Source organism: Citrobacter sp. Cb023 (assembly GCF_030336805.1).
GTDB lineage: Bacteria > Pseudomonadota > Gammaproteobacteria > Enterobacterales > Enterobacteriaceae > Citrobacter > Citrobacter braakii.
Genome location: NZ_JAOWCV010000040.1, coordinates 1 through 57671, shown reverse-complemented (window position 1 = coordinate 57671; position 57671 = coordinate 1). Strand labels below are relative to the sequence as shown.

Sequence of the window (57671 nt, the reverse complement as noted above, 5' to 3'; positions counted from 1 at the left end):
AGGCGGTACACAGGTAGGCTGGTTTGGCGTTGGTGTGGCCATGTTTGCTATCCCGGTTGGCAAAGCGACGGGGATTGACGTCAATGTTCTGATTGCGGTTTCCGGTCTGTTGATGACCCTGACTATCTTTTTTGGCATCTCGGCGCTGACCGTTTTATCTATCATCGCCGTACCTGCCATCGTCGTTCTTGGCAGCTACTCCGTCTGGCTGGCGGTGAGCGATGTCGGCGGTTTAGACCATTTAAAAGCGATAGTGCCGCAGACACCGCTGAATTTCTCCACCGCACTGGCGCTGGTGGTCGGCTCATTTATCAGCGCAGGCACGTTAACCGCCGACTTTGTCCGCTTTGGCCGCAACGCCAAAGGTGCGGTACTGATTGCCATGGTGGCATTTTTCCTTGGCAACTCGTTGATGTTTATCTTCGGCGCTGCGGGTGCCGCCGCTGTTGGACAGGCGGACATCTCTGACGTAATGATTGCTCAGGGCCTGCTGCTGCCCGCAATTGTGGTTCTTGGCCTGAATATCTGGACCACCAACGACAATGCGCTCTACGCTTCAGGTTTGGGATTTGCCAATATTACCGGCCTTTCCAGCCGTTCGTTGTCGGTGGCTAACGGTATTATCGGCACACTGTGCGCACTGTGGCTTTACAATAACTTTGTCGGTTGGCTGACATTTTTGTCGGCAGCGATTCCTCCAATTGGTGGAGTGATTATCGCCGACTATCTGCTGAACCATCGCCGATATGCCGACTTCAGCAAAGCACAATTTATTTCCGTAAACTGGATAGCTATCCTGTCCGTTGCACTGGGCATTGCCGCCGGTCACTATATTCCCGGTATCGTGCCCGTCAACGCCGTACTCGGCGGCGTATTCAGCTATATCCTGCTGAACCCACTTTTCAATCGCAGCCTTGCTAAATCACCAGAGGTCAGCCATGCAGAATAATAACATCACCATTCGTCAGGCGCGTTTACAGGGACGCGAAGGATTGTGGCAGCTCACGGTTGAAAACGGACGCTTCAGCCGAATTGAGGCTCAGGACGCCGCTACGTTGCCACAGGGTGAAGTGCTTGATGCCGAAGGTGGCCTGGCAATCCCACCGTTCGTAGAGCCACATATCCACCTGGATACCACGCAAACCGCGGGGGAGCCGAGCTGGAACCAGTCTGGTACGTTATTTGAAGGCATTGAGCGCTGGGCCGAACGTAAGGCAATGCTCACTCACGATGACGTGAAAGCGCGCGCCATGCAGACTCTTAAGTGGCAGATGGCCAACGGCATCCAGTATGTCCGCACTCACGTTGACGTTTCCGACCCAACGCTGACCGCGCTGAAAGCCATGCTGGAGGTGAAGCAAGAAGTCGCTCCGTGGGTAGAGCTACAGATTGTCGCGTTCCCGCAAGAGGGCATTCTTTCTTATCCCAACGGTGAAGCGTTATTAGAGGAAGCCGTGCGTTTGGGGGCCGACGTCATTGGCGCTATCCCCCACTTTGAATTTACGCGTGAATATGGCGTGGAGTCGTTGCACAAAATTTTCGCCCTCGCGCAAAAATACGACAGACTTATCGACGTGCACTGTGACGAAATTGACGATGAGCAATCACGCTTTGTTGAAACCGTCGCGGCGCTGGCCCATCGCGACAATATGGGCGAGCGCGTGACCGCCAGCCATACTACGGCAATGCACTCCTATAACGGCGCGTATGCTTCCCGTCTTTTCCGCCTGTTGAAAATGTCCGGCATTAACTTTGTCGCGAATCCACTGGTGAATATTCACCTGCAAGGGCGCTTTGACACGTATCCTAAACGCCGCGGCGTTACACGCGTCAAAGAGATGCTGGAGGCGGAGATCAACGTCTGCTTCGGCCATGATGACGTCTTCGATCCGTGGTATCCGCTAGGCACCGGGAATATGCTGCAGGTACTGCACATGGGGTTACATGTGTGTCAGCTGATGGGATACGGACAAATTAACGATGGCCTGAATCTGATCACCACCCACAGCGCGAAAACCCTGCACCTGCAGGACTACGGTCTGAGCGTGGGGAATTCCGCGAACCTGGTGATTTTACCGGCAGAGAATGGGTTTGACGCGGTTCGTCGCCAGACGCCTGCACGTTATTCCATTCGTCACGGGCGAATCATTGCCGAGACTGTGCCGAGCCAAACGACGCTGCATCTGACGCAGCCGGAAGCGGTGACGTTTAAGCGCTAGGTTGTAATATCCGGTGTCGGATGGCGCAAGCCTTGCCATCCGACACCGTCACTCTCATCGTCAGGTGTGTAATAAACTGGCGCGCACCTTGATCACCACCTTTTTGATGTCCATCGGAGCCTGTACCACGCAGCCCGGCTTATGCGGCTCGCCCGGCATAAAAATCACAAATCTTCCCGGCTTCAGTACCATCGCCTGCTCATCGGCAATCTGGCTACACAGCTGATAATCATCCTCAACGTGCATCTCTTCGCACTGACGAGCAGAATCAGTCATCCCGAACAGAATGCGTTCTTCACCGGATAACAGCACCTGAATATCAATGTATTCCCTGTGCAGTTCCGCTTTCTTTTGCTCTGGGCTCTGCGTTGCAAATTGCATAACATTCATAAAAATATTATCGCCCTGCAACTCGTAGCGCCCTGGCGTTTTCTCCTGCGGATTCGCCGCAACAGCCAGCGTTAACGCCTGCTGCAAAACCGGATGTAATCCGGCAGAAGGCAATGAACGCAACTCATCTGACATCATAATCAATCTCCCTGGGCCAACAGCGCGGCCCCCAGTAATCCAGCGTCATGACGGTAATGCGCCGCCCGTAATTCTACGTGGTAAGCCGAAGGCTCTTGTGCCAGATAGTTTTCCACCAGCGGCAGATACCCTTCTGCCAGCCCCACGCTGCCGCCAATCACCACAATCTGGCAATCGATCGTGGCCTTCACATCGGCGACAAGCCTTGCCAAAGTACGTGCCGAACGATGGATCAACCGCCGAGCCTGCTCATCACCCTGCCCGGCGCGGCTAAAAATGGTTTTGGCATCGCATCCAGCAAGCGCGCCTTCGGCAGCCGCCGCGATCCCACGACCGGAAGCGATCGCCTCGACACAACCCACACGCCCGCAACCGCACACCGGCCCATGCGGATCAGCCAGCGTATGTCCCAGATGCCCGGCCAGACCGCCAATCCCGGTCAGCAGCTTCCCATCACTTACCACCCCGCCGCCTACACCGGTGGAGACTGTGATAAACACCATATCGCGGAACTCGCCGCCAAGCGCATGATATTCAGCCCACGCCGCGGCCTGCGCGTCATTGACTGCCAGCGTCGGCAAAGCGGTGAGATCTTTTAGCGTTTGCACCAGAGGAAAATGCAGCAGCCCGCCGAGGTTGTGCGGGTTCAGCGCCAGTAGAGAACCGTCGCGGATAATCCCCGTTGAGGCGATCGCCACCCGCGTTGCCTGCCCCTGTAGCGGCGCAACCAGTGCTTGTAACGCAGCACGCAGAGCATCCGGTGTTTTGCTGGCAGGCGTCGGCAATTCATGACGCTCTTGAATTTGCAGGCTGCTGTCTACCAGTGCGACAGCCAGTTTGGTGCCGCCAATATCAATCGACAGCGTGGTCATAGCACCGCCTTTTTAAGCGCTGTGTTGTACCACTGGCAAATGTGCTCCAGCCGGGTAATGGCTGAGCCGACTGTCACCGCCCATGCGCCATGACGCATCGCCTCAGCGGCCTGCGCTGGCGTGTTGTAACGTCCTTCAGCAATCACCCGACAACCCGCGTCGCTTAAAGACTTCACCAGAGCCAGATCCGGTTCTTCGGGCGTTTCTGGCGTGGTATAACCAGAAAGGGTAGTGCCAATGATTTCGGCACCGAGTTTCTGGCAGGCCATGCCATCCGCCATGGACGAACAGTCAGCCATCGCAAGGCGTTGGTGATGATGAATACGTGCCAGTAAGGTTTCTACAGGTACCGGACGTACGCGATCGGTACCGTCGATGGCGATGATGTCAGCGCCTGCCTGCGCCAGCGCATCAACATCCTCCAGATATGCGGTGATGCGAACCGGAGAGTCATCAAGGTCACGTTTGAGAATGCCGATAATCGGCACCGAAACTACCGCCCTGGTCGCTTTCAGGTTTTCCACCCCTTCAATGCGTAACGCCACCGCGCCAGCCTGTTCTGCGGCCAGCGCCATCGCCGCAACAATTTCCGGTTTATCTAACGGGCTGTCAGGAACAGGCTGGCAGGAGACAATCAGCCCGCCGTTCGCGGCAATCTTGATATCCAGTTGTTCAAGTAACGACATGCTTATTCCCTTATGACTATTGCCCGGCGCAGGACCGGGCAAACGGATTAACTTTTGGATTTCACCATGGTGCTTTTGTCGCCGCCGAACGGCACGGCCCCGCTAAACGGTTTGCCATCAATGGCATCATGCGTACGCAATGCTTCAGGCCGCAGCCAGCGCTGTACGCGAGACGGCATATCGAGACCAATCAGCAGGATCACCACAAATGTCAGGCCGAAAGAGAGCGATCCCAACGCGGTGCCCAGATCCAGTCGTTGGGCAATCAGCGCACCGATGATCGGTGCCAACGCCCCGCCCAGTGCACCCACGTTGTAGGTGAAGCCCAGACCCGCCGCACGCTGGTCGGTATCGAAATAGCCGCCAATCAGTTTTGGTAAGATCCCGGAGATCCCCTGACCGAGCATTTGCTGGAAAAACAGCAGTAAACCCAGTACCCAGACGTTTGAGCCGCCAATCGCAAACACTGGAATAATCAGCAACTGCGAAGCCAGCAGACTGCAGACATAGGCCTTACGCGTGCCCAGCCAGTCGCCAAGAAAACCACCGACGCAACAACCGACCGCCGCGCCAAAGCCGCTAAAGAAGAGCACCCTGGCGACAGTGGAAGGGTCATACAGCAATTCGGTTTTCAGATAGGTTGGCAGCAGCGCCTGAATCGGCCACGAGTAAAGGAAGGCAAACAGCACAACCACCATCAGCATGACGCCCGTCGGCCAGCGTTTCCCGCTGCTTTGCACCATAAAACTAATGAAGATAAACGCGCATATCAGGCCAAGGACCGCCACGATAGCCGCATTTTGCAGGTTGCCTGCAAAGCAGAACCACAGCGCGGTTGCGGCGGCGAGAGTCATCACAATATTGATAACCCGATGTTCGCCCCGGTAGAGAATGTCCACCATCGTGCGTACCGGCGCTTTGCCTTCGTGTTTCTCTTTCCAGTCTTCCGCTTCCGGAATATTTTTACGCAGCCAGAGGGCGAAGATAATCGGCAAAATGCCGATGAAGAACAGCGCGCGCCATCCCCAGACCGGGACCACCAGGCTGTAGACCTGGGCGGCGATCACTGCGCCTACAGAGAAGCCGGAAATCAGGAAGCCGCTGGCTTTGTTTCGCAGGTGCCTGGGCCAGCTTTCAATAACATAAGTTGCGCTGGAGCCGTACTCACCAGCCATCCCCATACCGATAACCAGGCGGGCGATAAACATGGTGGTGTAGCCCGGCGCGAAGCCGCAGGCCAGCGTCCCCACAGAGAACAGAATGATACTGGTGACCATCGCCAGGCGGCGTCCATAACGGTCGCCCATCGCTCCCAGCATTAACCCACCAAACCAGCGGGAGATAAAAGCGGCCGAGATCAGACTGGCCGCCTGCACCGTCGTCAGTCCGAATTCGCCTTGTACTTCCGTCAGCACAAGGGCGATTAATACAAAATCAAAACCATCAAGCAAATATCCCAGCCAGGCGGCGGAAAATGCCCGCCATTGCGCCCGATTGAGATGGCGATACCACGGGATGCTCTGGGTAGAAGTACTCATTTTACTCTCCCGACGATCTTTATTTTCGTTGTGGTGCCGGATGGCGGATTCGCCTTATCCGGCCTACGAGTCTTGTTTTTGCAGGCCGGATAAGCATTGTGCTATCCGGCGTCCGATCAGTCGCGTTCCAGCATTAATTGCTGGGCCAGCGCTTTCAGTTCCGGCAGATATTGTTCATCTACCGGGGCAAATGGTTTACGGCACAGCGGAACAGAAACCACGTCCATATAGTGCAATACCGTCTTCAGGCCGCGGAACACGCCAACCTTAATGAGCAGATCGATAACCTTATTGCACTCGGTTTGCAGCTTTTGCGCCGTACGGATGTCGCCTTCTTTGAGCGCTTTCACAATTCCCTGATAACGCCATCCCATAATGTTGTAAGTGCTACCGATACCGCCATCAGCGCCCGCCAGCAGACCAGAAGCGAAGATCTCGTCATAACCGTTATAAAGCACCAGATCGGGGTGAGCGCGGCGGATCTGTTCCATCTGATAGAGATCGCCTGAGGTTTGCTTCAGCGCGCCAACGCCCGGCAACGTCACCAGCGTGTTGATTTGATCCAGCGTCAGTTTTACGCCGCTCAGCGCCGGGATGTTATAGACCACCATCGGCAAGCCATCAGCGGAATCAATAATTGCGCGGTAGTGATCGCAGTGCTCTTCAAAACTGAACGGATAGTAAAACGGTGTGACGGCCGAAACCGCATCAAAGCCGTAGCGATGCGCGGCACTCGCCAGCTGTTGGCTCTCTTCGGTACTCACTGTGCCAACGTGAGCGATCAGCGTCACCTTGCCTTTCGCTTCTTCGGCAACAATTTCCAGTACCTGCTCTCTCTCAACGCGGTTTTGGACAAATGCCTCACCCGTAGACCCACCGACATAGAGCCCGTCGATCCCTTGCCCAATGTTGAAACGCACCAGGCGGCGCAGGCTCTCAATGTCCAGTCGCTGTTGGCTATCGAATGGGGTTAACAACGCTGGCATTACGCCTTTTAAATCTCTTGCCATAGCTACCTCTGATGATGATTAGTGTTGTCTGACTGCATACCTTTATACCTGTTATACCAGATCAAATAAGCAGCAATACAATACAGAACGCTTATAGTGCGATCTGTCTCACTAAACGATCGTCAGGATCGCGATTACTTACGCAATTTTTTACTTTTGCTGAAGGCGTGCCAGGTAGCGGAAACGCTGTTGAGATGTTCTTGCAGTGCGCGGTCAGCTTCCTCAGGATCGCGCTGACGAATCGCGTCCACAATAGCGATATGCTGCTGATAACTCACGTTATTGTGCTCATATAACTCTTGGTCAGCCACGGTCGGACGGGCGGCAATCAGCCAGTCTAACAGCGCAACATGGATAGCCATAAAGATGGGATTGCCCGGGATCTCCGCTAGTATGCGGTGAAAATCAACGTCCGAGCGAATGAACAGCGTATTGTCATCGAGCGACTGGCTGTTGATCTCCAGTGCTTTCGCCAGTCTGTCGATTTGCTCATCCGTCGCATGTTCTGCGGCGTATCGTACCAGGCTGGATTCAAAGAACAGTCGCAGCTGTTCGAAGTGGGCAATGCCGCCGGGATGCGCGAGGAAATCTTTCGCCATACCGGACAGCTCGCTGATAATGGTATCAGCTGAAGGACGCGAAACGCGGGCGCGCTCGCCATTGTTGATTTGCACCAGACCTTTGCGTTTTAACGCTGCCAGCGCTTCTCGTACAGAAGGACGGCCCACGTTAAAGAAGGCCATCAGTTCCCGCTCAGATGGTAACTGTTCGCCCTCGCCAAATTCCCGACGACGAATCATCTGCTCCAGTTCTTCTTCAACCATTTCAGACAGCTTTTTACGCGCCAGCGGGCGGTTGCGTAAGCTACGGCCAATGGTGGATGGAGAGTCTTCAGCTTGCGAATCAAATGCGTTCATAGGGCCCATTCAGCTAAGTCGTGGTGACAAATAACAGCGGGTTTATCCTAACACAGGATCGAAAGCAGGGTGAAATGGTGGTCAATCAGACTGTCGGGCTTATTGGCGGTCTAACGTATCCGGATATTTTGTTACGCTAAAACATTCAGCTTTTCTTTAATTGAAAACAATCATATTCGCTTCGTGAAATTTATGAATATGAACGTGATAAATTATCATAACCATCTATTTTATAACGATAAATAATTTAAACATCGAATTAAAAATAAGATATTCACTCCATAAAAATCGCCCGAAAAAATATAACATCCGTTTGGACAACAGCGTTATTACCGGATTTATCTTCTTCTCTGGCATGGAGTGAAACAATGTTCGGCATCATTATCTCTGTCATCGTTTTATTAACGATGGGTTACCTGATCCTCAAAAACTACAAACCGCAGGTAGTGCTGGCAGCCGCGGGGATCTTCCTGATGATCTGCGGCGTCTGGCTAGGCTACGGCGCGCTGGTCGCTAACGACAAGAGCAGCGGCTATCTACTGGTCGATATTTACAACGAAATTCTGCGTATGCTTTCCAATCGGGCGGCCGGACTAGGGTTATCAATCATGGCGGTAGGTGGTTATGCCCGTTATATGGACAGGATGGGGGCCAGCAGAGCGATGGTTAGCCTGTTAAGCCGCCCGCTTAAGCTAATCCGCTCACCCTATGTTGTTCTTGCCGCCACCTATGTGATTGGTCAGATCATGGCGCAGTTCATCACCAGCGCTTCCGGGTTAGGCATGCTGCTGATGGTGACGCTGTTCCCGACGCTGGTCAGTCTTGGCGTGAGCCGTTTATCCGCGGTGGCGGTCATTGCCACTTCAATGTCAATTGAATGGGGCATTCTGGAAACCAACTCTATTTTTGCCGCGCAGGTGGCGGGCATGAAAATCGCTACCTACTTCTTTCACTATCAGTTACCCGTCGCATCGTGCGTTATCGTCGCCGTCGCTATTGCACATTTTTTCGTTCAGCGGCAGTTTGATAAAAAAGCATTCCCGGAAAGCAACGGATTCGCTGAACAAAAGACGCTGGAAAACGTGCCACCTCTCTATTACGCCATTCTACCCGTCATGCCGCTGCTTCTGATGTTGGGCTCGCTTGCCCTGGCACATATGGGGTTAATGAAAACAGAGCTGAATCTGGTGGTGGTCATGCTGATGAGCATGACGCTGACGATGTTTGTCGAGTTCCTGCATAAACATAATCTGCGCGAAACGATGGATGATGTGCAGGCCTTCTTTGACGGCATGGGAACCCAGTTTGCCAACGTTGTCACGCTGGTGGTCGCCGGTGAGATCTTTGCGAAAGGGTTGACGGCTATCGGGACTGTCGACGCCGTAATAAAAGGTGCAGAGCATTCCGGCCTTGGCGGTATCGGCGTGATGATCATCATGGCCGTGGTCATTGCCGCCTGTGCGATTGTCATGGGGTCAGGTAACGCGCCGTTTATGTCTTTTGCCAGCCTGATTCCAGATATTGCCGCCGGACTACATATTCCTGCGGTAGTGATGATTATGCCGATGCATTTTGCTACTACGCTGGCCCGGGCGGTATCCCCCATTACAGCGGTCATTGTGGTGACATCAGGTATTGCGGGCGTATCGCCCTTTGAGGTGGTAAAACGTACGGCCATTCCGATGGCGGTGGGATTTGTGGTCAATATGATAGCCACCATCACGCTGTTTTACTGATCCCGAAGGCAGAAAACAGAACAGGCCCCAAAGGGCCTGTTTTTTTATTTCACTACGCGTAGCGCTGGACGCCCACCGCGTGGCGGCGGCGGAGTGTCATCCGGATCGTTGTCGTCGCCATTGTCAGGCTTATCGCCATCAATGACCGACATGACCGTTTCACTCTCAAAACCAGGTGCGTCGTTGTCGTCATCATTTAAGCTGGCGACATCTTCGTCGTAGGCGGCTTCCGGCTCGAACATAGTACCGGCACCATTTTCACGAGCATAAATTGCCAGAACTGCCGCCAGCGGTACAGAAACCTGACGCGGCACACCACCGAAGCGCGCGTTAAAGCGCACTTCATCGTTAGCCAGTTCCAGGTTACCCACCGCACGCGGTGCGATATTCAGAACAATTTGCCCATCACGCGCATATTCCATAGGAACCTGCACGTCCTGAAGCGTCACATCCACCACCAGGTGCGGCGTAAGCTGGTTGTCTAACAACCACTCATAGAATGCGCGCAGCAGATACGGACGGCGTGGTGTTAGCTGTGGCAAATCCATACAGGTTAACCCCGGCCCAGACGCATTTCACGTTCAGGCTCAGTCAGAGAAGCCAGGAAAGAATCACGTTCAAAGACGCGAGTCATGTACCCTTTCAGTTCTTTCGAACCTGCACCGTTGAATTCAATGCCCAGCTGCGGTAAACGCCACAGCAGCGGCGCCAGGTAGCAGTCTACCAGGCTGAACTCATCGCTCAGGAAGTAAGGTTTCTGGCCAAATACTGGTGCAATTGCCAGCAGTTCTTCGCGCAGACGCTTACGCGCGACTTCGGCTTCAGAAGCAGAACCGTTCACGATGACGTTCATCAGCGTGTACCAGTCTTTTTCAATACGCTGCATGTACAGGCGGCTTTCACCACGCGCAACCGGGTAAACCGGCATCAGCGGCGGATGCGGGAAGCGCTCATCCAGGTATTCCATAATGATGCGAGATTCCCACAGGGTCAGCTCACGATCCACCAGTGTCGGTACGCTCTGATTCGGGTTGAGGTCGATCAGATCCTGCGGTGGATTGTCCTTCTCCACATGCTCAATCTCGAAACTAACACCTTTCTCAGCCAGCACAATGCGGACCTGATGGCTATAGATGTCAGTAGGACCAGAAAACAGCGTCATTACCGAACGTTTGTTGGCAGCGACAGCCATGAAAACCTCCAGGTATATTCAGAATTTTTACTGCTACCAGCCACTAAGTGGCCAGCCAGAAGTGATGTCACCCATATTCGGGAAAGCCATTACTGTTCAAAATACAAACAAAAAATGAACGATACCGGACATTTGGGCAGAAAATTGGATGATAGTTTACCAGATTTTGTGACCTTTGTGGTGAGTCGATTCTTGAAATGGGGAAAAAGAGGTGGCAATCAGCGGATTACCGTGGTTATACGGAGAGCAGTAACGATAAAAAAACCCGCCGAAGCGGGTTTTTTCGCAAATTGTTGTCTGCCGAAGCAGAGTACAATTAACGTTTGGAGAACTGAGGACGACGACGTGCTTTACGCAGACCGACTTTCTTACGTTCAACCTGACGAGCATCACGGGTAACGAAGCCAGCTTTACGCAGTTCGCCACGCAGGGATTCGTCGTACTCCATCAGAGCGCGGGTGATACCGTGACGGATCGCACCAGCCTGACCAGAGATACCACCACCTTTAACAGTGATGTACAGATCCAGTTTCTCAACCATGTCGACCAGTTCCAGCGGCTGACGAACTACCATGCGGGCAGTTTCACGACCGAAGTACTGTTCCAGAGAACGTTGGTTGATTACGATTTTACCACTGCCCGGTTTGATGAAAACGCGAGCTGCGGAACTTTTGCGGCGACCAGTGCCGTAGTATTGATTTTCAGCCATTGCCTATAATCCCGATTAGATGTCAAGAACTTGCGGTTGCTGTGCCGCGTGGTTGTGCTCGTTGCCAGCGTAAACTTTCAGTTTACGGAACATAGCACGACCCAGCGGGCCTTTTGGCAGCATGCCTTTAACCGCGATTTCAAGCACACGCTCAGGACGGCGAGCAATCATCTCTTCAAAGGTCGCTTGTTTGATACCGCCGATGTGACCGGTGTGGTGATAGTACACTTTGTCAGTACGCTTGTTGCCAGTTACAGCAACTTTGTCAGCGTTCAGAACGATGATGTAATCACCGGTATCTACGTGCGGAGTATATTCCGCTTTGTGCTTACCGCGCAGGCGCAGAGCCAGTTCGGAAGCCAGACGGCCCAGAGTTTTACCGGTCGCGTCAACAACATACCAGTCGCGTTTTACGGTTTCTGGTTTAGCTGTAAAAGTTTTCATTAAAAGCTTACCCAAATAAATAAGTTACACGTTGGTGAACACCCAAACGTTTTGTCAGTTGAGGTTCACACGACATTGTCCAGCAAACCTACCCCTTCGAATAGCCTATGCCGGCGCATAGAAAGTTTTGGGAAAAAAACTCTCTCGTAACGTGGGGTCGCAAGATTATAGAGAAGTCAGGGTCAAAGATCGACCCCTTTATGTGATTTGCGGCAGGTTTAACCGGCTAAATGTTCCCGCTTCAGATACTCTTCGCTTTGCATCTCCTGCAAACGCGACAAACAACGCTGAAATTCAAACTTCAGACGCTCGCCCTGATAGATTTCATAAAGAGGTGAGGCCGCACTGACCACCAGCTTAACGTGGCGTTCGTAGAACTCATCCACCAGTGCGATAAAACGCCGCGCTTCACTCTCCATCAGCGTCGTCATGACCGGCACATCAGACAACAGCACCGTATGAAACAGACGCGATAGCGCAATGTAGTCATGCTGACTACGTGCATCGACACAGAGCGTGGTGAACGACACCGCCAGCGTTTGGTTTTCGACGGCCAGCGTCTGCATCGGACGATGATTGATCTCCAGCGTCGGAGCGTGTTCACCTTTCGTTCCCGCTAATGCCAGCCAGAGCTTGTCCATCTGCTGGCGGGTTTCCTCATTCAGTGGCGACAACCACAAATGCGCCTGCGTTAAGGTGCGCAGACGATAATCGACGCCAGCATCGACATTCATGATGTCACAATGCTGTTTGATGGCATCAATGGCAGGAAGAAAACGCGTGCGTTGCAAACCGTTGCGATACAGCTCATCAGGCGGAATATTGGAGGTTGCCACCAGCGTAATACCACGGGCAAACAGCGCCTTCATCAGACCGCCGAGCAGCATGGCGTCGGTGATGTCAGAAACAAAAAATTCGTCAAAGCACAGCACGTCCGTTTCAGCCTTAAAGCGGTCGGCAATGATTTCCAGCGGATCGCTCTGCCCCTGCAGGGCCGTAAGCTCTTCATGGACGCGCAGCATAAAACGGTGAAAGTGCAAACGCTGTTTACGCCCGCCCGGCAGGCTATGGAAGAACAGATCCATCAGCCACGTTTTTCCGCGCCCGACTCCGCCCCACATATACAGACCACGCACCGGCGCATTGGTCGGTGACCCACGTTTTCCCAGCAATTTGCCAAAACGCGCCATCAGTCCGCTCTCCTGCGGCGCAGGACGTGCTGGCGTCGAAAGCGCCTGGAAAATTGTTTCCAGTCGATTCACTGCTTCTTGTTGTACGTTGTCGGGCTGATGACTGCCGTCTTTGAGGGCTTGCTGGTAACGCGATGTCGGGGAAAGGCTTTGCATGATGTTATTGTTATTCCTTGAGAATCGATGTGCCGTCGCTCACGGTTGACGAAAAAAAGGCCGTTCTACATTACGTGATATAAACACGGGATTCCACTTCTACGGGATTAGCGGTTATAGTGGCATAATCAGGCGCAGGCATGGAGCCTAAAGCCAACACCCTACGGAAACACAAGACAACGGGAGATGTTCATGACCTGGGAATATGCGCTAATTGGGTTAGTCGTCGGTATCATTATTGGTGCTGTAGCCATGCGTTTTGGTAATCGTAAATTACGCCAACAGCAAGCATTGCAGTACGAACTGGAAAAAAATAAAGCTGAGCTGGAAGAGTACCGCGAAGAGCTGGTGAGCCACTTTGCCCGCAGCGCTGAACTGCTGGATAACATGGCGGACGATTATCGTCAGATCTACCAGCATATGGCGAAAAGCTCCAGCAACCTGCTGCCGGGTATGTCACCGGAAAATAATCCGTTCCGTAATCGTCTGGCAGAGTCCGAAGCGGGTAACGATCAGGCGCCGGTTCAGATGCCGCGTGACTATTCTGAAGGCGCATCTGGCCTGCTGCGTAGTGGCGTAAAGCGCGACTAACTGCACATCGTTAAGAAATTTATTGGGCGCAGCAATTGCGCCCTCCGCTTCTCTTCCTGTCCCAGCTATTATTTAGTCGTTAGCCTCATTGTGACCAAACCGAAAATTCAATAACATCAAACTGTTTTGAATCATCTTCCGTTTACTCAAGGTACGAGAGCAGGATCCATGAAAAAACAAACCCAGCTGTTGAGTGCATTAGCGTTAAGTGTCGGGTTAACTCTCTCGGCGCCATTCCCAGCCGCAGCGTCGATTCCCGGCCAGGTTCCCGGTCAGGCTGCGCTCCCCAGCCTCGCCCCGATGCTGGAGAAAGTGTTACCTGCCGTGGTGAGCGTAAGGGTCGAAGGCACCGCCGCTCAGGGGCAGAAAGTCCCGGAAGAGTTCAAAAAGTTTTTTGGTGATGAACTTCCCGATCAACCTGCACAACCTTTTGAAGGGCTGGGTTCCGGGGTCATCATTGATGCCGCCAAAGGCTACGTCCTGACCAATAATCACGTCATCAATCAGGCGCAAAAAATCAGCGTCCAGCTTAACGATGGCCGTGAGTTCGACGCTAAGCTTATCGGCAGCGACGACCAGAGCGATATCGCTCTGCTGCAAATTCAACACCCCAGCAACCTGACGCAAATTGCCATTGCCGACTCCGACAAACTCCGCGTCGGTGATTTTGCGGTGGCCGTGGGTAACCCGTTTGGTTTGGGGCAAACGGCCACCTCCGGCATCGTATCGGCTTTGGGTCGCAGCGGGTTGAACCTGGAAGGTCTGGAAAACTTTATTCAGACCGATGCCTCCATCAACCGGGGTAACTCCGGCGGCGCGTTGCTAAACCTCAATGGTGAGCTGATTGGCATTAACACCGCGATTCTGGCCCCCGGCGGCGGTAGCATCGGTATTGGTTTTGCGATCCCGAGCAATATGGCACGCACGCTGGCGCAGCAACTGATGCAGTTTGGTGAAATCAAACGTGGTCTGCTGGGAATTAAAGGCACCGAAATGACTGCCGATATCGCCAAAGCGTTCAAACTGGACGTGCAGCGCGGCGCGTTTGTCAGCGAGGTTCTGCCTAACTCTGGCTCCGCAAAAGCAGGTGTGAAGTCTGGTGACGTCATTACCAGCCTCAACGGCAAACCGCTCAACAGCTTCGCCGAACTGCGTTCACGCATAGCGACAACCGAACCAGGGACCAAAGTCAAACTGGGCCTGCTGCGTAACGGTAAACCGCTGGAGGTTGAAGTAACCCTGGATACCAGTACATCATCGTCCGCCAGCGCGGAGATGATTGCTCCTGCGTTGCAAGGGGCTACGCTCAGTGACGGTCAGCTTAAAGACGGCACCAAAGGCATCAAAATTGATAACGTTGAAAAAAGTAGCCCAGCCGCGCAGGCCGGTCTGCATAAAGATGACGTTATCATTGGCGTTAACCGCGATCGTGTAAACTCGATCGCCGAAATGCGTAAAGTGCTGGAAACGAAACCGTCGATCATCGCTCTGCAGGTAGTTCGTGGTAACGAGAGTATTTACCTGCTCCTGCGTTAACGCATGCAACCGGACATCAGCCTCCCGTGTGATGTCCGGTAAACTCGTGATATGCTGCTGCCGTTCCCTTTATTAATGACGCCGCCATCATGTTTGTGAAGCTTTTACGTTCGGTCGCGATTGGTTTAATCGTCGGCGCTATTCTGCTGGCCGCGATGCCCTCTCTGCGAAAAATAAATACGCTTACCGCGCCACAGTTCGACAGTGCAGATGAAACGCCCGCCAGCTATAACCCGGCGGTTCGCCGTGCAGCGCCTGCCGTCGTTAACGTTTATAACCGTAGTATGAACAGCACAGCACATAACCAGCTTGAGATCCGCACACTCGGCTCAGGCGTTATCATGGATCAGCGCGGCTATATCATTACCAATAAGCACGTCATTAATGATGCCGACCAAATCATCGTCGCGTTGCAGGATGGGCGTGTATTCGAAGCGCTGCTAGTGGGTTCTGATACGTTAACCGATCTTGCGGTGCTGAAAATCAACGCGACTGGCGGACTGCCGACAATTCCAATTAATAACAAACGCGTGCCGCACATCGGCGATGTCGTCCTCGCCATTGGTAACCCGTACAACCTTGGGCAAACCATCACTCAGGGGATTATCAGCGCCACCGGTCGTATTGGCCTGAACCCGACTGGACGGCAAAACTTCCTGCAAACAGATGCCTCCATCAACCACGGCAACTCCGGCGGCGCGTTGGTCAACTCGCTGGGCGAGTTAATGGGTATTAACACGCTGTCATTTGATAAGAGCAACGATGGCGAAACCCCGGAAGGGATCGGCTTTGCTATTCCGTTTCAGTTGGCAACCAAAATTATGGATAAGCTGATTCGTGACGGGCGCGTGATTCGTGGCTACATCGGCATCAGCGGTCGCGAAATTGCGCCACTGCACGCCCAGGGCGGCGGGATGGATCAAATTCAGGGGATTGTGGTTAACGAAGTGGCTCCAGACGGTCCGGCTGCGCAGGCAGGAATTCAGGTTAACGATCTGATTATTTCGGTCAATAACAAACCGGCAGTATCTGCGCTGGAAACCATGGACCAGGTGGCAGAGATTCGCCCAGGTTCGGTTATCTCTGTTGTCGTGATGCGTGATGACAAGCAGTTGACGCTGCAGGTAACGATTCAGGAATACCCGGCTACAAACTAAATCACAAACGAAATGATGTAAAAAAACCGGAGATAGCTCCGGTTTTTTTATGCGTCAAATTCGCGATATTTGTAGGACGGATAAAGCGTTAAACACCGCCATCCGGCCTACATAAAGGCGTTATTTAACGAACTCTTCACCCAGGGTGATATCTTTCTTCAACGTATCCAGCATACCTTCCAGTGAGCTCTGCTCAAATGCGCTCAGCTTGCCGATAGACTGGCGTTCTTCTACGCCGTTTTTACCCAACAGCAGCGGCTGAGAGAAGAAGCGAGCATACTGGCCGTCGCCTTCAACGTAAGCACATTCAACCACGCCTTTTTCGCCGCTCAGTGCGCGAACCAGTGACAGGCCGAAACGTGCTGCAGCCTGACCCATAGACAGGGTTGCAGATCCGCCACCGGCTTTAGCTTCCACAACTTCAGTACCCGCATTCTGGATACGTTTGGTCAGGTCTGCCGCTTCTTGCTCAGTGAAGCTCACGCCAGGAATTTGTGACAGCAGCGGGAGAATGGTCACGCCAGAGTGGCCGCCAATAACCGGGACTTCAACGTCACCAGGCTGCTTGCCTTTCAGTTCCGCAACAAAGGTGTTGGAGCGGATGATGTCCAGCGTGGTCACGCCAAACAGTTTGTTCTTATCGTATACGCCTGCTTTTTTCAGCACTTCTGCAGCGATAGCAACGGTCGTGTTCACCGGGTTGGTGATAATACCGATACATGCTTTCGGGCAGGTTTTAGCAACCTGCTGCACCAGGTTCTTCACGATACCGGCGTTAACGTTGAACAGGTCGGAACGATCCATACCCGGTTTACGTGCGACACCCGCAGAGATCAGTACCACATCAGCACCTTCCAGTGCAGGGGTAGCGTCTTCGCCGCTGAAGCCTTTGATTTTCACAGCAGTAGGGATATGGCTCAAATCAACGGCCACGCCAGGCGTTACTGGAGCGATGTCGTACAGGGAGAGTTCTGAACCTGAAGGCAGTTGGGTTTTTAACAGTAATGCTAGCGCCTGACCGATACCACCAGCAGCGCCGAGGACTGCAACTTTCATCCTAAACTCCTTATTATATTGATAAGCAAAGTGTCTATTGCTCCGCGGCGGCGACCTTAATTCACAAATCCAACGAATACAACAACCACGCGTCAAGAATGCGTAGTCACGCAAATTTGGCTTTTATGCATTTAACTTACGTAAAATAAAACCTAAGTTACGTAATTCAAAACCACCCGCACAGTAGAGCAACTTTCCAACAGGTGCTGACAATATACCCTACCCACCTCTCAAAACAACATCAATTTGATAACATTTAATTTACTTTTAACCTTATTTGCGAGCCGTGACACAGGCATGTTTCTTGATAACGAAATTTGATAAAATTCCGCTCTTTCATAACATTATTTCAGCCTTGAACAAGGCAGACTGTTTGCATAAAAATTCATCTGTATGCACAATAATGTTGTTTCTACCGCCATATTACGGGTGACTTATGCGAAGCTCGGCAAAACAAGAAGAATTAGTAAAGGCGTTTAAAGCGCTGCTTAAAGAAGAAAAGTTCAGCTCTCAGGGCGAAATCGTCCTCGCGTTGCAGGATCAGGGCTTTGATAATATCAATCAGTCCAAGGTTTCTCGCATGCTGACCAAGTTCGGCGCCGTGCGTACCCGCAATGCGAAAATGGAAATGGTGTACTGCCTGCCGGCAGAGTTAGGGGTACCTACAACATCCAGTCCACTGAAAAATCTGGTATTGGATATCGATTACAACGATGCAGTTGTGGTTATTCATACCAGCCCTGGCGCTGCTCAGTTGATTGCACGTCTGCTGGACTCATTAGGTAAAGCGGAAGGGATTCTGGGTACAATTGCCGGTGACGATACCATCTTCACCACCCCAGCTAAGGGTTTTACGGTAAAAGATTTGTACGAAGCCATTCTGGAACTGTTCGAACAAGAGCTGTAATACTTCCACCCCGTCGCCTCGCGGCGGGGGAAAAACCTCTGTATCCACCCTCCTCCCTCTATTATCCACTGTCATTGATTTAACAAATGGTGCGTTTAACCGTCAAAAGTCATTCACATAGCGAATATGAAGAGTTAAAAACGCACATTTTGCAAAAATACATATCTCAATGATTTAATTGAATTTATTATAAAATTAATGCTTAAAACCCTATTTTTAATTCCGTTTTGTTATAAAAAATATTTTTCTTAATACTTAATCCGCATAGAAACAATTAGCGTGGTATTAATTTATCGAGTGATTAGTGTATACTTGATTTTGTGATGAGGGTCACGAAACGCAGACCCCAATAAAAGAATTCGACGAGGTAAATATCATGAAAATCAAAACAACTATTGCAACCTTAAGCCTTCTTTCTGTTCTCTCTTTCGGTGCAAGCGCCGCAGTGACTCAGGTGAACTCACAAGAAGCACAGAACCTGCAATCCATGGGCAGCATCTCCGTATCTCAGATCGGTAGCTCACCAATGGACATGCGTCAGGCCATCGCCGCTAAAGCTGAAAAAGCGGGTGCCAGCAGCTATCGCGTCACCGAACTCCGTGAAGGCGCTCACTGGCACGCGACTGCAGAACTCTACAAATAAACCCTCGTCGTCTAGTCCGACGACTTGCCCCCGCCTGCCGGGGGCTTTTTTATGCCTTACATTGAGTGACGAACGTTAAAGCGCAGTTGTCCTTCCAACTCTTCTTCCGCTTCATCGAACAGTAAAATCAGTGCGCCGTATCGCCTGCGTAGCTTGTCCGGCAAATGAACAAATTCAATCTCCAGCGGCAGCGGTAAAACGTCCCCGATAACCACCTCCCACAGAGAATCTAAATCAACCACCTTTTCCCGGGCGAGACCGAACGCGCGCGTAAACTCACGGTAGAAATCCCCCTGGTCTTCTATCTCGTCAAAATCAAATGTATAGATGTTCATCTATAGCCACCATCCCGACGCCAGTCACTCTACAGACCATCAATATGCAGGAACCTCCTGCATTTTCAGGTAAGTATAGCCATAAAAAAACCGACGCTTTTAGCGTCGGTTTCCAACTCTTAATTACTGGTCAGCGCATGCTGGTATTTGTGCAGCATCCCGCTAAGTCGTTTTACCGGCTCGGTCACCTGCGGCGGCGCTTGCCAGATGATTAATTTCTCCTGATAGATCTCAAGCTCCTCCAGCAACTGGCTAAAGTAGCGTCGGCGCTTGTCGTCGTTTCCTGCGGAAATCACGTGATCCGCAGTGCGACGAAGCTGGCGATGGAACGTGGATAGATCCTCGTTTACCGGTATCGGCGCATCGCGCAAGCGCTGATGCGCAATGATCATCGTCAGCGCCAGGCGAAACTTCGCCAGGTCGCCGGGAAATTTGTTCATCAGCAAAAACAGCTGCTGATAAAGCGCCGGGAGATGGTTTTCTTTACGACGTACCACGTTGGTGGTCATCGCTGAAACCGCCGCCGAGACAAACTGGTTGAGCAACACGCGACCCGTTCTGTCACGAGAGTTATCGCGCACCAACAGAATGACGATAAATGCCAGCACGCAGCCAACAATTTGCCCCAGCGCACTGTCAAGGAACTGGCTAAAGTGGAAGGTCATCGGGTTATCCAGCACGATGATATTAATAGTGCTGGCCAGAGCCCCCATTGATCCCAGCCGTCGTTTCTGTACCTCTATACCCAGAAAGAACCCCAGCACCGCCAGGCTCAGGCACAGTAACAACATGCTTTGTTGCGTATTGGGGATAATCACCAGGAAATAGAGCGCCCCGAGCGGTAACGCCGCCAACGTACCGTAAATAAAGTCTATCGCCACCATGCGCGGGTTGGGCAAACGCATTGCCAGCGAAGTGACAACCGCAATCATCACCATTGCGCCGCTGCCGGAGGTCCATCCGGTCCACAGCCAGAATAAAGTTCCCAGGACACAAGAAAGCGTGGTGCGCCAGAAGTTGACCATCGCATGATGGCGCTCGGCAGACTCCACCTTCACTACTGGCTCACCTTGCAGGATCTCTTCTTCCGTGGCGCTAATTTTGGTATTACTCAGTACACCGCGTTTGAGCAACAGGTAGCGCGTCGCGGCGCCTGCCCAACTATATATCGTGATCGGCGTTTCGCGTTCGCCGGTCCAGGCAATCACCCGCCGCATCCGCTTCAACTGTTTATGAACATCCTGCACCGTCTCAACCGGCATATTGAACAACTCGCGGAAGGTATCAGTGATCAGTTCGGGTCGAGTGTTCTGAATAAGATAGGTTTCGCAGGACTGCGTGATGAGCGTGAGTGACAGCGTGTTCAATGCTTTGAGTCTGCGGTTAGCCCGCCCCCAGCGTGAGGACTCCATATTCAGGTTACTTCGCATGCCTTCCAGTGCCGCCGTACGCCGGACTAAATCGCCCCAGGCTTTGTCCACTTCTTCACTGTCACCATGCTTAATGCACAGCTGCATAAGCTGATACTGCGCCACCAGCAGGCTGTCCAGTTCGACATCAATCTCCTGTTTCACCGAACGGGGCGAAAAGAGCAGATCGGCCACAATAGCACAGACAATCCCCATCACTATTTCACTACAGCGTTCGAGCGCAAATTGCGGCGTCAGCAGCGGTTCAGCCTGGATGGTAATGACGATGATCAGCGCCGTATAGCCCGAAAGTCCCCAGGCATAGGAGTTTTCGATCTTCACAAGCGACGAGATCCAGGTACAAAAACCGGCCCAGATACAACACACCAGGATCATCAATAACGGGGCGCGGATCATGCTGATGATAATGATCAGTGCAGCAATACAGCCAATAAATGTCCCGACAATACGCAGCATGCCGCGATAGCGTATAGCACCAGAATAGGGCTCTCCGCCAGCGGCAAAGGCCGGGCCAGCCGCCACAATGGCGGCGGTCAGCACCGCCCAGCGCGGGGTCTCAAGTTGGAAGTGAAAGCCAACGAACAGCGCCAGTACAATCGCGCACGCCAGTTTCACCGCAAAGCGGATATGCTGGTTGGCAATAGAGAAAATGCCCATCACGATTAGCCAAACTCGCGCAGGCGGTGCGCCATTTTACGGAAGAAGGATTCCCGGCTTGCATCGCGATCCTGCTTGCCGGTAATGACGACGGTAGCCGTAGTCCCCGCAGGCCACAGGGTTCCCTGCTGCTCATCAAGACGAATTCGCACCGGTACACGCTGCGCCAGACGCACCCATTCGAGATTGGAATCAATGGTCGCCATACCCTTTGCGTCCCGCGTGCTGCTGGCATTCGTTACGCCAGCCGCCACGCTATCAACGGTGCCCTTCAGCACATGATTACTGCCCAGCGGGGTGATCTCTGCGCGATACCCAGGGCGGACGCCTTCCAGCTTGGTTTCTTCCATATAGGCCAGCACATAAAAAGAATGCTGTTTGACCAACGCCACCGCCGTAGAGCCGCGAGTAATAAATTCGCCGCTGTAGACGTTCAGGTTAGTCACCCAGCCATCTGCTGGCGCGCGAATGACGGTACGTTCCAGATCTAATTTCGCCAGGTCGCGGGTCGCCTGCGCTTTCGCAAGCTGGTGTAATACGGTTTGCAGGACATTGTTTGACTGGTCGATCTCTTCACGAGACATAGCCTGCACGCCCAGCCGGTTACGACGGCTGGCTTCCTGGCGTTTTTCCTGTGATAACACCTGATAGTAGGCGACGTCTGCTTCCGCTTCTTCGAGCGCTTTTTTATAGCGCGGCTGATCGATGGTAAACAGGACCTGGTCTTTCTTCACCAGTTGATTATCATGAACGTTAACGTTAGTGATAAGCCCGGCGACATCCGGGGCTATGGCCACAACGTCGGCGCTGAAGCGCGCATCACGCGTCCACGGCGACTCGGTGTAGAACACCCATGCGCGGAAAATGGCGATGAAGGCCAGAACGACCAGTACGAGAGTCGTGGCCGTACGGGAGAGTTTTCTTGTTAGTGTTTTCACTTCAACCTCAAACGAACAGGCGCGTTATTAAATAGAACAGGCAGCAATACAGCGCGGTGTTAAACAGAGCCGGGTGCCAGACAAAATCATAGATGCCAGTTGGAACCAGTACCCGGCGCACCAGCCAGAAAATCGCCAGTGACAAAAGTAATTCGAAAAAAATCGGTGGGAAGGACAGACCAAACACCACGATAACGGGAAACAGACTCATGTTGACCTTGGTAGCTTAAGAGAGTGCAGGTGATAGATTTTCTAGCGTATGTCACCGCAGAGAAGGGCAAGGATGAGCCAGGCGAGAGCGACATAGCTGTTATTTGAATAATAATATATTAACGTAACTGTTATGCTGTTATCTATATTATGTGATCTAAATCACTTTTAAGTCAGAGTGAACAATGGAACGATTAAAACGTATGTCGGTGTTTGCCAAAGTTGTCGAACTGGGCTCCTTCACCGCCGCCGCAAGACAGCTACAAATGAGCGTTTCATCGATAAGCCAGACGGTCTCTAAACTGGAAGATGAGCTACAGGTCAAGCTGCTAAACCGCAGCACACGCAGCATTGGGCTAACCGAAGCCGGTAAAATTTATTATCAGGGCTGCCGCCGGATGCTGCACGAAGCACAGGATGTTCACGAGCAGCTTTATGCCTTTAACAACACGCCCATCGGCACCTTGCGCATTGGCTGTTCTTCAACCATGGCACAAAATGTCCTCGCTGGGTTGACCGCAACGATGCTGAAAGAGTATCCAGGATTGACGGTAAATCTGGTAACAGGCATCCCGGCACCGGATTTAATCGCCGACGGTCTGGACGTGGTTATTCGCGTCGGCGCGTTGCAGGACTCCAGCCTGTTTTCACGTCGCCTGGGAACCATGCCGATGGTGGTCTGCGCCGCTAAAAGCTATCTCGCGCAGTTTGGCGTGCCGGAAAAACCCGCCGATCTCAGTAACCACTCGTGGCTGGAATACAGCGTGCGCCCGGATAATGAATTCGAACTTATCGCTCCGGAGGGGATCTCTACCCGCCTGATCCCGGAGGGGCGCTTCGTGACTAACGATCCGATGACGCTGGTGCGCTGGCTGGCCGCAGGCGCGGGTATTGCCTATGTGCCGCTGATGTGGGTGATCAATGAGATCAATCGTGGCGAAGTGGAGATCCTGCTGCCCCGCTACCAGTCGGATCCACGTCCGGTCTATGCACTGTATACCGAAAAAGACAAACTACCGCTCAAGGTCCAGGTGGTGATTAACTATCTGACGGATTATTTTGTCGATGTAGCGCAACTGTTTCAGGGGATGTACGGCCGGGGCAAAGAGAAATAAAAAAGCCCGGTAGCGCTTTGCTTACCGGGCCTACATTCAGTGCCAGCGCACATTCCAGGCCGGATACGCTGAGCGCTATCCGGCGACCGGGTCGTTACGCGGTGCCACCTACGGTCAAGTTATCCACCTTCAGCGTCGGCTGGCCCACGCCCACCGGCAAGCTCTGTCCTTCTTTACCGCAAACGCCAACCCCGTTATCCAGTTTCAAGTCGTTACCCACCATCGAAATCTGCTGCATCGCTTCGATACCGGAGCCAATCAGCGTTGCGCCTTTCACCGGTTTGGTCACTTTACCGTTTTCAATCAGATACGCTTCGGACGTCGAGAATACAAATTTCCCGGAGGTGATATCCACCTGACCGCCGCCAAAGTTAGGCGCATAAATACCGTATTCAACGGATTCGATGATTTCCTGCGGCGTGGATTTCCCCGGCAGCATATAGGTGTTGGTCATACGCGGCATCGGCAGGTGCGCGTAAGATTCACGGCGACCGTTACCCGTTGGCGCTACGCCCATCAGGCGCGCATTCAGTTTGTCCTGCATGTAGCCTTTCAGAATGCCGTTTTCGATCAGCACGTTGTACTGACCCGGTGTCCCTTCGTCATCGATAGCCACGGAACCACGACGGTCCGCCATTGTGCCATCATCCACAACGGTACACAGTTCTGATGCCACCAGTTCACCCATGTGACCGCTGAATACCGAGGTGCCACGGCGGTTAAAATCACCTTCCAGACCATGACCGACCGCTTCATGCAGCAGAACGCCAGGCCAGCCAGCGCCGAGTACCACCGGCAGCGTACCTGCAGGCGCTGCTACCGCGGACAGATTGACTAACGCCATGCGTACGGCCTCTTTCGCCCACGCGTCGGCACGGACTTCACCATCAAGGTCGCCAAGGAAATAGTCATAGCCAAAACGACCGCCGCCACCGCTGGCGCCGCGCTCACGCTTACCGTCCTCTTCGACCTGTACGCTTACGGACAAACGTACCAGCGGGCGGACGTCGGCGGCCAGCGTACCATCAGTCGCGGCCACCAGGATCAGTTCATAAACACCGGTCAGGCTGGCGGTCACTTCCTGGACGCGTTTGTCGGTGGCACGGGCCACGTTGTCTACGCGGCGCAGGATATCGAGTTTTTCTTCACGGCTCATGCTCTGCAACGGATCAACCGAGGTGTAAAGCGCCTGATGCTCCACGGCCCCCAGCGTTTTTACTTTGCCGTCACCGTTGTCACGCACGATAGTACGCGCGGCATGAGCGCTTTGTTCCAGCGCCAACAGGCTAATCTGGTCTGCATAGGCAAACCCTGTTTTCTCGCCGCTGATGGCGCGGACGCCAACGCCCTGATCGATATTGTAAGAACCATCTTTAATTATGCGGTCTTCTAAAACCCAGGATTCGTGATAGCTCGACTGAAAATAGAGATCGCCGTAATCAAGACGGCGTTCGGCCAGTTGGCCCAGGATGGCAAACAGATCCTGATGTTTCAGGCCATTTGCCGCTAGCAATTGTTCACTTACCAGGTTCAGACTCATCGTTTTGATTACTCATTTAATTCTGCCGGATAGCGGAAAAAACGCCTTATCCGGCCTACGTTGTTAGGCTGCTGTAGGCCGGATAAGCGCTGCGCCATCCGGCAATACTATGTACTGAGATTGGGGCAATTACTCGCCCTCGTCAAATCATTGCTGGCTTTCTTTGCGCGGCTGACGCAGAACTTCGTTAATTTGCGGCTTATCGACCGGACCGGTGATGCGATAGCGCAGAATCGAGACTTTGCTCCACAGCGGCCCCAGCACCTTACTGGCGGCAAACACCGCCGCACCAACAATCGGGTTGACGGCAAACGCGGCGGCAACGCCTACGGTGGCAGATATTTCTGGTGCAACGATGGCTTCCATGTCCAGATCCCGGCGTACCAGGTTCACTGAACCTTTCATCGCAATATCGGCTTCCAGACCGTCCACCAGCGTGTCGTCGGTATGCATCACACCATCTTTGATCCACGCCGTGCTGCGAATCGAGTCGAAGTAGAAGCCTTCGCTGAAGGTGTCGCTAAAATCAAAGCGCAGTTTACGCAGTAACGCATCGAAGCTTAGCAGACGTAACAGTTGCCCCGCATGTCCGGTACTGAGTTCGGTAAGTTCGCCTTTGCCCAGCCGGGTACGCAAAATACCATTCAGCGAGGCTACATCAGGATCCCACGGCGGATTACGCCAATGCAGATCATACTCCACGTTGAATGAAGAATTGCGAATCGGCGTTGATACGCCAAAGAAACCGGCTGCGGAGTCAATTTTATTGCCGCTCAGTTTACCCTTCAGCGACGTTCGCTCCTTGCCCGGCGCATTCACCCACACGCCGTCGGTGGTCAGTCTGGCAAAACCCGTATCCAACAGACCGTTACTCAAGGTCAGCGTGTCGCCTTTAATCGCTACATCGGCGTCAATGCGCCCGTATTTCTGTCCCCACATCCAGCACTCGGCACAGCGCAGCTGAAGGTCCGGCCAGCCACGGAAGCTGACGTTGTCGATGGCTGAGAACGGCGAGGCTGGCGTACTATTTTGTGACGGTTTTGCCGCACTTGGGTTGTAATAAAGATACTTAATATTGGCCAGCCACGGCGCATTATTGCGCATAGCCAGCGTGGCGTTAATTTCACGGCCCTGCGCCTGCACGGTGGAGCCATTGCTCGCAGGCTCAGAAACGATACTCAAATTATTCCACTGTTGACCGCCCAGGGATAACGATGGCGTACGCATCGTGATGCGCTGCGGGAAGTTAGCGTTGCTGCCCACGTTATCCACAGCGCCTTTCTGGAATAACGCCAGCCATTGCGCGCCATCCATAGGGGGAAGATTAAGCTCTATGCCTTGTTGATCGGGTAACGCGGGCACGGTGCGGCTTTCCGACGCCCAGATTGCGCGGTCAAGCGTCAGTTTCTGATTCAGCAGCCAGCGGCTATTAAAATGATTTTTACTGCCAGCGTTGCCGGTCAGATCAAAGCTGCGCAGATTGCCGTTGGCCTTAACGTTCACCGGCAACGCCTCACCGGCCGCCTTATTCAGCGGAGAAGGTAAGTGACTACTTACATTCTTGAGGTCGCCCTTTAACTCAACGTTGTAGGTCGGCCCGGCATGATACGGAAGATCGATTCCTACCTTGCCATTCCACGCTATGCTACCGTTCAACGCGTCGTTGACCTGCGCCGGTAAAATCCCCATGCGGCTTGGCTGCCAGTCACCTTGCAGATTCACGGCTACCTGATAGGCTTTCGCCCCTTCGGTCGTGGAAAAGTCGACGTTCAGCGGCTGATTAAACCAGTTCGCGGTCATCGGCTCGCTCTTCAGATCACCGTTGATAAAGCTGAATTTACCATTCAAATTCTTCAGCGTGCTGTCGAGCGGTTTAATAAACAGGCTGTTATTACGCAGGTTGACGTCACCTTTGGCGGTAACCTGCGAGCCGTCTAGCGGAATATCAAGATGTAAGCGAGCATTCACATCGCCGTCAATCTGCAGTTGCTCAAGCGTAGCGCCGAGTGAATCCTTCAATGGCGTCTCATCAAAATAAGGTCCGACCGCCTTGCCCGGCCCGTTGATGTCGGCATCAATCAGCAGTTTTTCTTTGGCATAGTCGGGGATGTTAGCCGTCAGATTACTGGCCTTCACACCGCCCAGATTAACGCTATCGGTCTTCATCCACAGACCGTCGTTAATGAAGTTCAGTTCAATATTAAGGTCAGTCAGCGCGGGCCAGTCGGGCTGGAAAGCAAACTTCGCATTGCGAAGCGGCACCAGTACCTGGAACTGCCCTTCATTGTGTAGATACGGGAACAGATGCGGGTCGCCGCCATACACCAACGTGGCGTTATCCGCTTCGCCGCCCTGAATAGCGCCGCTGAGGTAATCAACCAGCTCTTTGCCCATCAGGTTTTCCGGGAAGTAACGCCAGGCCTGAGAGCCATCGTCGGTGCTGATACCTGCCAGAATGCCCAACCATTGCTCATCATTGGCGGGCTGCAGATAGCGAAAACCACCGCGTGCGCGTACCGCTTTCGCTTTAACATCAATGTTGCGCCCATCTAACTGGAAACCTTTATCATTCTTCAGCCAGCTTAGCGTCGCTACGCCATCCTCTATTTCCAGCGGTGCGCGAAAGACGGTTTCATACGGCATTTTAGCTTGCTTCATGGAAGCAGTGAGCGCCCCGTTTTCAACGCTGCCCGCGAGCGTACCGGAGAAATGTTCTGCCCCTGGCAGCAGCTTCCACTGTTTCCAGGCCAGATTGGTCCACGAGGACTGGAAGCGAGTTTTTTCTGTTGCCTGTAACGGGATATCCAGCGCCAGCACATCTATTTTGCCGCTCGGCTGCGTGGCCCGCCAGATATCACCCAGCGCAGGCGATAACTTGGCCGCCATCGGACGCAGCCCTTCTAACCCGGCCAGCTCCAGATTGCTGGCGCGGATGCGTAGCTCGTCGCTGCGTTTGTGATTCTCGCCGCCGACTTCCTGTTCAGGGATCCAGGCCAGCGTTAACGCCCCGCTTGGCCAGGGTTTATCATCCATCGTGATACGGGTATCGGGAATGGAGAATTGCCAGCCCGACTGCTCGCGGCTGATGTGCGCCGTCAAGTTATCGACGGAGAGCGTGTGCGTACGATTCTCTCCCAGCCAACTTGCCCCACCTTTTTTCAGCCAGACATCGCCGCCGGAAACGACGCCTTTTCTGATCGTCATCCATGCTTCCAGGCTAAAACGCGCGGTTTGCAACGCGACATTATCCTGCATCCATTTACCCAGCCACGGCTTGACGTCGATATCGTCGGCCTGCAACCAGACCCGACCGTTATTCAACAGCCCGTTGTCGTCACGCAGATCCATTCGCACCTGCATAACACCGTGCTGCCCGGTCAGACTGGAGAGACTGACCTGACCTTCAGCGCGATGTCGGTTTTTACCGTTAAGCCAGGTAAGCTGTGGGATCGCCAGTTCTGCACGCTGGCCTGAGAGGGTTAAAAAGCTAATCTGGCTGTCGCGTAGATCGAAATGATCAAACTGACGCAGGAAGAGATCGCTCAGGTGGCCGGCTTCAATTCCATCACCGCTTTCGCTGCGCTGGATGGGGGTATTGGTACGCAGCTGCAACTGCCAGAAGGTGAGATCGCGAAACTGCCAGCGCATGTGCAGCAAGCTTTGCCAGACATCCAGCGCTAATGTAACGCGCTTTACCGAAAATTCACCGCCATCTTTAAGCTGCGCGTGGATATCGCGCGCTTCAAGAGTAGGCCCGAAATTTTGCCAGCTAGCGGAAAGTTGGCTGGCGGAGACGGGCAGACCGGTGGCGGATTCAATCTTGCCAAGGATGGCCGGACGCCAGCTATCAAGATGAGGCAGCGCAAGGCGCAGCCCACTGACCAGCAGCGCTGCGATGACAACGAATGCGGCTCCAGTGAGCAGTAATATCCCCGGCAATCGCCTCACGCGCCTCTCCTTGTCTACCAAAAAATGTGACTCACAAAACCGTCTTGCCGGATGGCGGCGTGAACGCCTTCTCCGGCCTGCAAGGTATCGCCATTGGGCGTTTACCAGGCCAGATTACATCATGACAACGTCGAACTGCTCCTGGTTATACAGCGGTTCGACTTGTACTTTAACCTGTTTGCCGACAAAGATTTCCACTTCCGCCAACGCATGTGACTCTTCACCCTTCAGGGTTTCAGCCACTGCCGGAGATGCATAAACCAGGAAACGATCGGAGTCATATGCATGGTGTACCCGCACGATTTCGCGCATGATTTCATAGCATACAGTTTCCACGGTTTTCACCGTACCGCGCCCATGACAGGTCGGACACTCGTTGCACAGCACATGTTCCACGCTTTCACGCGTGCGTTTGCGCGTCATCTCCACCAGGCCCAGCTGTGAAAAACCGTTGATGCTGGTTTTTACGCGATCCTTGCTCAGCGCCTGTTCCAGAGAGTGCAGTACCCGTCGACGGTGATCTTCATTATTCATGTCGATAAAATCGATAATGATAATGCCGCCGAGGTTACGCAGACGCAGCTGACGAGCAATGGCCTGCGTTGCTTCAATATTAGTATTAAAGATAGTGTCGTCGAGATTACGATGCCCAACAAACGCTCCGGTATTGATATCGACGGTGGTCATTGCTTCAGTTTGATCGATGATCAGATAGCCGCCGGATTTCAGTTCAACCTTGCGTTCCAGCGCGCGCTGGATTTCATTCTCAACGTCAAAGAGATCAAAAATGGGCTGGCGCCCGCTGTAATGTTCCAGCTTGCTGGTCATCTCGGGGATATATTCCGCTGTGAACTCCAGCAACGCTTCATAGGTCAGACGAGAGTCAACGCGGATCCGGTCAAGCTGGGCATCCGCAAAATCACGCAACACGCGCTGCGCCAGCGCCAGTTCGCCGTACATCTGGTAGCGCGTTTGCGGGCGCTTTTTACGCTCCATAACTTTAGTCCAGACGCGCTTCAGGTAGGCAGCATCCGAGGCCAGATCCTCCTCGCAGACGCCTTCCGCCGCTGTGCGAATGATGAATCCGCCCTGTTCATCGCAGTAATCCGCCACCACTTTTTTCAGGCGTTCGCGTTCGGTTTCGCTTTCGATACGTTGGGAAACGCCAACGTGCGAAGCACCCGGCATAAAGACGAGGTAACGGGAAGGAAGCGTGATGTCCGTCGTCAGGCGTGCGCCCTTAGTACCCAACGGATCTTTTACCACCTGCACCATCAGATCCTGGCCCTGGCGCACCAGTTCAGAAATGTCGCGCACGGTGAACTGTTTTTGTTCTTCACCCGCCACGCATTCGGTGTGCGGCATGATGTCTGAAGCGTGAAGAAATGCGGCTTTATCCAGTCCAATATCTACAAAAGCCGCCTGCATACCCGGAAGTACACGACTTACACGACCTTTGTAGATATTGCCTACGATTCCGCGTCGCGCCTCACGTTCAATATGAATTTCCTGCAGAATACCGCCATCAATGTAAGCCACCCGAGTTTCCGATGGCGTTACGTTTACCAACAATTCAGCCGTCATGTTTATCCCTTTTCTCACGCAGTGCGTTAAAATTGGTCAGCAACTCATACGTTTCTACCAGCGGTAAGCCGACTACGGCGTGATAGCTGCCATTGATCTTCCTGACAAAACAGCCACCCAACCCTTGAATACCGTATGCACCTGCTTTATCCATTGGTTCACCGCTGGCAACATAGCCCGCGATGTCCTCATCGGTTAGTGCTCTGAACGTCACATCCGTCACCACCAGACAGTCCAGACTGTGCCGGCGGTCGGCCAATGCCACGGCGGTCATGACCTGATGCGTTTTACCCGACAGTTTGCGCAGCATTGCTGCGGCATGGGCGACGTCGTGTGGTTTTTCCAGCACTTCGCCATTAAGGATAACAATGGTATCTGCACCCAATACAGGCAAATCACGCTGCGCCAGCGCCACGCCAGCCTGCGCTTTTTCGCGTGCCAGACGCGAAACATACTGCTGCGCGCTCTCCTGCGGGTGTCGCTGTTCTTCAATCCCAGGCACCAGCCGTTCAAACCTAACACCAAGCTGAGCGAGCAGCTCCTGACGACGTGGAGAACCTGAAGCAAGATACAGAGTATTCATATCAACCTTATTGCACCGCAAACTGCTGACGGACTTTACGCATCAGTAAGAATAGCCATGGCCAAAGCACACCATTCACTACACTACTCCAGAACACTTCGGGTCTGAAAGAGACATTGATCACTAAAAACTCGGCCCAGAAAACAATAATATCCACGACCAGTGATAACAACATGACCACCAGCGCCTGTTGCCAGAGCGCGAGGTTACGGAATAGCTGGAATTTCAGCGCAACCAGATAAGCAATGATACTCATCGACAATGCGCGCACGCCAAGCGTGGAGCCGCTGATGAGATCCAGTATGGCACCCACCACAAACCCCGTGCCCACATTTACGCGATGCGGCAGCGCCAGGATCCAGTACAACAAGATGAGCAGTACCCAGTTTGGCCGGAAAACCAGAATATCGTCCGGCCAGGGCATGACTTGCAGCAACAGTGCAATAAGGAACGAGAGCCAAATCACCCAACGTCCCTGGCTACGATAGCTTGCCACTTACTGTCCTCCCGGCTTACGCGGAGCAGGTTGTGGCGGCGTGGTACTCGCAGGCGCTGGAGTCACGCCTGTTGCGGGAGCTGGCACTGGCGCAGGCGGCCCCATGGCATCTGGTGCAGGCAGAACTTGCGGCATCATTTGCATCAGACGTTCATTGGCAACGCGGTGCACTTCTTCTGGCGTCATCGGATTTGCGCCGTTACGATCGGCGCCCCACAACAGCAGCAGATAACGCAGACGCTGCAGACCCGCGGTCGGGCGTGCCTGAATCACGGTATAAGCGCGCTGAGTGTCCAGCTTAACGGAAGAAACAACACCAACCGGATAGCCTTCAGGGAAACGTCCCCCCAGACCCGAGGTAACCAGCACATCGCCAACGCGAATGTCGGTGTTGGCCGGCAGGTGTTCGAGCTGAAGATCGTCGGTGCAGCCGTTACCGGCAGCGATCACGCGGATATCGTTACGCAGTACCTGAATGGGCAGAGCATGCGTCGCATCGCAAATCAGCAGCACGCGGCTGGTCAGTTTAGCCACCGCTACGACCTGACCCACAACGCCTTTGTCGCTAATAACCGGTTGACCTTCGTAGACACCGTTAACGCTCCCTTTGTCGATCACCACCTGATCGCTGTAAGGGTCATTAACCGTTGAGATGACCTGCGTCACCATCTTTTGTTCGTCCTGACGCAGCGGCGATCCCAGCAGCTCACGCAAACGCGCGTTCTCCTGTTTATATTGCCCCAGCATCAGCAGCTCGCTGTTTTTCAGCAGCAGTTCCTGACGCAACGCCCGATTTTCAAGTTCGAGTTGGTCACGCGAAGCCAGCGTTTGCGAAACGCCGTCGAGTAATTCACGAGGACCATTTGAGATAAAGTAGAAAGGACTTACGGCGGTATCCATGTACGTTCGTATTTGACTAAACGTACCCAGGCGGCTGTCGGCAATAATAACGCCGAGCGCCACCAGCACCGCCAGAATAAGGCGAATCTGTAGCGACGGGCCACGGCTAAAAATTGGCTTCATAGTCTATGCGTATTCTCGTATCAGAGCGGAAGGGCAACCCGCGGGCTACCCTACCTGCATCCGATTACTCTTCGCTGAACAGGTCGCCGCCGTGCATATCGATCATTTCCAGCGCCTTGCCGCCACCGCGCGCCACGCAGGTCAGCGGATCTTCAGCAACAACAACTGGAATACCGGTTTCTTCCATTAACAGACGGTCAAGGTTACGCAGCAGAGCACCGCCACCGGTCAGTACCATGCCGCGTTCGGAGATGTCAGACGCCAGTTCTGGCGGACACTGTTCCAGTGCAACCATCACCGCGCTCACGATACCGGTCAGCGGTTCCTGCAGGGCTTCCAGAATCTCGTTGGAGTTCAGGGTAAAGCCGCGTGGAACACCTTCTGCCAGGTTACGGCCGCGAACTTCGATCTCGCGCACTTCGTCGCCCGGATAAGCGGAACCGATTTCGTGTTTAATACGTTCTGCGGTGGCTTCACCGATCAGAGAACCGTAGTTACGACGAACATAATTAATGATGGCTTCGTCGAAGCGGTCGCCGCCAATACGTACAGAAGAGGAGTAAACCACGCCGTTCAGGGAGATAACGGCAACTTCAGTTGTACCACCACCGATATCCACAACCATAGAACCGGTTGCTTCAGAAACTGGCAGACCCGCCCCGATCGCAGCCGCCATCGGCTCTTCGATCAGGAATACTTCACGGGCACCTGCGCCCTGGGCGGATTCACGGATCGCACGGCGTTCAACCTGAGTTGCTCCAACCGGTACACATACCAGTACGCGCGGGCTTGGGCGCATGAAGCTGTTGCTGTGCACTTGTTTGATAAAGTGCTGGAGCATTTTTTCAGTCACGAAGAAGTCAGCGATAACGCCGTCTTTCATTGGCCGAATGGCAGCGATATTGCCCGGTGTACGACCCAGCATCTGCTTCGCGTCATGGCCCACTGCGGCTACGCTTTTTGGCGAGCCGGCACGATCCTGACGAATGGCCACAACAGAAGGCTCATTCAATACGATGCCTTGTCCTTTTACATAAATAAGGGTATTCGCGGTACCCAGGTCAATGGACAGGTCATTGGAAAACATGCCACGAAATTTTTTCAACATACTAAGGGATAATCCTGAAAGCTGGGGCGGAAAACAAAATCCGCTTACTTTACCAACCACACGCAGCAGCGACAAGGCGCAAAAATCATCTGCTACGGTGAAAATTAGTGCAGTTCGTTTCCTTTGTTACAAAATCGGCCTGAGTCCATCAGGGCTGAATAAATCAGCAGCACTCCTCGCTTTTGTTTGCAACCTGTCAAAGGTCATTCACCTGCATGTTTGCTGTTACAACCTGGCGAGCAGACAAGCACACCCCCAGAAGGCACAGCGCGCGTTATTCTACGTGAAAACGAATTAAACGGCAGGTTAAACCGAGTATCTTTGCGAATATTTTTTCACGTTAGTGTCAAGTGGCTGTGATGCGGCAAAAAAATCCCCTTGCCCACCCGCAACTCCGCGTTCCGTCAGCGTATGCCACTCGCTACGCGAACGAACGCCCGTGGCGTAAACCTGCGTTGGCGTTCCAGAACAAGCCTCCACCAGGCTTTGCACCAGGAGCTGGTTTTCGGTTCGCTTATCAATATTCCTCACCAGGCTTGGATGCAGCTTCAATAACTCAACGTTAAGCTCTTTGATCCAACTGGTGCTCACCAGCGTTAAACCCGCCTGCGTAACGGCAATTCGCACACCCAGCGCATTCATCAATCTGATGACGGGCTGTAACCGGCTGATATGTTGACAGACATCTGCCTCAGCAAGTTCAATAATTATGCGTTTGCGTAATGATTTTTCGCACTGCATCAGCGTATCACGTAGCCAGCGCTGAAAACGTGGGCGAATTAGCGATTCAACCGTTGTCTGCATCGCCAGGTTTTCCTGCGGCCAGTAGCCCAACAGTAAGATCAGACGGCTGATTTGCAGACGGTCATATTCTTCAGCCAGGCCAAACTGCAGGACCATCGGCATATATTCCGCCGAAATAACCTCTTCGCTGCCATCAAAAATACGGCACATCAGCTCCCGGTGGTGCACCCGTCCTTCACGGGTTACCGCAGGCTTTTGATAAATTCTTGGTCCACCCCGGCTGAGCATCTGTTCGATCAGCGTTCGCCAGCGTACGTTACCCCGACCTTTTTCCGGTAGTGAGTCATCATAGACCGACCAACTGTTCCCACCCTGCAATACCGAGTTCCGCGTGGCGGCTTCGGCGTGATCCATCACTTGTTCCGTCGACTGACCGCTGCGGCAAACACAAATGCCAATATGAACCATATCGGCACGGTCGATCATTTTATTAGCCGGAAGCGCATCTACCGCTTTTAATAATTGCCCGGCAATACTTTCCGCCTCTTTCAGCGTGCGGTGTGGCAACAGGATGGCAAAATCGCTACGGTGGTAGCGCGCCAGCAACGCGCCCGGATAGCGCGTCATAAAAGTCGACAACAAATTGATTAGCGTTGAAATTTGTTCTTCCGCAAGGGTAATTCCCCAGCTATCGCGCAGCAGCGTAAAGTCCGGCAGGCGTACCATCATCACGACGCCATGCGATCCCACTTTTTCCTGATCTTCCAGCAGCGTTGCCAGTTGGTTATCAAAGAACAGGCGGTTGCTTAGCCCGGTTTTTGTATCCTGCGCCACATAGGAACGAATCAGCGTATCCAGTCGGCTACGTTGCTCGCGGGCACTTTGAATTTCGGTCAGCAGCATATCGAGCGCGCTACTGGTACGCGCAGGCCATTCATAAACAGTCCCCCGCACGTTCGGTCCACGTTCGCCGTTAAGAATGCGCGTTGAACGAATCTCCAGCAACTCTTGACCTGAAAGCTGACGCTGAAGCCAGCGCACAGACAAAAAGAGCATCAGTATAATGAAAGCAATCGCCAACGTGAGTGGCGCGGTAGTCATCAGCGAATGGAAATAGTTGCCCATTGGATCCTGATAAACCAGACGCAGCGACATGCCCGGGTGTTTGACCAACGGGACGGTGACATCACGATACAGATTGTTCGTCCCCGCCGGGCGGTAGCTACTGGTTCGGGAGTGGTCATACACCACGTGTTCGCCCTGTAGCAGTTCGACGCGCACGATATCAACCGAAACCATCAGTTCATCGATTTGCGGGGTTAGCGCAACGACATCGCGGGAGACAAGGTGCGTATCAATCGCCGTCGCCACTGCCTGAACACGGGTGGTGAACTTATATTGAATCGCGTTATAGAAACTCAGCGAGCAACCGATCAGAGTTACGAAGATCGTTAACCCTGTAAGCAGCGTCACAAAAGCTGAAAATTTCGTCGTTAATCGCATCCTTGTGTTAACTCCGACAGTTATGAAACAGGCATGAAAGTGATAAAGCGGCGCGAAAATGCAAAACTGAACGCAAAATCCGTCCATTTATACAAACAGTGTGGGCATACTACCAAATTAGGTATATCTGGCAATTTATTGCGCGGAATCGGCATCATGTTTTGATTAGCGAGTATAGTCTTCATTAATAATTTTCCAATCCACTATACGAATTGAGGACAGGTTATGCAGGCTTTGATCTTAGAACAGCAGGACGGAAAAACCCTCGCATCCGTTCAACCCCTCGACGAAAATCAGCTACCGGAAGGCGATGTGACGGTGGATGTCCACTGGTCAAGCCTGAACTATAAAGACGCCCTGGCTATCACCGGCAAGGGTAAAATCATTCGCAATTTTCCGATGATTCCTGGTATCGATTTCGCCGGTACCGTGCGCGCAAGCGAAGATCCCCGTTTTCATGCAGGTCAGGAAGTTTTACTGACCGGCTGGGGCGTGGGTGAAAATCATTGGGGTGGACTGGCCGAACGCGCACGCGTGAAAGGCGACTGGCTGGTTGCGCTGCCACAAGGGCTGGACGGACGTAAAGCCATGGTCATCGGTACCGCTGGCTTTACCGCCATGCTGTGCGTCATGGCGCTTGAAGATGCAGGTATTCGCCCGCAAGACGGTGAGATTGTCGTCACCGGCGCCAGCGGCGGCGTGGGTAGCACGGCCGTGGCGTTACTGCATAAGCTGGGTTATCAGGTTGCGGCGGTTTCGGGTCGCGAAAGCACTCACGACTACCTGAAGAGCCTGGGCGCTAACCGTATCCTTGGCCGCGATGAATTTGCTGAATCTCGCCCGTTGGAAAAACAGCTGTGGGCTGGTGCGGTTGATACCGTTGGCGACAAAGTTCTGGCAAAAGTCCTGGCACAGATGAACTACGGTGGCTGCGTTGCTGCCTGCGGCCTGGCTGGCGGTTTCGCTCTGCCAACGACGGTGATGCCATTTATTCTGCGTAACGTTCGTTTGCAAGGGGTGGACTCGGTGATGACCCCGCCGGCACGCCGGGCAGAAGCCTGGGCGCGTCTGGTTAAGGATCTGCCGGACTCTTTCTATGCTCAGGCCGCCACGGAGATTACGCTGGCAGATGCGCCGAAGTTTGCCGATGCCATCATCAATAACCAGGTGCAAGGTCGTACGCTGGTGAAGGTGAAGTAACAAGCTCTGGCGCAGAAATTTACACTTAATTAACGAAATTTCGCGGCATATCTACAGACTCCCTGCCATATTAACTACGCGTCCCCTGTCAGTTATGACGCGTAAGCCGGGAGTCTGTTATGAAGAAATTACGTCCATTTACAGAAGCCGACGTCACTGACGAGTCGGCTTTTTTTATGCAACGCCGCCAGGTACTGAAAGCATTAGGAATCAGCGCCGCCGCGTTGTCTTTCCCCCTCTCTGCGCAGGCTGACCTTCTTAGCTGGTTTAAGGGGAATGACCGCCCGCCCGCGCCCGCGGGTAAGCCGCTTGATTTCAGTAAACCCGCCGCCTGGCAAAATTCGCTTCCTTTAACGCCAGCGGATAAAGTTTCTGGCTACAACAACTTCTATGAGTTCGGTCTCGATAAAGCGGATCCGGCAGCCAATGCTGGCAGTCTGAAAACCGATCCGTGGACGTTAAAAATCAGTGGTGAGGTGGCAAAGCCACTCACCCTCGATCACGATGCGCTGACCGCCCGTTTCCCACTGGAAGAACGGATTTACCGGATGCGCTGTGTGGAAGCCTGGTCAATGGTCGTGCCATGGATTGGTTTTCCGTTACATAAACTGCTGGCGCAGGTTGAACCCACCAGCAACGCAAAATATGTCGCCTTCGAAACGATCTACGCACCGGATGAGATGCCCGGACAAAAAGATCGCTTTATTGGCGGCGGGCTGAAGTATCCCTATATTGAAGGACTGCGTCTGGATGAAGCTATGCATCCACTCACTTTGCTTACCGTGGGGGTTTATGGAAAAGCTCTTCCCCCACAAAATGGCGCGCCCATTCGCTTAATTGTGCCGTGGAAATACGGATTTAAAGGCATTAAGTCGATCGTGAGTATTAAACTAACCCGCGAACGCCCCCCGACAACCTGGAATCTGGCCGCCCCCAATGAATATGGATTTTATGCCAACGTGAATCCGCATGTCGATCACCCGCGCTGGTCCCAGGCCACTGAGCGTTTTATTGGCGCAGGCGGTATTCTGGACGTTCAGCGCCAACCCACGCTGCTGTTTAACGGTTACGCCGACGAGGTCGCTTCGCTGTACCGTGGTCTTAATCTGCAGGAGAATTTTTGAGTGCGCCTGACTGCAAAGCACATTACCGGGCTGAAAGTTTGCCTGCACCTTGCCGGCTTTTTACCGTTTGTCTGGCTATTTTGGGCGGTGAATCACGGTGGTCTGAGCGCAGACCCGGTCAAAGATATCCAGCACTTTACCGGTAGGACAGCTCTGAAATTCTTGCTGGCGACCTTGCTGGTCTCTCCCCTCGCGCGCTACGCTAAACAGCCATTATTGATACGCACACGGCGCCTGTTAGGGCTATGGTGTTTCGCCTGGGCAACGTTGCATTTAACCAGCTACGCACTCCTGGAACTGGGCATTCATAATCTGGCGCTGTTAGGACGGGAATTAATCACGCGACCTTATTTGATGCTGGGCATTGCCAGTTGGGGCATATTATTCGCCCTCACGTTAACCTCCACCCAGTCGGCTCAGCGAAAACTGGGCAAAAATTGGCAGTATTTGCACAACTTCGTCTATCTTGTGGCGATCCTGGCACCCATACATTATCTGTGGTCGGTAAAAATTATCTCCCCTCAACCGATTATTTATACAGCACTCGCTGTGGTGTTGTTAGCCTGCCGTTACAAGAAGTTTCGCCAGTGGTGGCGGTAGTTTCACGTTATGTGCAGTGCGTTACAAAATGTGGACGATCCGATTTTCTTTACATGTTAACGGTTGATTATCTTCCCTGATAAGACCAGTATTTAGCTGCCAATTGCTACGAAATAGTTATAATGTGCGACTTTGCTATCCCCGGTAGCGTTTTTAGAGCGCTGAAAGGGTGACATTCGCATGTTGAAGGTATATTTTGTCTTTTACCCGAAAATGGCAGAAGATAGCCGCACAATGACTAACAAGTCTGGCAATCTCACTTAATGGCAACCGCACCCAGTGCAATGCCTGAGATGCGTGGCATCTTGTCACTCACTGTTATAAAAATGCTATACAGACGGCGGTAAAACGCTTGTCACAATCTCACTAAACAAAGAGTACGGAACCCACTCATGGATATTCGTAAGATTAAAAAACTGATCGAGCTGGTTGAAGAATCAGGCATCTCCGAACTGGAAATTTCTGAAGGCGAAGAGTCTGTACGCATCAGCCGTGCGGCGCCAGCTGCAAGTTTTCCAATGATGCAACAGGCTTATGCTGCACCAGTGATGCAGCAGCCAGCTCTGTCTAACGCTGTCGCACAAACTGCCTCTCCAAGTATGGAAGCTCCGGCAGCAGCGGAAATCAGTGGTCACATCGTACGCTCCCCAATGGTTGGTACGTTCTACCGCACCCCGAGCCCAGATGCGAAAGCGTTCATCGAAATCGGCCAGAAAGTGAATGCGGGCGATACCCTGTGCATCGTTGAAGCCATGAAAATGATGAACCAGATCGAAGCCGACAAATCCGGCGTAGTGAAAGCGATTCTGGTAGAAAGCGGTCAACCGGTAGAATTTGACGAGCCGCTGGTCGTCATCGAATAACGAGGCGAACATGTTGGATAAAATTGTTATCGCCAACCGCGGTGAGATCGCCCTGCGTATTCTGCGTGCCTGTAAAGAGCTGGGCATCAAGACTGTCGCTGTGCATTCAAGCGCGGATCGCGATTTAAAACACGTATTGCTGGCGGATGAGACGGTCTGTATTGGCCCGGCTCCGTCCGTAAAAAGCTATCTGAACATCCCGGCTATTATTAGCGCTGCTGAAATCACCGGCGCAGTGGCAATTCACCCGGGCTATGGCTTCCTCTCTGAGAATGCCAACTTTGCTGAACAGGTAGAACGTTCCGGCTTTATCTTCATCGGCCCGAAAGCCGACACCATCCGCCTGATGGGCGATAAAGTGTCCGCAATTACCGCGATGAAGAAAGCTGGCGTACCGACAGTCCCAGGCTCTGACGGCCCGCTGGGCGACGACATGGACGCTAACCGCGCTCATGCTAAACGCATCGGTTATCCAGTTATTATCAAAGCCTCCGGCGGCGGCGGCGGTCGCGGTATGCGCGTCGTGCGCAGCGATGCCGAACTGGCACAATCCATCTCCATGACCAAAGCGGAAGCGAAAGCGGCTTTCAACAACGACATGGTTTACATGGAGAAGTACCTGGAAAACCCACGCCACATCGAAATTCAGGTGCTGGCGGACGGTCAGGGTAACGCGATTTATCTGGCAGAACGTGACTGCTCCATGCAGCGTCGTCACCAGAAAGTCGTCGAAGAAGCACCAGCACCGGGCATTACTCCGGAACTGCGTCGCTACATCGGCGAGCGTTGCGCCAAAGCGTGCGTTGATATCGGCTATCGCGGGGCAGGTACTTTCGAGTTCCTGTTCGAAAACGGCGAGTTCTACTTCATTGAAATGAACACCCGTATTCAGGTTGAACACCCGGTAACCGAAATGATCACCGGCGTTGACCTGATCAAAGAGCAGCTGCGCATCGCTGCGGGACAACCGCTGTCCATCAAGCAGGATGAAGTTGTGGTTAAAGGCCATGCGGTAGAATGCCGTATCAACGCCGAAGACCCGAACACCTTCCTGCCAAGCCCGGGTAAAATCACGCGTTTCCACGCGCCGGGTGGCTTTGGTGTGCGCTGGGAGTCTCATATTTACGCAGGCTACACCGTACCTCCGTACTATGACTCAATGATCGGTAAGCTGATCTGCTATGGCGAAAACCGCGACGTAGCGATCGCCCGTATGAAAAACGCATTGCAGGAACTGATCATCGACGGTATCAAAACCAACGTTGATCTGCAGATCCGCATCATGAATGACGAGCATTTCCAGCACGGTGGAACCAATATCCACTATCTGGAGAAAAAACTCGGACTTCAGGAAAAGTAAGCGTGCGTTAACTGAAAAGGCCGGAAATTCCGGCCTTTTGTTTTTCTCCCCTCCCGCACGTGCCATAAGGTACAATCCCCGCTTTCTTTATCCACAAGGGACAAAAAATGGACGCTCGTTTTGTTCAGGCCCATAAAGAGGCGCGCTGGGCGCTGTGGCTGACCCTTTTATATCTTGCCACATGGTTAGTGGCCGCTTACTTACCAGATTCCACGCTCGGTTTTACCGGCTTACCACACTGGTTCGAAATGGCCTGCCTGCTAACGCCGCTGGTTTTCATCGTGCTGTGCTGGGCGATGGTGAAGTTTATCTATCGCGACATTCCGTTGGAGGATGACGATGCAGCTTGAAGTTATTTTGCCGCTGGTCGCCTATCTGTTGGTGGTCTTCGGTCTTTCCGTTTACGCCATGCGTAAGAGATCGACCGGCACTTTCCTGAATGAATATTTCCTCGGCAGCCGCTCGATGGGCGGGGTCGTATTAGCCATGACGCTAACGGCAACCTACATTAGCGCCAGCTCGTTTATTGGCGGTCCTGGCGCCGCTTACAAATACGGGCTGGGATGGGTGCTGCTGGCGATGATCCAGTTGCCCGCCGTTTGGCTTTCTCTGGGGATTCTTGGTAAGAAATTCGCGATTCTGGCGCGCCGTTATAATGCCGTTACCCTCAACGATATGCTGTTTGCCCGCTACCAGAGTCGCCTGCTTGTGTGGCTGGCAAGCCTTAGCCTGCTGGTCGCGTTTGTCGGAGCAATGACCGTACAGTTTATTGGCGGCGCACGTTTGCTTGAAACCGCTGCGGGTATACCTTACGAAACCGGTTTGCTTATTTTTGGCGTCAGTATCGCATTGTATACGGCGTTCGGCGGTTTTCGCGCCAGCGTACTGAACGACACCATGCAGGGTATGGTGATGCTGATTGGTACTATTGTTCTGCTGGTCGGCGTCGTTCATGCTGCCGGTGGCCTCAGCAATGCGGTGGTAACCCTGCAAACTATCGACCCTAAACTGGTCTCGCCGCAAGGCGCGGATGACATTCTGTCACCCACGTTCATGACCTCATTCTGGGTACTGGTGTGCTTTGGCGTAATTGGGCTGCCGCATACAGCAGTACGCTGCATCTCTTATAAAGACAGCAAAGCTGTACACCGCGGCATTATCATCGGCACCATCGTAGTGGCGATCCTGATGTTTGGTATGCATCTGGCGGGTGCGTTGGGGCGTGCGGTGATCCCTGATCTGACAGTGCCGGATCTGGTTATCCCTACGCTGATGGTCAAAGTGTTGCCGCCGGTAGCTGCTGGGATCTTCCTCGCGGCCCCCATGGCCGCGATCATGTCGACGATCAATGCCCAATTGCTGCAAAGTTCCGCTACGATCATTAAGGATCTGTACCTGAACCTGCGTCCGGAACAGCTGAAAAACGAAACCCGGCTGAAGCGCATGTCGGCAGTGATTACCCTATTGCTCGGCGCGTTACTGCTACTGGCTGCCTGGAAACCACCAGAAATGATTATCTGGCTTAATCTGCTGGCGTTTGGCGGGCTGGAAGCCGTCTTCCTGTGGCCGCTGGTACTGGGCCTGTACTGGGAGCGTGCAAACGCGGCGGGCGCTTTGAGCGCGATGATTATCGGCGGCGTTCTTTATGCCGTACTCGCTACATTTAACATTCAGTACCTGGGTTTCCATCCGATTGTGCCCTCGTTACTGATAAGCTTGCTGGCTTTCCTGATCGGCAACCGTTTCGGTTCTGCCGTCCCGCAAGCCGCCATATTGACTACTGATAAATAAAAGAGTTTTGCCATGCCATGGATCCAACTGAAACTGAACACAACCGGTGCCAACGCTGAAGAGTTGAGCGATGCGCTGATGGAAGCGGGCTCCGTTTCCATTACTTTCCAGGACACGCATGATACGCCGGTATTTGAGCCTCTCCCGGGCGAGACTCGCCTGTGGGGAGATACCGACGTTATCGGCTTGTTCGATGCAGAAACCGACATGAAAGAAGTGGTTGCCATCCTGGAGCAGCATCCGCTGCTGGGTGCAGGCTTCGCGCATAAAATCGAACAGCTCGAAGACAAAGACTGGGAACGCGAATGGATGGATAACTTCCACCCGATGCGCTTTGGTGAACGTTTGTGGATTTGCCCAAGCTGGCGCGATGTCCCGGATGAGAATGCCGTCAACGTGATGCTGGACCCGGGTCTGGCGTTTGGTACCGGCACTCACCCCACCACCTCCCTATGCCTGCAATGGCTGGACGGTCTCGATCTAAACGGCAAAACCGTCATCGACTTCGGCTGCGGCTCCGGCATTCTTGCCATTGCGGCACTGAAGCTGGGTGCGGCAAAAGCCATCGGCGTAGACATCGATCCGCAAGCAATTCAGGCCAGCCGTGATAACGCCCAGCGTAATGGCGTTTCTGAGCGTCTGGAGCTCTATCTGCCGAAAGACCAGCCAGAGGCGATGAAAGCCGACGTGGTGGTCGCAAACATCCTCGCAGGCCCATTACGTGAACTGGCACCGTTAATCAGCGTACTGCCCGTTGAGGGCGGTTTGCTGGGGCTTTCTGGCATTCTTGCCAGCCAGGCGGAAAGCGTCTGTGAGGCCTATGCCGAACTCTTTACGCTCGATCCGGTTATCGAGAAAGAAGAGTGGTGCCGCATTACCGGTCAGAAAAAATAATCCCCTCTCGTTACCGTTGGTAACGCAATAATCGCTCTTTTTTTCGCAAAAGGATTTGCGGAAATGAGAGCGAGATCGCATTACAAAGCCACTATTTGCTCACAAAAACAGCTTTTTATCCTGATAACCTGAGGCTGGCCGTAATAAAAAAAGAGAAGTTTTCGGAATTTATAAACGGATGAAAAATTAGCACAACCACGTATCAAACTGATTATTAAAGATTTTAATTTGAAACTGTGTACTTAACCAGCAATTCATTGATCCACCTCAGTGGATTGGTCAAAGTTTGGCCTTTCATCTCGTGCGAAAAATGCGTAATATACGCCGCCTTGCAGTCACAGTATGGTCATTTCTTAACTCATGCGCATCGGACAATACCAGCTCAGAAATCGCCTGATCGCAGCACCTATGGCTGGCATCACTGACAGACCATTCAGGACGCTGTGCTATGAGATGGGAGCAGGATTGACGGTATCCGAGATGATGTCTTCTAACCCGCAGGTTTGGGAAAGTGACAAATCTCGTTTACGGATGGTGCACGTTGATGAGCCAGGAATTCGCACGGTGCAAATTGCCGGTAGCGACCCTGTTGAGATGGCCGATGCCGCACGTATTAACGTGGAAAGCGGCGCCCAGATTATTGATATCAATATGGGGTGTCCGGCTAAAAAAGTGAATCGCAAGCTCGCAGGTTCAGCCCTCTTGCAGTACCCGGATCTAGTGAAATCAATACTAACCGAGGTCGTCAATGCAGTGGACGTTCCTGTCACACTCAAGATTCGCACCGGCTGGGCTCCGGAACACCGTAACTGCGTAGAGATTGCCCAACTGGCTGAAGACTGTGGCATTCAGGCTCTGACCATTCATGGACGCACCCGCGCCTGTTTGTTCAATGGAGATGCTGAGTACGACAGTATTCGGGCAGTTAAGCAGAAAGTTTCCATTCCGATTATCGCGAATGGCGACATTACTGACCCGCATAAAGCCAGAGCTGTACTCGACTATACGGGGGCGGATGCCCTGATGATAGGACGTGCAGCTCAGGGAAGACCCTGGATCTTTCGGGAAATCCAGCATTATCTGGACACTGGGGAGCTGCTGCCCCCGCTGCCTCTGGCAGAGGTGAAGCGCTTGCTTTGTGCGCACGTTCGGGAACTGCACGACTTTTATGGTCAGGCAAAAGGGTACCGAATTGCGCGTAAACACGTATCCTGGTATCTCCAGGAACACGCTCCGGATGACCAGTTTCGGCGCACATTCAACGCCATTGAAGATTCCAGCGAACAGCTGGCGGCGTTGGAGGCATACTTCGAAAATTTTGCGTAAACAGAAATAAAGAGCTGACAGAACTATGTTCGAACAACGCGTAAATTCTGACGTACTGACCGTTTCTACCGTTAACTCTCAGGATCAGGTAACTCAAAAGCCCCTGCGTGACTCGGTTAAACAGGCACTGAAGAACTATTTTGCTCAATTGAATGGTCAGGATGTTAACGATCTCTATGAGCTGGTACTGGCTGAAGTAGAACAGCCCCTGTTGGACATGGTGATGCAATACACCCGCGGTAACCAGACCCGTGCTGCCCTGATGATGGGCATCAACCGTGGTACTCTGCGTAAAAAACTGAAAAAATACGGCATGAACTGATACTAATCAGCGAAATGTTTGTTTTAAAAGGCGCTACTCGGCATGGGGAAGCGCCTTTTTTATTAACGTCACACGGGAGGCTTTGGCGATGAACGCAAGATGTGAACCTGTCTATTTTGGCGATGAATCTAAAAAGATAATCCTGGGTGATGCTCTGACCGAACTGAAAAAGCTGCCGTCAGAAAGCGTCGATCTCATTTTCGCCGACCCACCTTATAACATCGGTAAAGACTTTGACGGGATGGTGGAATCCTGGGACGAAGAGGCCTTTTTGGCATGGCTGTTTGAGTGCATTGACGAGTGCCATCGCATTCTCAAATCACACGGCACCATGTACATCATGAACAGTACGGAGAACATGCCGTATATCGATCTCAAATGCCGCCAGCTCTTTACCATCAAGAGCCGTATCGTGTGGTCATACGATAGCTCCGGGGTGCAGGCCAAAAATTACTTTGGTTCGATGTATGAACCGCTTCTGATGATGGTAAAAGATCAGAAAAACTACACGTTTAATCGTGATGATATTTTGGTTGAAGCCAAAACGGGCGCTAAACGTGCACTGATAGACTACAGAAAGAACCCGCCCCAACCTTACAACCAGAAAAAAGTACCAGGCAATGTCTGGGAGTTTCCACGCGTTCGTTATCTGATGGACGAATACGAAAATCACCCCACTCAAAAACCCAAAGCCCTCCTTGAACGCATCATTCTGGCTTCCTCCAGTCCAGATGACAGCGTGCTGGATCCGTTTGCCGGTAGCTTCACGACCGGTGCCACTGCCGTGGAATTAGGTCGCAAGTTTGTCGGGATTGAAATCAATGCCGAGTACGTAAAAATGGGGCTCAGAAGAATGAGCATTGGTTCGCATTTTTCAGAGAATGAACTTGCAAAGGTGAAAAAGCGGAAGACAAAAAATCTGTCTAAAAAGAGTCGATTAACAGCAAAGAGCGGCGATCTTTCAGCAAAGTAAAGGCATTGTAAGTCTGCTTTTCAGCTTGCAGATTTCGTGTATATTCCCTGCACGCTTGGGCATGAATACACAGGGTTTGGTAATGATTCGCAAGTATTGGTGGCTGGTTGTTTTTGCGGTCTTCGTTTTTCTCTTTGATGCGCTGCTCATTCAGTGGATAGAGCTGATGACAACGGAGCACAATAAGTGCCGGAATATGAATTCTGTAAACCCCCTCAAGCTGGTCAACTGCGTCGACCTCGAATAGCACGACGAAAAATACGTCGACAGCCGTCAGGCCCTGGCGGCTAAAACTATCCTGGCTGATTTTCACTCTGCATTAATTGCATTACACAGCCGTCTGGGCTTAACATTTTTAATACGTTATCAACTAATACTGGCGCTTGCCCATACAAATCATAACTCACTGGATTCATTAACCAGTTTTTTATTATTCCGCTAAAGCTACCGTGCAGAATAATGATGATGACATCTAAATCCAGACTGGTGGCAATCAGATTTTCATCCACGCACTTTTGCAGTGAATCACGAATGCTTTGATGACTGAGACCTATTTTATCGCGAATGGTCTGTTCTGATATCATATCGTTATGAAATTCACATTTATGATATAAAATTTGCATTAATGCCTGCTGGCGAGGATTCTGTGCAATATATTGCAATCCCACCACAAACTTTTCACGCAGCCGCTGTAAAGGATTATCCCCCCAACGACCAATAAGCTTATCCTGAATAAGATCGCGTAATGGAGGTTGTTGTAACCATAGCGCATTGAACAATTGCGTCTTATTTTCAAAATGCCAATAGAGCGCCCCCCGCGTCACGCTGGCGGCATCCGCAATGTCGTTTAACGTCGTATTGCTAACACCACGCACGGCAAACTGCATAATCGCTGTTTCTATCAGGTGCTGTCGTGTTTTGAGGGCATCAGCTTTCGTTTTTCTGGCCATGGTTTCGACTGTCTGAGGTAAGGTAGAGAATGATTAACTTTCTTATGTAATATTTGCTAAACGGAACAAATGTATCACTTAGCGTTTATTTAGACGAGTTCTAAAACAGTTAATTATGGATATTGCACACGAATAAACAAAACAAATAACAACCACCAATATATTCATCAACCAAATACTTATTTCAATATGTGTTTATGCGCATCATTGCATTACTATTAAAACCATAATGAAACAACCGAAGATAAATCCTTTTTTGTTTTTACGTGCCGTGTATCGCGCCCATAAATAAGTATTGCTTACATCGCAAGCTAATAATTTGTAGGATAGCCAACCATTATTTTCACTTGTGCGCGTTATCGCCTCTGCGTTACCCGGTTAATAACGAGCGTTCGGTTTTTTAAGGAATAGAAATGACGAAAAATGCCAGGTTTTCACTCCTGCCCTCATTCATCATCATGTCCGCTGTATTACTCGCCGGTTGTAACGATCAGGGAGAAACACAAGCTCACCCCGCAGAGCCGCAGGTGACTGTCCATGTCGTCGAAAAGGCGCCTTTAGCCGTGACGACCGAATTACCTGGGCGCACAACAGCATTTCGTATTGCTGAAGTCCGTCCTCAGGTCAGCGGGATTGTACTTAAACGGAATTTCACCGAGGGAAGCGATGTTGAAGCCGGTCAGTCGCTTTATCAGATCGATCCTGCGACTTACCAGGCCGACTACGACAGCGCCAAAGGCGAACTGGCAAAGAGTGAAGCGGCAGCAGCTATCGCACATTTAACGGTAAAACGTTATGTCCCGCTGGTTGGCACTAAGTACATCAGCCAGCAAGAGTACGATCAGGCCATTGCTGATGCTCGCCAGGCCGATGCCTCCGTTATCGCGGCAAAAGCGGCGGTCGAAAGCGCTCGTATCAACCTGGCCTACACCAAAGTGACATCGCCCATTAGCGGACGTATCGGTAAATCTAACGTCACCGAAGGCGCATTAGTCACGAATGGCCAGGCAACTGAACTTGCTACCGTGCAACAACTTGATCCTATTTACGTCGACGTAACACAGTCCAGTAATGACTTTATGCGCCTTAAACAGTCCGTTGAGCAAGGGAGCCTGCATAAAGACAGCGCCAGCAGTACCGTCGAACTGGTGATGGAAAATGGTCAGTCGTACCCGCTGAAAGGTGCGTTGCAGTTCTCTGATGTCACCGTTGATGAAAGTACCGGATCCATCACCCTCAGGGCCGTATTCCCTAACCCACAGCACACGCTGCTGCCGGGCATGTTTGTGCGTGCTCGTATTGATGAAGGCGTCCAGCCGAATGCCATTCTCGTTCCCCAACAAGGGGTAACGCGTACGCCACGCGGTGATGCAACGGTGATGGTTGTCAATGACAAGAGTCAGGTCGAGGCTCGCACCGTCATTGCTACTCAGGCGATAGGTGATAAGTGGTTAATCAGCGAGGGCTTACAGCCTGGCGATAAGGTTATCGTCAGCGGATTGCAGAAAGCGCGTCCCGGCATAAAGGTTAAAGCAACCACCGATACCGAAACTCCAGCCGCAAAAACTGCGCAATAAGGTAACCGGACATGGCTAACTTTTTTATCAATCGCCCTATTTTTGCCTGGGTTCTGGCCATCATTCTGATGATGGCAGGGGCTCTGGCAATCATGCAACTGCCCGTTGCACAGTATCCGACCATTGCACCTCCTGCGGTCGCTATTTCTGCCACCTACCCAGGTGCGGATGCGCAGACAGTACAAGACACGGTTACGCAGGTTATCGAACAGAATATGAACGGTATCGATAACCTGATGTATATGTCCTCCACCAGCGATTCCTCCGGGAGCGTCACCATTACTCTGACTTTCGAGTCGGGTACTGACCCGGATATCGCACAGGTCCAGGTGCAAAACAAATTACAGTTAGCGATGCCCTTACTGCCACAGGAAGTACAGCAGCAGGGGATCAGCGTCGAGAAATCCAGTAGCGGTTTCCTGATGGTGGCGGGTTTTGTCTCCGATAATAACAATCTGACGCAGGATGATATTTCCGACTATGTGGCGTCTAACGTTAAAGACGCAATAAGCCGAACAGCAGGTGTCGGCGATGTCCAGATGTTTGGTGCACAGTACGCAATGCGCATCTGGCTCGACAGCAACGCAATGAACAAATATCAGTTGACTCCGCTGGACGTTATCAATCAACTGAGAACGCAAAACAATCAGATTGCCGCAGGCCAACTGGGAGGCGCACCATCCGTCCAGGGTCAACAACTTAATGCCTCCATTATTGCTCAGACACGCCTGAAAACGCCGGAAGAGTTTGGTCGCATAACGCTGAAGGTGGGCCAGGATGGCTCAATGGTTCACCTCAGAGATGTAGCCCGCATCGAACTCGGCGGCGAAAACTATAACATGGTGACGAAAATTAATGGTCAGCCCGCAACAGGTCTGGGCATTAAGCTGGCGACCGGTGCAAACGCGCTGGATACTGCCGCAGGCGTCAAAGCAAAGCTGGCTGAGTTACAACCTTTCTTCCCGCAAGGTTTGCAAGTGGTTTACCCCTATGACACTACACCATTTGTAAAAATCTCGATTAACGAGGTGGTGAAAACGCTGTTTGAAGCCATCATCCTCGTCTTCCTGGTGATGTACCTGTTCCTGCAAAATCTGCGCGCCACGCTGATTCCAACTATCGCAGTGCCTGTCGTGCTGTTGGGAACATTCGCGATCCTCGCCGCATTCGGATTCTCCATCAATACGCTAACGATGTTCGGAATGGTGCTGGCCATCGGCCTGCTGGTCGATGACGCTATCGTGGTAGTAGAAAACGTCGAACGCGTCATGGCGGAAGAGAAACTGCCGCCCAAAGAGGCGACGCAGAAATCCATGGTCCAGATCCAGGGCGCGCTGGTCGGGATCGCGATGGTACTCTCGGCGGTATTTATCCCCATGGCGTTCTTTGGCGGCTCGACCGGCGCCATTTACCGCCAGTTCTCTCTGACCATTGTTTCAGCGATGGCGCTTTCTGTTCTGGTCGCCCTCATTCTTACGCCAGCGCTTTGTGCAACGCTGCTAAAACCCGTTTCCGCCGGACATGTTGAAAAGAAAGGCGGTTTTTTCGGATGGTTTAACGCCCTGTTCGATAAAAGCGTCGGGCATTACAGCAATAGTATCAGCGGTATTCTGCGCAAAACCGGACGCTACTTGTTGCTATATGTTCTTATCGTCGGCGGAATGGCTGTTCTGTTTTTACGCCTCCCTACCTCCTTCTTGCCCGAAGAGGATCAGGGGGTCTTTATGACAATGGTGCAACTTCCTGCCGGTGCGACACAGACGCGCACACAGCAGGTGCTGGATCAGATTCAGAATTACTACCTGAACCAGGAAAAAGCGAACGTAAAATCGGTGTTCACCGTTAATGGCTTCAGCTTTAGCGGCCAGGGACAGAACTCCGGTATCGTCTTTATTAGCCTCAAACCATGGGAAGAGCGTTCGGGCGATGAAAACGGCGTGACGGCTATCGTCGAACGTGCGACCAGGGCGTTCAGCCAGATTAAAGATGGACTGGTGTTCCCGTTCAACATGCCTGCCATTCTTGAACTGGGTACCGCGACCGGCTTTGATTTTCAGTTAATTGATCAGGCTAACCTCGGTCATACAGAACTGACGAAAGCCCGGAACCAGTTGCTGGGTATGGTGAGAGAACATCCGGATTTGCTGGTGCGCGTGCGCCCTAACGGTCTGGAAGATACCCCGCAATTTAAGCTGGATATTGATCAGGAAAAAGCCCAGGCGTTAGGCGTAAGTCTGTCGGATATAAACCAAACGATTTCCACGGCCCTTGGCGGCACCTATGTGAACGATTTTATCGATCATGGCCGAGTGAAAAAGGTATACGTTCAGGCTGACGCGCCGTTCCGTATGTTACCCAACGACATCAACAATCTCTACGTACGTAGTGGGAATGGTGAAATGGTGCCATTCTCTGCGTTCAGTTCGTCGCATTGGATTTATGGTTCACCCCGCCTGGAGCGTTACAACGGTATGCCATCAATGGAAATACTGGGAGAGGCCGCGCCGGGTCGAAGCACCGGTGAAGCCATGGCACTCATGGAAAACCTGGCAGCACAGCTGCCAACCGGTATCGGCTATGACTGGACGGGGATGTCATATCAGGAACGGCTCTCCGGCAATCAGGCACCTGCGTTATACGCTATTTCGTTAATCGTCGTCTTCCTGTGTCTCGCCGCATTGTATGAGAGCTGGTCTATTCCATTTTCAGTCATGTTGGTTGTACCGCTCGGCGTGGTCGGTGCGCTTCTGGCGGCGTCCATACGCGGTCTGAATAACGACGTTTACTTCCAGGTAGGTCTGCTGACTACCATCGGTCTTTCCGCCAAAAACGCTATCCTTATCGTGGAGTTTGCCAAAGACCTGATGGATAAAGAAGGTAAAGGGTTGATTGAAGCCACACTGGAGGCGTCACGCATGCGTCTTCGTCCAATCCTGATGACATCCCTGGCGTTTATTCTGGGGGTTATGCCTCTGGTTATCAGCCACGGAGCGGGTAGCGGGGCACAGAATGCGGTTGGTACAGGCGTAATGGGAGGCATGCTGACCGCGACATTGTTGGCAATCTTCTTCGTCCCCGTCTTCTTCGTTGTCGTCAGACGGCGTTTTAGTCGGCGCAACGTTTAATTTGTAAAATAAAGGCGTCTTCGGACGCCTTTTTCACCCAAGATGCCCCTCTTTATTTATTAATAAGATAGCCATTTATTTCTAATAAACCCTTCCTGAAAAACTCGCCAGTCACCTTTCTTTTTATCCATTATTTTTACAATCCACATGAATTGAGATTATTCCTCATGTCAGTATTTTTTTAAGAAGTGGTAAAATAATCGCCGAGTTCGCAGATGGCTTAGCGTTTGTCTTTGCTCAATTAGCGAAACGCTTATTTTTGAGGTAACACCATGAAAAGATTAATATCCGTTGCATTGCTTACCGCATTCCTGGCCGGCTGTGCACACGATTCTCCTTGCGTACCTGTATACGACGATCAGGGGCGCCTGGTTCATACCAATACCTGTATGAAAGGCACCACGCAGGATAACTGGGAAACAGCCGGTGCCATCGCCGGTGGCGCAGCAGCCGTTGCCGGGCTGACGCTTGGGATAGTCGCCCTGACCAAATAAATCTTCTTAAAAGCGCGGTGGGTACCGCGCTTTTTGCAATAAGAATTAAATCTTTATATAAGACAAAACGTTGGTATATAGCACTCAACGTATAATAAAATTATTATAGATTTGCCTCACATATCCACGATTTGAAATTAGCATTTTTTCAGTTCTTCGTAACAGCGCGCTTTCTTTTCATTATTCTCACGTCATCAATATTAACGTACGAAATCGTTATCACGCGTCCGGTTTGATTTTTAAATTTTTTGCGCCGGAATGTGGCTTACGTTTCAATTTTGCACCACTTCAGGGCGCTGCATTTATTTTTTCCTGTCTACACTCTGGATATTGCGTCGAATAATCGTGCGCAAAAACCTGGCACTACCTTTGCTTAAAAGAGTATGGCCATAGCCACAGACAGGTAAAAGACGTTTTCAGAACGTTTCCATAACAATAATTCCTCCACACAGGATGCTCTATGAAAAAGATGATAATAGCCAGCCTGGCTGCGGCCGGCGTGCTGCTTGCGGTTGCAAATCAGGCACATGCCGGCGCAACACTTGATGCCGTAAAGAAAAAAGGTTTTGTGCAGTGTGGGATCAGTGACGGGTTGCCTGGCTTTTCTTATGCCGATGCAAGCGGTAAGTTCTCAGGTATTGATGTCGACGTATGTCGTGGCGTTGCCTCCGCCGTATTTGGCGATGATAGCAAAGTAAAATATACCCCGCTCACCGCCAAGGAACGCTTTACCGCACTACAATCTGGTGAAGTCGACATGCTCTCTCGTAATACCACCTGGACCTCCTCTCGTGACGCAGGAATGGGAATGTCTTTCACTGGCGTAACGTATTACGACGGCATTGGTTTTCTTACCCACAATAAAGCGGGTCTCAAGAGTGCTAAAGAGCTGGATGGCGCAACGGTTTGTATCCAGGCAGGAACAGATACCGAACTGAACGTGGCTGACTACTTTAAAGCCAACAACATGAAGTACACCCCTGTCACTTTTGACCGCTCGGATGAATCAGCTAAAGCTCTGGAATCTGGACGCTGCGACACGCTGGCTTCCGACCAGTCTCAGTTGTACGCCCTGCGAATCAAGCTGAGTAATCCTGCGGAATGGATTGTCCTGCCAGAAGTTATTTCTAAAGAACCGCTGGGACCTGTTGTACGTCGTGGAGACGATGAGTGGTTCTCCATTGTTCGCTGGACGCTGTTCGCCATGCTGAATGCGGAAGAAATGGGCGTTAACTCGAAAAACGTCGATGAAAAAGCGGCTAATCCTGCAACGCCGGATATGGCACACCTGTTAGGCAAAGAAGGGGATTATGGTAAGGATCTGAAGCTTGATAACAAATGGGCTTACAACATTATCAAGCAGGTAGGTAACTACTCGGAGATCTTTGAGCGTAACGTGGGATCGGAAAGCCCACTGAAGATCAAACGTGGACAGAACAACCTCTGGAATAACGGTGGCATTCAATATGCGCCACCGGTGCGCTAATACGTAGTGATGTAACGGGCGCCGCGACTGCGGCGCTCAGTCCAGAGTCATAGTTACCGAGGTTTTCTTATGTTCCATCGCCGCTCAATCGTAAAAGGATCGTTATCCTTTTCTAACCCTGCGGTCCGCGCCTGGTTATTTCAAATACTTGCCGTCATTGCAGTCATCAGCATTGCGGTCTATCTCATCCATAACACGATAAATAACCTGAATAATAGCGGTATTACCTCGGGATTCTCTTTTCTCGATCGCAGCGCCGGATTTGGTATTGTCCAGCATCTGATCGATTACGAGCAAGGCGATACGTATGGCCGTGTCTTTATCGTTGGCCTGCTCAATACGCTATTAGTTTCTGCACTGTGCATTGTTTTCGCATCAATTATTGGTTTCTTTCTCGGACTGGCACGCCTGTCAGATAACTGGTTATTACGAAAGCTCTCGACGATCTACATCGAAACGTTCCGCAATATACCGCCGCTGCTGCAGATCTTCTTTTGGTATTTCGCCGTATTACGTAACCTGCCCGGCCCACGTCAGGCCGTTAACGCGCTGGACTTGATGTTTCTGAGTAACCGGGGGCTCTATATTCCGGCACCGCAAATAGGAGAAGGATTTTTTGCCTTTTGCGGCGCTGTAATTATCACTATCGTCGTCACTATCGGGCTATTTCGCTACAACAGAATACACCAGACTAAAACCGGTCAGCTACGCCGGACCTGGCCCACGGCTCTGGCGCTGATCGTGCTTTTACCGATGATCTCACAGTGGCTGTTTGGCGCAGCGCTTCACTGGGATATCCCCGCCCTTCGCGGTTTTAACTTCCGTGGCGGTATGGTGCTTATTCCCGAACTGGCTGCCCTGACGCTGGCGCTTTCAGTGTATACCTCGGCGTTTATTGCAGAAATTATTCGAGCGGGAATCCAGGCCGTTCCTTATGGCCAACATGAAGCAGCACGCTCGCTGGGTCTGCCAAATCCGGTGACACTGCGCCAGGTGATCATCCCACAGGCGCTGCGCGTCATCATTCCCCCATTAACCAGCCAGTATCTGAATATCGTCAAAAACTCCTCTCTTGCGGCCGCTATTGGCTACCCGGATATGGTTTCACTGTTTGCCGGCACGGTACTCAATCAAACAGGGCAAGCCATTGAAACCATTGCTATCACGATGTCGGTGTACCTGATCATCAGCCTGAGCATTTCTCTGCTGATGAATATTTATAACCGCCGTATTGCACTGATTGAGCGCTAAGGAGCCATGATGACAAAAGCACTGCTGTCTCACCCCTCGCGTCAGAATAGTAACCCGGCAAGCCGCAGTCTACTCTGGATGCGTAAAAACCTGTTCTCCAGTTGGTCAAATAGCCTGCTCACGCTGCTGTGCGTTTGGCTGATTTGGTCATTTCTTCCGCCACTGCTGAACTGGGTATTCTTTCAGGCCAACTGGGTCGGTTCAACCCGCGCAGACTGCACCAAAGCTGGGGCTTGCTGGGTGTTCATTCATGAACGCTTTGGGCAATTCATGTATGGACTTTATCCCCACGATCAGCGCTGGCGCGTAAATCTGGCCCTGATCATTGGCCTGGCCTCTATCGTCCCTATGTTCTGGAAATCTATTCCCCACCGTGGCCGCTATATCGCCGTCTGGGCCGTCGTTTATCCCGTGGTGGTCTGGTGGTTGATGTACGGTGGTTTTTTCGGACTTGAGCGCGTAGAAACCCGACAGTGGGGCGGATTAACACTGACGCTTATCATTGCATCCGTGGGGATTGCGGGCGCGCTTCCGTGGGGTATTTTACTGGCGCTTGGACGCCGGTCTCATATGCCAGTCGTGCGGATTTTATCCGTCATTTTCATTGAGTTCTGGCGCGGTGTGCCGTTGATTACCGTCCTTTTTATGTCCTCGGTCATGCTTCCTCTGTTTATGTCCGAAGGGACCAGTATCGACAAACTTATCCGGGCGCTGGTCGGCGTGATTCTTTTCCAGTCGGCGTATGTCGCAGAAGTGGTTCGCGGAGGGTTACAGGCCCTACCAAAAGGTCAGTATGAAGCCGCTGAATCACTGGCGTTAGGGTACTGGAAAACGCAAGGGCTGGTCATTCTTCCGCAAGCCCTCAAGCTGGTTATTCCGGGTCTGGTTAACACGATTATCGCCCTGTTTAAGGATACCAGTCTGGTCATCATCATCGGCCTGTTTGATCTCTTCAGTAGCGTGCAGCAGGCAACTGTGGACCCTGCATGGTTGGGTATGTCGACGGAAGGATATGTTTTCGCCGCACTGATTTACTGGATCTTCTGTTTTAGCATGTCGCGTTACAGCCAACATCTGGAAAAACATTTTAACACCGGGCGTACACCGCACTGAGGAATTTATGAGCCAATTATTAATGCCGTCTACCGACGCGATGATTACGCTGGAAAACGTCAACAAATGGTACGGACAGTTTCACGTCCTGAAAAACATCAACCTGAAGGTAAAGCAGGGAGAACGCATCGTATTATGCGGACCTTCCGGTTCGGGTAAATCGACAACTATCCGCTGTATCAACCATCTGGAAGAGCATCAGCAAGGACGTATTGTGGTGGATGGGATCGAACTCAATGAAGATATCCGCAATATTGAGCGCGTCAGACAAGAAGTTGGCATGGTTTTTCAGCACTTTAATCTCTTTCCTCATTTGACGGTCCTGCAAAACTGCACGCTGGCACCAATCTGGGTACAAAAGATGCCGAAAAAAGAGGCTGAAGCTCTGGCAATGCACTACCTTGAGCGAGTTCGCATTGCTGAACATGCGCATAAATATCCTGGGCAAATCTCTGGTGGGCAGCAACAGCGCGTGGCCATTGCACGCTCGCTGTGCATGAAACCTAAAATTATGTTATTCGATGAACCCACATCAGCGTTGGATCCTGAAATGGTAAAAGAAGTGCTTGATACCATGATAGGTCTGGCACAATCAGGCATGACCATGCTGTGTGTTACCCATGAAATGGGCTTTGCCCGCACAGTGGCCGACCGGGTGATCTTTATGGATCTTGGCGAGATTGTTGAACAGGCAGCACCGGATGAGTTTTTTGCTCACCCCAAATCTGAACGCACTCGTGCGTTTTTGTCGCAGGTTATCCATTAAAGCCATGCGCCGGATACAACCCGGCGTTTAACAGATAAAACAAAAGGCCCAGTCTTTCGACTAGGCCTTTTGTTTTTATTTGATGTCTGGCAGTTCCCTACTCTCGCATGGGGAGACCCCACACTACCATCGGCGCTACGGCGTTTCACTTCTGA

53 protein-coding genes (1 of these 53 running past the window's edge) are annotated in these 57671 nt (G+C 52.2%); 28 read left to right on the top strand and 25 right to left on the bottom strand.

Annotation, left to right across the window (positions count from 1 at the left end):
• Both codB and OGW44_RS21185 read left to right on the top strand, forming a co-directional pair.
• Positions 1-949: the 3' portion of a cytosine permease gene (gene codB, locus OGW44_RS21190; RefSeq protein ID WP_016154697.1), read on the top strand. 302 nt of this gene lie to the left of the window's left edge; only the last 949 of its 1251 coding nucleotides appear in the window; its start codon lies beyond the left edge, outside the window; its stop codon occupies positions 947-949.
• Positions 939-2219 (top strand): cytosine deaminase, encoded by a 1281-nt coding sequence (locus OGW44_RS21185; protein ID WP_185654414.1) that lies wholly within the window; start codon positions 939-941, stop codon positions 2217-2219. Before codB ends, OGW44_RS21185 begins: the two co-directional genes overlap by 11 nt.
• A gap of 60 nt (positions 2220-2279) precedes the next feature.
• On the opposite strand, the gene nanQ is transcribed toward OGW44_RS21185, so the two are convergent.
• The 6 genes from nanQ to nanR all read right to left on the bottom strand — a co-directional run bounded on the left by nanQ (position 2280) and on the right by nanR (position 7779).
• Positions 2280-2747, bottom strand: coding sequence for an N-acetylneuraminate anomerase (gene nanQ / locus OGW44_RS21180; RefSeq protein WP_016154699.1), 468 nt, complete (start codon positions 2745-2747; stop codon positions 2280-2282).
• A 2-nt stretch (positions 2748-2749) separates the two neighbouring features.
• The gene (gene nanK, locus OGW44_RS21175) at positions 2750-3619 is read right to left on the bottom strand and encodes an N-acetylmannosamine kinase (protein ID WP_185654413.1); all 870 of its coding nucleotides are present in this window, start codon (positions 3617-3619) and stop codon (positions 2750-2752) included.
• Positions 3616-4305: an N-acetylmannosamine-6-phosphate 2-epimerase gene (locus tag OGW44_RS21170; protein ID WP_019077794.1), complete on the bottom strand. Its 690-nt coding sequence runs from the start codon at positions 4303-4305 to the stop codon at positions 3616-3618. Before OGW44_RS21170 ends, nanK begins: the two co-directional genes overlap by 4 nt.
• Positions 4306-4352: 47 nt before the next feature.
• Positions 4353-5843 carry a sialic acid transporter NanT gene (gene nanT / locus OGW44_RS21165; protein ID WP_016154702.1) on the bottom strand — a complete coding sequence of 497 codons (1491 nt, stop codon included), beginning with the start codon at positions 5841-5843 and terminating at the stop codon, positions 4353-4355.
• A gap of 116 nt (positions 5844-5959) precedes the next feature.
• Positions 5960-6853, bottom strand: coding sequence for an N-acetylneuraminate lyase (nanA, locus tag OGW44_RS21160; protein WP_016157581.1), 894 nt, complete (start codon positions 6851-6853; stop codon positions 5960-5962).
• A 134-nt stretch (positions 6854-6987) separates the two neighbouring features.
• Positions 6988-7779 carry a transcriptional regulator NanR gene (gene nanR / locus OGW44_RS21155; RefSeq protein WP_016154704.1) on the bottom strand — a complete coding sequence of 264 codons (792 nt, stop codon included), beginning with the start codon at positions 7777-7779 and terminating at the stop codon, positions 6988-6990.
• A 359-nt stretch (positions 7780-8138) separates the two neighbouring features.
• Between nanR and dcuC the strand changes: the two genes are divergently transcribed.
• The gene (gene dcuC / locus OGW44_RS21150; protein WP_185654412.1) at positions 8139-9506 is read left to right on the top strand and encodes an anaerobic C4-dicarboxylate transporter DcuC; all 1368 of its coding nucleotides are present in this window, start codon (positions 8139-8141) and stop codon (positions 9504-9506) included.
• Between the two features lie 44 nt (positions 9507-9550).
• On the opposite strand, the gene sspB is transcribed toward dcuC, so the two are convergent.
• From sspB to zapE, 5 genes are all read right to left on the bottom strand, one after another.
• Entirely contained in the window at positions 9551-10054 is a 504-nt protein-coding gene (gene sspB, locus OGW44_RS21145) for a ClpXP protease specificity-enhancing factor (RefSeq protein ID WP_016154706.1), read from the bottom strand.
• Positions 10055-10059: 5 nt separating this feature from the next.
• Positions 10060-10698 (bottom strand): stringent starvation protein SspA, encoded by a 639-nt coding sequence (gene sspA / locus OGW44_RS21140; RefSeq protein ID WP_003025132.1) that lies wholly within the window; start codon positions 10696-10698, stop codon positions 10060-10062.
• Positions 10699-11014: 316 nt separating this feature from the next.
• A complete protein-coding gene (rpsI, locus tag OGW44_RS21135; protein ID WP_003025138.1) occupies positions 11015-11407 on the bottom strand; it encodes a 30S ribosomal protein S9 in 393 nt (130 codons plus the stop codon).
• A gap of 15 nt (positions 11408-11422) precedes the next feature.
• Entirely contained in the window at positions 11423-11851 is a 429-nt protein-coding gene (rplM, locus tag OGW44_RS21130; RefSeq protein ID WP_003025141.1) for a 50S ribosomal protein L13, read from the bottom strand.
• Between the two features lie 218 nt (positions 11852-12069).
• Complete coding sequence (gene zapE, locus OGW44_RS21125) at positions 12070-13197, bottom strand: cell division protein ZapE (protein WP_101700715.1); 1128 nt, start codon at positions 13195-13197, stop codon at positions 12070-12072.
• Positions 13198-13389: 192 nt separating this feature from the next.
• Between zapE and zapG the strand changes: the two genes are divergently transcribed.
• The 3 genes from zapG to degS all read left to right on the top strand — a co-directional run bounded on the left by zapG (position 13390) and on the right by degS (position 16481).
• A complete protein-coding gene (gene zapG / locus OGW44_RS21120) occupies positions 13390-13788 on the top strand; it encodes a Z-ring associated protein ZapG (protein WP_151217884.1) in 399 nt (132 codons plus the stop codon).
• Between the two features lie 168 nt (positions 13789-13956).
• Positions 13957-15324, top strand: a complete 1368-nt coding sequence (degQ, locus tag OGW44_RS21115; RefSeq protein ID WP_046276025.1) for a serine endoprotease DegQ — start codon at positions 13957-13959, stop codon at positions 15322-15324.
• An 89-nt stretch (positions 15325-15413) separates the two neighbouring features.
• Positions 15414-16481, top strand: coding sequence for an outer membrane-stress sensor serine endopeptidase DegS (gene degS, locus OGW44_RS21110; RefSeq protein WP_003025154.1), 1068 nt, complete (start codon positions 15414-15416; stop codon positions 16479-16481).
• A 120-nt stretch (positions 16482-16601) separates the two neighbouring features.
• On the opposite strand, the gene mdh is transcribed toward degS, so the two are convergent.
• Positions 16602-17537 carry a malate dehydrogenase gene (gene mdh, locus OGW44_RS21105; protein ID WP_008785953.1) on the bottom strand — a complete coding sequence of 312 codons (936 nt, stop codon included), beginning with the start codon at positions 17535-17537 and terminating at the stop codon, positions 16602-16604.
• Positions 17538-17973: 436 nt separating this feature from the next.
• Between mdh and argR the strand changes: the two genes are divergently transcribed.
• Together argR and yhcN are read left to right on the top strand one after the other, a co-directional pair.
• Positions 17974-18444, top strand: a complete 471-nt coding sequence (gene argR / locus OGW44_RS21100) for a transcriptional regulator ArgR (RefSeq protein ID WP_003025162.1) — start codon at positions 17974-17976, stop codon at positions 18442-18444.
• A 376-nt stretch (positions 18445-18820) separates the two neighbouring features.
• Complete coding sequence (gene yhcN / locus OGW44_RS21095) at positions 18821-19087, top strand: peroxide/acid stress response protein YhcN (RefSeq protein WP_003025165.1); 267 nt, start codon at positions 18821-18823, stop codon at positions 19085-19087.
• Positions 19088-19143: 56 nt separating this feature from the next.
• Here the strand turns inward: yhcN and OGW44_RS21090 are convergent, their stop codons facing one another.
• The 4 genes from OGW44_RS21090 to aaeX form a co-directional block, all read right to left on the bottom strand.
• A complete protein-coding gene (locus tag OGW44_RS21090) occupies positions 19144-19422 on the bottom strand; it encodes a barstar family protein (RefSeq protein WP_016154709.1) in 279 nt (92 codons plus the stop codon).
• Between the two features lie 119 nt (positions 19423-19541).
• Entirely contained in the window at positions 19542-21509 is a 1968-nt protein-coding gene (gene aaeB / locus OGW44_RS21085) for a p-hydroxybenzoic acid efflux pump subunit AaeB (RefSeq protein ID WP_047499757.1), read from the bottom strand.
• A 5-nt stretch (positions 21510-21514) separates the two neighbouring features.
• Positions 21515-22447 carry a p-hydroxybenzoic acid efflux pump subunit AaeA gene (aaeA, locus tag OGW44_RS21080; protein WP_185654411.1) on the bottom strand — a complete coding sequence of 311 codons (933 nt, stop codon included), beginning with the start codon at positions 22445-22447 and terminating at the stop codon, positions 21515-21517.
• Positions 22448-22454: 7 nt separating this feature from the next.
• Positions 22455-22658: a p-hydroxybenzoic acid efflux pump operon protein AaeX gene (gene aaeX, locus OGW44_RS21075; RefSeq protein ID WP_003025177.1), complete on the bottom strand. Its 204-nt coding sequence runs from the start codon at positions 22656-22658 to the stop codon at positions 22455-22457.
• A gap of 184 nt (positions 22659-22842) precedes the next feature.
• On the opposite strand from aaeX, the gene aaeR reads away from it, so the two are divergent.
• Entirely contained in the window at positions 22843-23772 is a 930-nt protein-coding gene (gene aaeR, locus OGW44_RS21070) for an HTH-type transcriptional activator AaeR (protein ID WP_016157586.1), read from the top strand.
• Between the two features lie 94 nt (positions 23773-23866).
• On the opposite strand, the gene tldD is transcribed toward aaeR, so the two are convergent.
• The 8 genes from tldD to csrD form a co-directional block, all read right to left on the bottom strand.
• Positions 23867-25312 (bottom strand): metalloprotease TldD, encoded by a 1446-nt coding sequence (tldD, locus tag OGW44_RS21065; RefSeq protein ID WP_019077799.1) that lies wholly within the window; start codon positions 25310-25312, stop codon positions 23867-23869.
• 147 nt (positions 25313-25459) lie between these two features.
• Positions 25460-29260: an AsmA2 domain-containing protein YhdP gene (gene yhdP, locus OGW44_RS21060; RefSeq protein ID WP_185654410.1), complete on the bottom strand. Its 3801-nt coding sequence runs from the start codon at positions 29258-29260 to the stop codon at positions 25460-25462.
• A gap of 114 nt (positions 29261-29374) precedes the next feature.
• Positions 29375-30844, bottom strand: a complete 1470-nt coding sequence (rng, locus tag OGW44_RS21055; RefSeq protein ID WP_003828822.1) for a ribonuclease G — start codon at positions 30842-30844, stop codon at positions 29375-29377.
• Positions 30834-31427, bottom strand: a complete 594-nt coding sequence (locus OGW44_RS21050) for a Maf family protein (protein WP_153647183.1) — start codon at positions 31425-31427, stop codon at positions 30834-30836. The genes rng and OGW44_RS21050 overlap by 11 nt, the downstream gene beginning before the upstream one ends.
• A gap of 7 nt (positions 31428-31434) precedes the next feature.
• Positions 31435-31923, bottom strand: coding sequence for a rod shape-determining protein MreD (mreD, locus tag OGW44_RS21045; RefSeq protein ID WP_003025196.1), 489 nt, complete (start codon positions 31921-31923; stop codon positions 31435-31437).
• Positions 31924-32946 carry a rod shape-determining protein MreC gene (gene mreC / locus OGW44_RS21040; protein WP_153647182.1) on the bottom strand — a complete coding sequence of 341 codons (1023 nt, stop codon included), beginning with the start codon at positions 32944-32946 and terminating at the stop codon, positions 31924-31926.
• 64 nt (positions 32947-33010) lie between these two features.
• Positions 33011-34054, bottom strand: a complete 1044-nt coding sequence (gene mreB / locus OGW44_RS21035; protein WP_000913396.1) for a rod shape-determining protein MreB — start codon at positions 34052-34054, stop codon at positions 33011-33013.
• A 306-nt stretch (positions 34055-34360) separates the two neighbouring features.
• Positions 34361-36301: an RNase E specificity factor CsrD gene (csrD, locus tag OGW44_RS21030; protein WP_016154717.1), complete on the bottom strand. Its 1941-nt coding sequence runs from the start codon at positions 36299-36301 to the stop codon at positions 34361-34363.
• Positions 36302-36526: 225 nt separating this feature from the next.
• Here csrD and acuI point away from each other — a divergent pair, with 225 nt between their 5' ends.
• The 12 genes from acuI (at position 36527) to OGW44_RS20970 (ending at position 47001) form a co-directional block, all read left to right on the top strand.
• Positions 36527-37501 (top strand): acrylyl-CoA reductase (NADPH), encoded by a 975-nt coding sequence (gene acuI / locus OGW44_RS21025; protein WP_185654409.1) that lies wholly within the window; start codon positions 36527-36529, stop codon positions 37499-37501.
• Positions 37502-37620: 119 nt separating this feature from the next.
• On the top strand, positions 37621-38625 hold the full coding sequence (gene msrP / locus OGW44_RS21020) for a protein-methionine-sulfoxide reductase catalytic subunit MsrP (RefSeq protein ID WP_046275076.1): 1005 nt from the start codon (positions 37621-37623) through the stop codon (positions 38623-38625).
• Positions 38626-39225: a protein-methionine-sulfoxide reductase heme-binding subunit MsrQ gene (gene msrQ, locus OGW44_RS21015; protein WP_181598811.1), complete on the top strand. Its 600-nt coding sequence runs from the start codon at positions 38626-38628 to the stop codon at positions 39223-39225. It abuts the gene before it with no gap.
• A 392-nt stretch (positions 39226-39617) separates the two neighbouring features.
• Positions 39618-40088, top strand: a complete 471-nt coding sequence (gene accB / locus OGW44_RS21010; RefSeq protein ID WP_003025210.1) for an acetyl-CoA carboxylase biotin carboxyl carrier protein — start codon at positions 39618-39620, stop codon at positions 40086-40088.
• Positions 40089-40098: 10 nt separating this feature from the next.
• Positions 40099-41448: an acetyl-CoA carboxylase biotin carboxylase subunit gene (gene accC, locus OGW44_RS21005; protein WP_003828838.1), complete on the top strand. Its 1350-nt coding sequence runs from the start codon at positions 40099-40101 to the stop codon at positions 41446-41448.
• Between the two features lie 107 nt (positions 41449-41555).
• Positions 41556-41798, top strand: coding sequence for a YhdT family protein (locus OGW44_RS21000; RefSeq protein WP_016154721.1), 243 nt, complete (start codon positions 41556-41558; stop codon positions 41796-41798).
• Entirely contained in the window at positions 41788-43239 is a 1452-nt protein-coding gene (gene panF, locus OGW44_RS20995) for a sodium/pantothenate symporter (RefSeq protein ID WP_016157593.1), read from the top strand. Before OGW44_RS21000 ends, panF begins: the two co-directional genes overlap by 11 nt.
• A 12-nt stretch (positions 43240-43251) precedes the next feature.
• Positions 43252-44133, top strand: a complete 882-nt coding sequence (gene prmA, locus OGW44_RS20990) for a 50S ribosomal protein L11 methyltransferase (RefSeq protein WP_016154723.1) — start codon at positions 43252-43254, stop codon at positions 44131-44133.
• 360 nt (positions 44134-44493) lie between these two features.
• The gene (gene dusB, locus OGW44_RS20985) at positions 44494-45459 is read left to right on the top strand and encodes a tRNA dihydrouridine synthase DusB (protein WP_003025224.1); all 966 of its coding nucleotides are present in this window, start codon (positions 44494-44496) and stop codon (positions 45457-45459) included.
• A 25-nt stretch (positions 45460-45484) separates the two neighbouring features.
• Positions 45485-45781: a DNA-binding transcriptional regulator Fis gene (gene fis, locus OGW44_RS20980; protein ID WP_000462905.1), complete on the top strand. Its 297-nt coding sequence runs from the start codon at positions 45485-45487 to the stop codon at positions 45779-45781.
• Positions 45782-45869: 88 nt separating this feature from the next.
• Positions 45870-46754 (top strand): adenine-specific DNA-methyltransferase, encoded by an 885-nt coding sequence (gene yhdJ / locus OGW44_RS20975; protein WP_047499792.1) that lies wholly within the window; start codon positions 45870-45872, stop codon positions 46752-46754.
• 82 nt (positions 46755-46836) lie between these two features.
• Positions 46837-47001, top strand: a complete 165-nt coding sequence (locus OGW44_RS20970) for a DUF2556 family protein (RefSeq protein ID WP_185654408.1) — start codon at positions 46837-46839, stop codon at positions 46999-47001.
• Positions 47002-47047: 46 nt separating this feature from the next.
• Here OGW44_RS20970 and envR read toward each other — a convergent pair whose 3' ends face one another.
• Positions 47048-47704 (bottom strand): acrEF/envCD operon transcriptional regulator, encoded by a 657-nt coding sequence (gene envR, locus OGW44_RS20965; protein ID WP_016154726.1) that lies wholly within the window; start codon positions 47702-47704, stop codon positions 47048-47050.
• Positions 47705-48117: 413 nt separating this feature from the next.
• On the opposite strand from envR, the gene OGW44_RS20960 reads away from it, so the two are divergent.
• The 7 genes from OGW44_RS20960 to OGW44_RS20930 all read left to right on the top strand — a co-directional run bounded on the left by OGW44_RS20960 (position 48118) and on the right by OGW44_RS20930 (position 57516).
• Positions 48118-49281 carry an efflux RND transporter periplasmic adaptor subunit gene (locus OGW44_RS20960; protein ID WP_075848814.1) on the top strand — a complete coding sequence of 388 codons (1164 nt, stop codon included), beginning with the start codon at positions 48118-48120 and terminating at the stop codon, positions 49279-49281.
• Positions 49282-49292: 11 nt separating this feature from the next.
• Positions 49293-52406, top strand: coding sequence for an efflux RND transporter permease subunit (locus OGW44_RS20955; RefSeq protein ID WP_016157598.1), 3114 nt, complete (start codon positions 49293-49295; stop codon positions 52404-52406).
• Positions 52407-52678: 272 nt separating this feature from the next.
• Positions 52679-52900, top strand: coding sequence for a lipoprotein (locus OGW44_RS20950; RefSeq protein WP_003025292.1), 222 nt, complete (start codon positions 52679-52681; stop codon positions 52898-52900).
• Positions 52901-53360: 460 nt separating this feature from the next.
• Positions 53361-54386 carry an amino acid ABC transporter substrate-binding protein gene (locus OGW44_RS20945; RefSeq protein ID WP_003025295.1) on the top strand — a complete coding sequence of 342 codons (1026 nt, stop codon included), beginning with the start codon at positions 53361-53363 and terminating at the stop codon, positions 54384-54386.
• A 69-nt stretch (positions 54387-54455) separates the two neighbouring features.
• The gene (locus tag OGW44_RS20940; protein ID WP_185654407.1) at positions 54456-55637 is read left to right on the top strand and encodes an amino acid ABC transporter permease; all 1182 of its coding nucleotides are present in this window, start codon (positions 54456-54458) and stop codon (positions 55635-55637) included.
• A 9-nt stretch (positions 55638-55646) separates the two neighbouring features.
• On the top strand, positions 55647-56750 hold the full coding sequence (locus tag OGW44_RS20935) for an amino acid ABC transporter permease (RefSeq protein ID WP_075848812.1): 1104 nt from the start codon (positions 55647-55649) through the stop codon (positions 56748-56750).
• A 7-nt stretch (positions 56751-56757) separates the two neighbouring features.
• Positions 56758-57516: an amino acid ABC transporter ATP-binding protein gene (locus tag OGW44_RS20930; RefSeq protein WP_016154732.1), complete on the top strand. Its 759-nt coding sequence runs from the start codon at positions 56758-56760 to the stop codon at positions 57514-57516.
• The last annotated feature ends 155 nt before the right edge of the window (positions 57517-57671 follow it).

Bases quoted from the DNA above. Each gene is read 5' to 3' on its own strand.
- OGW44_RS21185 (WP_185654414.1), top strand. From the start codon at position 939: ATGCAGAATAATAACATCACCATTCGTCAGGCGCGTTTACAGGGACGC.
- nanQ (WP_016154699.1), bottom strand. From the start codon at position 2,747: ATGATGTCAGATGAGTTGCGTTCATTGCCTTCTGCCGGATTACATCCG.
- nanK (WP_185654413.1), bottom strand. From the start codon at position 3,619: ATGACCACGCTGTCGATTGATATTGGCGGCACCAAACTGGCTGTCGCA.
- OGW44_RS21170 (WP_019077794.1), bottom strand. From the start codon at position 4,305: ATGTCGTTACTTGAACAACTGGATATCAAGATTGCCGCGAACGGCGGG.
- nanT (WP_016154702.1), bottom strand. From the start codon at position 5,843: ATGAGTACTTCTACCCAGAGCATCCCGTGGTATCGCCATCTCAATCGG.
- nanA (WP_016157581.1), bottom strand. From the start codon at position 6,853: ATGGCAAGAGATTTAAAAGGCGTAATGCCAGCGTTGTTAACCCCATTC.
- nanR (WP_016154704.1), bottom strand. From the start codon at position 7,779: ATGGGCCCTATGAACGCATTTGATTCGCAAGCTGAAGACTCTCCATCC.
- dcuC (WP_185654412.1), top strand. From the start codon at position 8,139: ATGTTCGGCATCATTATCTCTGTCATCGTTTTATTAACGATGGGTTAC.
- sspB (WP_016154706.1), bottom strand. From the start codon at position 10,054: ATGGATTTGCCACAGCTAACACCACGCCGTCCGTATCTGCTGCGCGCA.
- sspA (WP_003025132.1), bottom strand. From the start codon at position 10,698: ATGGCTGTCGCTGCCAACAAACGTTCGGTAATGACGCTGTTTTCTGGT.
- rpsI (WP_003025138.1), bottom strand. From the start codon at position 11,407: ATGGCTGAAAATCAATACTACGGCACTGGTCGCCGCAAAAGTTCCGCA.
- rplM (WP_003025141.1), bottom strand. From the start codon at position 11,851: ATGAAAACTTTTACAGCTAAACCAGAAACCGTAAAACGCGACTGGTAT.
- zapE (WP_101700715.1), bottom strand. From the start codon at position 13,197: ATGCAAAGCCTTTCCCCGACATCGCGTTACCAGCAAGCCCTCAAAGAC.
- zapG (WP_151217884.1), top strand. From the start codon at position 13,390: ATGACCTGGGAATATGCGCTAATTGGGTTAGTCGTCGGTATCATTATT.
- degQ (WP_046276025.1), top strand. From the start codon at position 13,957: ATGAAAAAACAAACCCAGCTGTTGAGTGCATTAGCGTTAAGTGTCGGG.
- degS (WP_003025154.1), top strand. From the start codon at position 15,414: ATGTTTGTGAAGCTTTTACGTTCGGTCGCGATTGGTTTAATCGTCGGC.
- mdh (WP_008785953.1), bottom strand. From the start codon at position 17,537: ATGAAAGTTGCAGTCCTCGGCGCTGCTGGTGGTATCGGTCAGGCGCTA.
- argR (WP_003025162.1), top strand. From the start codon at position 17,974: ATGCGAAGCTCGGCAAAACAAGAAGAATTAGTAAAGGCGTTTAAAGCG.
- yhcN (WP_003025165.1), top strand. From the start codon at position 18,821: ATGAAAATCAAAACAACTATTGCAACCTTAAGCCTTCTTTCTGTTCTC.
- OGW44_RS21090 (WP_016154709.1), bottom strand. From the start codon at position 19,422: ATGAACATCTATACATTTGATTTTGACGAGATAGAAGACCAGGGGGAT.
- aaeB (WP_047499757.1), bottom strand. From the start codon at position 21,509: ATGGGCATTTTCTCTATTGCCAACCAGCATATCCGCTTTGCGGTGAAA.
- aaeX (WP_003025177.1), bottom strand. From the start codon at position 22,658: ATGAGTCTGTTTCCCGTTATCGTGGTGTTTGGTCTGTCCTTCCCACCG.
- aaeR (WP_016157586.1), top strand. From the start codon at position 22,843: ATGGAACGATTAAAACGTATGTCGGTGTTTGCCAAAGTTGTCGAACTG.
- tldD (WP_019077799.1), bottom strand. From the start codon at position 25,312: ATGAGTCTGAACCTGGTAAGTGAACAATTGCTAGCGGCAAATGGCCTG.
- rng (WP_003828822.1), bottom strand. From the start codon at position 30,844: ATGACGGCTGAATTGTTGGTAAACGTAACGCCATCGGAAACTCGGGTG.
- OGW44_RS21050 (WP_153647183.1), bottom strand. From the start codon at position 31,427: ATGAATACTCTGTATCTTGCTTCAGGTTCTCCACGTCGTCAGGAGCTG.
- mreC (WP_153647182.1), bottom strand. From the start codon at position 32,946: ATGAAGCCAATTTTTAGCCGTGGCCCGTCGCTACAGATTCGCCTTATT.
- mreB (WP_000913396.1), bottom strand. From the start codon at position 34,054: ATGTTGAAAAAATTTCGTGGCATGTTTTCCAATGACCTGTCCATTGAC.
- csrD (WP_016154717.1), bottom strand. From the start codon at position 36,301: ATGCGATTAACGACGAAATTTTCAGCTTTTGTGACGCTGCTTACAGGG.
- acuI (WP_185654409.1), top strand. From the start codon at position 36,527: ATGCAGGCTTTGATCTTAGAACAGCAGGACGGAAAAACCCTCGCATCC.
- msrP (WP_046275076.1), top strand. From the start codon at position 37,621: ATGAAGAAATTACGTCCATTTACAGAAGCCGACGTCACTGACGAGTCG.
- accB (WP_003025210.1), top strand. From the start codon at position 39,618: ATGGATATTCGTAAGATTAAAAAACTGATCGAGCTGGTTGAAGAATCA.
- accC (WP_003828838.1), top strand. From the start codon at position 40,099: ATGTTGGATAAAATTGTTATCGCCAACCGCGGTGAGATCGCCCTGCGT.
- OGW44_RS21000 (WP_016154721.1), top strand. From the start codon at position 41,556: ATGGACGCTCGTTTTGTTCAGGCCCATAAAGAGGCGCGCTGGGCGCTG.
- panF (WP_016157593.1), top strand. From the start codon at position 41,788: ATGCAGCTTGAAGTTATTTTGCCGCTGGTCGCCTATCTGTTGGTGGTC.
- prmA (WP_016154723.1), top strand. From the start codon at position 43,252: ATGCCATGGATCCAACTGAAACTGAACACAACCGGTGCCAACGCTGAA.
- dusB (WP_003025224.1), top strand. From the start codon at position 44,494: ATGCGCATCGGACAATACCAGCTCAGAAATCGCCTGATCGCAGCACCT.
- fis (WP_000462905.1), top strand. From the start codon at position 45,485: ATGTTCGAACAACGCGTAAATTCTGACGTACTGACCGTTTCTACCGTT.
- yhdJ (WP_047499792.1), top strand. From the start codon at position 45,870: ATGAACGCAAGATGTGAACCTGTCTATTTTGGCGATGAATCTAAAAAG.
- OGW44_RS20970 (WP_185654408.1), top strand. From the start codon at position 46,837: ATGATTCGCAAGTATTGGTGGCTGGTTGTTTTTGCGGTCTTCGTTTTT.
- envR (WP_016154726.1), bottom strand. From the start codon at position 47,704: ATGGCCAGAAAAACGAAAGCTGATGCCCTCAAAACACGACAGCACCTG.
- OGW44_RS20960 (WP_075848814.1), top strand. From the start codon at position 48,118: ATGACGAAAAATGCCAGGTTTTCACTCCTGCCCTCATTCATCATCATG.
- OGW44_RS20955 (WP_016157598.1), top strand. From the start codon at position 49,293: ATGGCTAACTTTTTTATCAATCGCCCTATTTTTGCCTGGGTTCTGGCC.
- OGW44_RS20950 (WP_003025292.1), top strand. From the start codon at position 52,679: ATGAAAAGATTAATATCCGTTGCATTGCTTACCGCATTCCTGGCCGGC.
- OGW44_RS20945 (WP_003025295.1), top strand. From the start codon at position 53,361: ATGAAAAAGATGATAATAGCCAGCCTGGCTGCGGCCGGCGTGCTGCTT.
- OGW44_RS20940 (WP_185654407.1), top strand. From the start codon at position 54,456: ATGTTCCATCGCCGCTCAATCGTAAAAGGATCGTTATCCTTTTCTAAC.
- OGW44_RS20935 (WP_075848812.1), top strand. From the start codon at position 55,647: ATGACAAAAGCACTGCTGTCTCACCCCTCGCGTCAGAATAGTAACCCG.
- OGW44_RS20930 (WP_016154732.1), top strand. From the start codon at position 56,758: ATGAGCCAATTATTAATGCCGTCTACCGACGCGATGATTACGCTGGAA.